The sequence below is a fragment of the Natronosalvus halobius genome (genome assembly GCF_024138145.1).
Lineage (GTDB): Archaea > Halobacteriota > Halobacteria > Halobacteriales > Natrialbaceae > Natronosalvus > Natronosalvus halobius.
This window is the reverse complement of record NZ_CP099997.1, coordinates 1,417,529-1,472,380: the sequence shown is the minus strand read 5'-3', so window position 1 is coordinate 1,472,380 and position 54,852 is coordinate 1,417,529. Positions and strand designations below refer to the sequence as shown.

General features: G+C 64.7%; 55 protein-coding genes and 2 pseudogenes (1 of these 57 running past the window's edge). 31 read left to right on the top strand and 26 right to left on the bottom strand.

What is annotated here, in order from left to right; genetic code table 11:
• Positions 1-152 precede the first annotated feature (152 nt).
• Positions 153-950, top strand: coding sequence for a hypothetical protein (locus NGM15_RS07140; protein WP_253437149.1), 798 nt, complete (start codon positions 153-155; stop codon positions 948-950).
• A gap of 675 nt (positions 951-1,625) precedes the next feature.
• Here NGM15_RS07140 and NGM15_RS07135 read toward each other — a convergent pair.
• Entirely contained in the window at positions 1,626-3,104 is a 1,479-nt protein-coding gene (locus NGM15_RS07135; protein WP_253437146.1) for a PAS domain S-box protein, read from the bottom strand.
• Positions 3,105-3,340: 236 nt separating this feature from the next.
• Between NGM15_RS07135 and NGM15_RS07130 the strand changes: the two genes are divergently transcribed.
• Positions 3,341-3,811 (top strand): PaaI family thioesterase, encoded by a 471-nt coding sequence (locus tag NGM15_RS07130; protein WP_253437143.1) that lies wholly within the window; start codon positions 3,341-3,343, stop codon positions 3,809-3,811.
• A gap of 182 nt (positions 3,812-3,993) precedes the next feature.
• Here the strand turns inward: NGM15_RS07130 and NGM15_RS07125 are convergent, their stop codons facing one another.
• The 4 genes from NGM15_RS07125 to NGM15_RS07115 all read right to left on the bottom strand — a co-directional run bounded on the left by NGM15_RS07125 (position 3,994) and on the right by NGM15_RS07115 (position 8,089).
• Positions 3,994-5,091 (bottom strand): M24 family metallopeptidase, encoded by a 1,098-nt coding sequence (locus NGM15_RS07125; RefSeq protein ID WP_253437140.1) that lies wholly within the window; start codon positions 5,089-5,091, stop codon positions 3,994-3,996.
• 242 nt (positions 5,092-5,333) lie between these two features.
• Positions 5,334-7,262: a UvrD-helicase domain-containing protein gene (locus tag NGM15_RS07120; protein ID WP_253437137.1), complete on the bottom strand. Its 1,929-nt coding sequence runs from the start codon at positions 7,260-7,262 to the stop codon at positions 5,334-5,336.
• 227 nt (positions 7,263-7,489) lie between these two features.
• The gene (locus NGM15_RS18900; RefSeq protein ID WP_425494473.1) at positions 7,490-7,648 is read right to left on the bottom strand and encodes a DUF7563 family protein; all 159 of its coding nucleotides are present in this window, start codon (positions 7,646-7,648) and stop codon (positions 7,490-7,492) included.
• Positions 7,649-7,903: 255 nt separating this feature from the next.
• Complete coding sequence (locus tag NGM15_RS07115) at positions 7,904-8,089, bottom strand: HVO_0416 family zinc finger protein (RefSeq protein ID WP_253437134.1); 186 nt, start codon at positions 8,087-8,089, stop codon at positions 7,904-7,906.
• A 124-nt stretch (positions 8,090-8,213) separates the two neighbouring features.
• Here NGM15_RS07115 and ubaA point away from each other — a divergent pair, with 124 nt between their 5' ends.
• Positions 8,214-9,059, top strand: coding sequence for an SAMP-activating enzyme E1 (ubaA, locus tag NGM15_RS07110; RefSeq protein ID WP_253437131.1), 846 nt, complete (start codon positions 8,214-8,216; stop codon positions 9,057-9,059).
• 319 nt (positions 9,060-9,378) lie between these two features.
• Here ubaA and cofG read toward each other — a convergent pair whose 3' ends face one another.
• From cofG to NGM15_RS07095, 3 genes are all read right to left on the bottom strand, one after another.
• A complete protein-coding gene (gene cofG / locus NGM15_RS07105; protein WP_253437129.1) occupies positions 9,379-10,569 on the bottom strand; it encodes a 7,8-didemethyl-8-hydroxy-5-deazariboflavin synthase subunit CofG in 1,191 nt (396 codons plus the stop codon).
• Between the two features lie 93 nt (positions 10,570-10,662).
• On the bottom strand, positions 10,663-11,298 hold the full coding sequence (gene cofC, locus NGM15_RS07100; RefSeq protein WP_253437126.1) for a 2-phospho-L-lactate guanylyltransferase: 636 nt from the start codon (positions 11,296-11,298) through the stop codon (positions 10,663-10,665).
• A gap of 262 nt (positions 11,299-11,560) precedes the next feature.
• A complete protein-coding gene (locus tag NGM15_RS07095; protein WP_253437123.1) occupies positions 11,561-12,742 on the bottom strand; it encodes a tubulin/FtsZ family protein in 1,182 nt (393 codons plus the stop codon).
• Positions 12,743-13,027: 285 nt separating this feature from the next.
• Between NGM15_RS07095 and NGM15_RS07090 the strand changes: the two genes are divergently transcribed.
• Complete coding sequence (locus tag NGM15_RS07090; protein WP_253437120.1) at positions 13,028-14,725, top strand: formate--tetrahydrofolate ligase; 1,698 nt, start codon at positions 13,028-13,030, stop codon at positions 14,723-14,725.
• 22 nt (positions 14,726-14,747) lie between these two features.
• Here NGM15_RS07090 and NGM15_RS07085 read toward each other — a convergent pair whose 3' ends face one another.
• Positions 14,748-15,686, bottom strand: a complete 939-nt coding sequence (locus NGM15_RS07085; protein ID WP_253437117.1) for a complex I NDUFA9 subunit family protein — start codon at positions 15,684-15,686, stop codon at positions 14,748-14,750.
• A 125-nt stretch (positions 15,687-15,811) separates the two neighbouring features.
• Here NGM15_RS07085 and tmk point away from each other — a divergent pair, with 125 nt between their 5' ends.
• Entirely contained in the window at positions 15,812-16,417 is a 606-nt protein-coding gene (tmk, locus tag NGM15_RS07080) for a dTMP kinase (RefSeq protein WP_253437115.1), read from the top strand.
• 49 nt (positions 16,418-16,466) lie between these two features.
• Here tmk and NGM15_RS07075 read toward each other — a convergent pair whose 3' ends face one another.
• Positions 16,467-16,787, bottom strand: coding sequence for a DUF7991 family protein (locus NGM15_RS07075; RefSeq protein WP_253437112.1), 321 nt, complete (start codon positions 16,785-16,787; stop codon positions 16,467-16,469).
• Positions 16,788-16,926: 139 nt separating this feature from the next.
• Between NGM15_RS07075 and pdhA the strand changes: the two genes are divergently transcribed.
• Complete coding sequence (gene pdhA / locus NGM15_RS07070) at positions 16,927-17,973, top strand: pyruvate dehydrogenase (acetyl-transferring) E1 component subunit alpha (protein ID WP_253437110.1); 1,047 nt, start codon at positions 16,927-16,929, stop codon at positions 17,971-17,973.
• 78 nt (positions 17,974-18,051) lie between these two features.
• Here pdhA and NGM15_RS07065 read toward each other — a convergent pair whose 3' ends face one another.
• From NGM15_RS07065 to NGM15_RS07055, 3 genes are all read right to left on the bottom strand, one after another.
• Positions 18,052-19,581: a dihydrolipoyl dehydrogenase gene (locus tag NGM15_RS07065; protein ID WP_253437107.1), complete on the bottom strand. Its 1,530-nt coding sequence runs from the start codon at positions 19,579-19,581 to the stop codon at positions 18,052-18,054.
• A gap of 73 nt (positions 19,582-19,654) precedes the next feature.
• Positions 19,655-19,885 carry an Lrp/AsnC family transcriptional regulator gene (locus NGM15_RS07060; protein ID WP_253437104.1) on the bottom strand — a complete coding sequence of 77 codons (231 nt, stop codon included), beginning with the start codon at positions 19,883-19,885 and terminating at the stop codon, positions 19,655-19,657.
• A 1-nt stretch (position 19,886) separates the two neighbouring features.
• The gene (locus NGM15_RS07055; protein ID WP_253437101.1) at positions 19,887-20,630 is read right to left on the bottom strand and encodes a potassium channel family protein; all 744 of its coding nucleotides are present in this window, start codon (positions 20,628-20,630) and stop codon (positions 19,887-19,889) included.
• A gap of 181 nt (positions 20,631-20,811) precedes the next feature.
• Here NGM15_RS07055 and NGM15_RS07050 point away from each other — a divergent pair, with 181 nt between their 5' ends.
• Complete coding sequence (locus NGM15_RS07050) at positions 20,812-21,438, top strand: hypothetical protein (RefSeq protein ID WP_253437098.1); 627 nt, start codon at positions 20,812-20,814, stop codon at positions 21,436-21,438.
• A gap of 39 nt (positions 21,439-21,477) precedes the next feature.
• Here NGM15_RS07050 and NGM15_RS07045 read toward each other — a convergent pair whose 3' ends face one another.
• Entirely contained in the window at positions 21,478-21,675 is a 198-nt protein-coding gene (locus NGM15_RS07045) for a heavy-metal-associated domain-containing protein (protein WP_253437096.1), read from the bottom strand.
• Positions 21,676-21,836: 161 nt separating this feature from the next.
• On the opposite strand from NGM15_RS07045, the gene NGM15_RS07040 reads away from it, so the two are divergent.
• Positions 21,837-22,067 carry an Lrp/AsnC ligand binding domain-containing protein gene (locus tag NGM15_RS07040; RefSeq protein ID WP_253437094.1) on the top strand — a complete coding sequence of 77 codons (231 nt, stop codon included), beginning with the start codon at positions 21,837-21,839 and terminating at the stop codon, positions 22,065-22,067.
• A 141-nt stretch (positions 22,068-22,208) separates the two neighbouring features.
• On the opposite strand, the gene NGM15_RS07035 is transcribed toward NGM15_RS07040, so the two are convergent.
• Positions 22,209-22,751: a DUF5813 family protein gene (locus NGM15_RS07035; RefSeq protein WP_253437091.1), complete on the bottom strand. Its 543-nt coding sequence runs from the start codon at positions 22,749-22,751 to the stop codon at positions 22,209-22,211.
• Between the two features lie 207 nt (positions 22,752-22,958).
• Between NGM15_RS07035 and NGM15_RS07030 the strand changes: the two genes are divergently transcribed.
• A complete protein-coding gene (locus NGM15_RS07030; protein ID WP_253437088.1) occupies positions 22,959-23,105 on the top strand; it encodes a hypothetical protein in 147 nt (48 codons plus the stop codon).
• Positions 23,106-23,111: 6 nt separating this feature from the next.
• Here the strand turns inward: NGM15_RS07030 and NGM15_RS07025 are convergent, their stop codons facing one another.
• On the bottom strand, positions 23,112-23,501 hold the full coding sequence (locus tag NGM15_RS07025; protein ID WP_253437085.1) for a DUF7522 family protein: 390 nt from the start codon (positions 23,499-23,501) through the stop codon (positions 23,112-23,114).
• 159 nt (positions 23,502-23,660) lie between these two features.
• Here NGM15_RS07025 and pan2 point away from each other — a divergent pair, with 159 nt between their 5' ends.
• The 3 genes from pan2 (at position 23,661) to NGM15_RS07010 (ending at position 26,919) form a co-directional block, all read left to right on the top strand.
• Complete coding sequence (gene pan2, locus NGM15_RS07020) at positions 23,661-24,887, top strand: proteasome-activating nucleotidase Pan2 (protein WP_253437082.1); 1,227 nt, start codon at positions 23,661-23,663, stop codon at positions 24,885-24,887.
• 98 nt (positions 24,888-24,985) lie between these two features.
• On the top strand, positions 24,986-25,465 hold the full coding sequence (locus tag NGM15_RS07015) for a pyruvoyl-dependent arginine decarboxylase (protein WP_253437079.1): 480 nt from the start codon (positions 24,986-24,988) through the stop codon (positions 25,463-25,465).
• 236 nt (positions 25,466-25,701) lie between these two features.
• Positions 25,702-26,919 (top strand): CobW family GTP-binding protein, encoded by a 1,218-nt coding sequence (locus NGM15_RS07010; protein ID WP_253437077.1) that lies wholly within the window; start codon positions 25,702-25,704, stop codon positions 26,917-26,919.
• Here the strand turns inward: NGM15_RS07010 and NGM15_RS07005 are convergent.
• On the bottom strand, positions 26,900-27,055 hold the full coding sequence (locus NGM15_RS07005; RefSeq protein ID WP_253437074.1) for a hypothetical protein: 156 nt from the start codon (positions 27,053-27,055) through the stop codon (positions 26,900-26,902). The two genes, NGM15_RS07010 and NGM15_RS07005, sit on opposite strands and share 20 nt — an antisense overlap.
• Before the next feature lie 112 nt (positions 27,056-27,167).
• Between NGM15_RS07005 and NGM15_RS07000 the strand changes: the two genes are divergently transcribed.
• Positions 27,168-27,329 (top strand): DUF1059 domain-containing protein, encoded by a 162-nt coding sequence (locus tag NGM15_RS07000; RefSeq protein ID WP_253437071.1) that lies wholly within the window; start codon positions 27,168-27,170, stop codon positions 27,327-27,329.
• Positions 27,330-27,402: 73 nt separating this feature from the next.
• On the opposite strand, the gene NGM15_RS06995 is transcribed toward NGM15_RS07000, so the two are convergent.
• From NGM15_RS06995 to NGM15_RS06980, 4 genes and pseudogenes are all read right to left on the bottom strand, one after another.
• Positions 27,403-28,563: a glutathione-independent formaldehyde dehydrogenase gene (locus NGM15_RS06995; RefSeq protein ID WP_253437068.1), complete on the bottom strand. Its 1,161-nt coding sequence runs from the start codon at positions 28,561-28,563 to the stop codon at positions 27,403-27,405.
• A gap of 263 nt (positions 28,564-28,826) precedes the next feature.
• The gene (locus tag NGM15_RS06990; protein ID WP_253437066.1) at positions 28,827-30,746 is read right to left on the bottom strand and encodes an aldehyde ferredoxin oxidoreductase family protein; all 1,920 of its coding nucleotides are present in this window, start codon (positions 30,744-30,746) and stop codon (positions 28,827-28,829) included.
• Between the two features lie 234 nt (positions 30,747-30,980).
• The gene (locus NGM15_RS06985) at positions 30,981-31,163 is read right to left on the bottom strand and encodes a DUF1328 domain-containing protein (protein ID WP_253437063.1); all 183 of its coding nucleotides are present in this window, start codon (positions 31,161-31,163) and stop codon (positions 30,981-30,983) included.
• Between the two features lie 103 nt (positions 31,164-31,266).
• A pseudogene (locus NGM15_RS06980) lies at positions 31,267-32,856 on the bottom strand (bacterio-opsin activator domain-containing protein); the annotation flags it as partial.
• An 86-nt stretch (positions 32,857-32,942) separates the two neighbouring features.
• Here NGM15_RS06980 and NGM15_RS06975 point away from each other — a divergent pair.
• The gene (locus NGM15_RS06975) at positions 32,943-33,152 is read left to right on the top strand and encodes an HVO_0649 family zinc finger protein (protein ID WP_253437059.1); all 210 of its coding nucleotides are present in this window, start codon (positions 32,943-32,945) and stop codon (positions 33,150-33,152) included.
• A gap of 189 nt (positions 33,153-33,341) precedes the next feature.
• Entirely contained in the window at positions 33,342-33,971 is a 630-nt protein-coding gene (locus NGM15_RS06970; protein WP_253437056.1) for an HAD family hydrolase, read from the top strand.
• Here NGM15_RS06970 and NGM15_RS06965 read toward each other — a convergent pair.
• From NGM15_RS06965 to NGM15_RS06955, 3 genes are all read right to left on the bottom strand, one after another.
• Positions 33,968-34,615, bottom strand: a complete 648-nt coding sequence (locus tag NGM15_RS06965; RefSeq protein WP_253437054.1) for a helix-turn-helix domain-containing protein — start codon at positions 34,613-34,615, stop codon at positions 33,968-33,970. The genes NGM15_RS06970 and NGM15_RS06965 overlap by 4 nt on opposite strands.
• A gap of 80 nt (positions 34,616-34,695) precedes the next feature.
• Entirely contained in the window at positions 34,696-36,570 is a 1,875-nt protein-coding gene (locus tag NGM15_RS06960; RefSeq protein WP_253437051.1) for a molybdopterin biosynthesis protein, read from the bottom strand.
• Between the two features lie 221 nt (positions 36,571-36,791).
• Positions 36,792-38,093, bottom strand: a complete 1,302-nt coding sequence (locus NGM15_RS06955; RefSeq protein WP_253437048.1) for a molybdopterin molybdotransferase MoeA — start codon at positions 38,091-38,093, stop codon at positions 36,792-36,794.
• A gap of 91 nt (positions 38,094-38,184) precedes the next feature.
• On the opposite strand from NGM15_RS06955, the gene NGM15_RS06950 reads away from it, so the two are divergent.
• The 9 genes from NGM15_RS06950 to deoC all read left to right on the top strand — a co-directional run bounded on the left by NGM15_RS06950 (position 38,185) and on the right by deoC (position 46,735).
• Positions 38,185-39,015 (top strand): GIDE domain-containing protein, encoded by an 831-nt coding sequence (locus NGM15_RS06950; protein ID WP_253437045.1) that lies wholly within the window; start codon positions 38,185-38,187, stop codon positions 39,013-39,015.
• A 165-nt stretch (positions 39,016-39,180) separates the two neighbouring features.
• Positions 39,181-39,588: an Hsp20/alpha crystallin family protein gene (locus NGM15_RS06945; RefSeq protein ID WP_253437042.1), complete on the top strand. Its 408-nt coding sequence runs from the start codon at positions 39,181-39,183 to the stop codon at positions 39,586-39,588.
• 75 nt (positions 39,589-39,663) lie between these two features.
• Positions 39,664-41,268, top strand: a complete 1,605-nt coding sequence (locus NGM15_RS06940; RefSeq protein WP_253437039.1) for an ABC1 kinase family protein — start codon at positions 39,664-39,666, stop codon at positions 41,266-41,268.
• An 83-nt stretch (positions 41,269-41,351) separates the two neighbouring features.
• Positions 41,352-42,455, top strand: a complete 1,104-nt coding sequence (locus NGM15_RS06935) for an enolase-like domain-containing protein (RefSeq protein ID WP_253437036.1) — start codon at positions 41,352-41,354, stop codon at positions 42,453-42,455.
• Between the two features lie 128 nt (positions 42,456-42,583).
• Positions 42,584-43,672 (top strand): aminotransferase class I/II-fold pyridoxal phosphate-dependent enzyme, encoded by a 1,089-nt coding sequence (locus tag NGM15_RS06930; RefSeq protein WP_253437033.1) that lies wholly within the window; start codon positions 42,584-42,586, stop codon positions 43,670-43,672.
• Between the two features lie 317 nt (positions 43,673-43,989).
• Positions 43,990-44,364, top strand: a complete 375-nt coding sequence (locus NGM15_RS06925) for a translation initiation factor IF-5A (protein WP_253437030.1) — start codon at positions 43,990-43,992, stop codon at positions 44,362-44,364.
• On the top strand, positions 44,364-45,215 hold the full coding sequence (locus NGM15_RS06920) for an arginase family protein (RefSeq protein WP_253437028.1): 852 nt from the start codon (positions 44,364-44,366) through the stop codon (positions 45,213-45,215). Before NGM15_RS06925 ends, NGM15_RS06920 begins: the two co-directional genes overlap by 1 nt.
• A 308-nt stretch (positions 45,216-45,523) precedes the next feature.
• The gene (locus NGM15_RS06915) at positions 45,524-46,024 is read left to right on the top strand and encodes a DUF5797 family protein (protein WP_253437025.1); all 501 of its coding nucleotides are present in this window, start codon (positions 45,524-45,526) and stop codon (positions 46,022-46,024) included.
• A gap of 72 nt (positions 46,025-46,096) precedes the next feature.
• Positions 46,097-46,735, top strand: coding sequence for a deoxyribose-phosphate aldolase (gene deoC, locus NGM15_RS06910; protein ID WP_253437022.1), 639 nt, complete (start codon positions 46,097-46,099; stop codon positions 46,733-46,735).
• A gap of 37 nt (positions 46,736-46,772) precedes the next feature.
• Here deoC and NGM15_RS06905 read toward each other — a convergent pair whose 3' ends face one another.
• Positions 46,773-48,161: a M28 family metallopeptidase gene (locus tag NGM15_RS06905; RefSeq protein ID WP_253437019.1), complete on the bottom strand. Its 1,389-nt coding sequence runs from the start codon at positions 48,159-48,161 to the stop codon at positions 46,773-46,775.
• Positions 48,162-48,374: 213 nt separating this feature from the next.
• On the opposite strand from NGM15_RS06905, the gene NGM15_RS06900 reads away from it, so the two are divergent.
• The 6 genes and pseudogenes from NGM15_RS06900 to NGM15_RS06880 all read left to right on the top strand — a co-directional run bounded on the left by NGM15_RS06900 (position 48,375) and on the right by NGM15_RS06880 (position 53,397).
• Positions 48,375-48,839 (top strand): universal stress protein, encoded by a 465-nt coding sequence (locus NGM15_RS06900; RefSeq protein WP_253437017.1) that lies wholly within the window; start codon positions 48,375-48,377, stop codon positions 48,837-48,839.
• An 85-nt stretch (positions 48,840-48,924) separates the two neighbouring features.
• Positions 48,925-50,688: an archaeosine synthase subunit alpha gene (arcS, locus tag NGM15_RS06895; RefSeq protein ID WP_253437014.1), complete on the top strand. Its 1,764-nt coding sequence runs from the start codon at positions 48,925-48,927 to the stop codon at positions 50,686-50,688.
• 74 nt (positions 50,689-50,762) lie between these two features.
• Positions 50,763-50,873 (top strand): annotated as a pseudogene (locus NGM15_RS18895) (ArsR family transcriptional regulator); the annotation flags it as partial.
• 13 nt (positions 50,874-50,886) lie between these two features.
• A complete protein-coding gene (locus tag NGM15_RS06890; protein ID WP_253437011.1) occupies positions 50,887-51,099 on the top strand; it encodes a hypothetical protein in 213 nt (70 codons plus the stop codon).
• 148 nt (positions 51,100-51,247) lie between these two features.
• The gene (locus NGM15_RS06885) at positions 51,248-52,156 is read left to right on the top strand and encodes a universal stress protein (protein WP_253437010.1); all 909 of its coding nucleotides are present in this window, start codon (positions 51,248-51,250) and stop codon (positions 52,154-52,156) included.
• Between the two features lie 11 nt (positions 52,157-52,167).
• The gene (locus NGM15_RS06880; RefSeq protein ID WP_253437007.1) at positions 52,168-53,397 is read left to right on the top strand and encodes an inorganic phosphate transporter; all 1,230 of its coding nucleotides are present in this window, start codon (positions 52,168-52,170) and stop codon (positions 53,395-53,397) included.
• A 74-nt stretch (positions 53,398-53,471) separates the two neighbouring features.
• On the opposite strand, the gene NGM15_RS06875 is transcribed toward NGM15_RS06880, so the two are convergent.
• Positions 53,472-53,903, bottom strand: coding sequence for a universal stress protein (locus tag NGM15_RS06875; protein ID WP_253437005.1), 432 nt, complete (start codon positions 53,901-53,903; stop codon positions 53,472-53,474).
• A gap of 148 nt (positions 53,904-54,051) precedes the next feature.
• Here NGM15_RS06875 and gatD point away from each other — a divergent pair, with 148 nt between their 5' ends.
• A protein-coding gene (gene gatD, locus NGM15_RS06870) for a Glu-tRNA(Gln) amidotransferase subunit GatD (RefSeq protein WP_253437003.1) crosses the window boundary here: on the top strand, positions 54,052-54,852 show its 5' portion. It continues 468 nt past the right edge of the window; only the first 801 of its 1,269 coding nucleotides appear in the window; its start codon is at positions 54,052-54,054; its stop codon lies off the right edge, out of view.

Below are 54,852 nucleotides of genomic sequence, written 5' to 3'. Positions count from 1 at the left end.
GACGGAACGTGGGGCCAGATTGGGGACGGAACGTGGCCATCGAACTCGTCGATGGAGTTTTCGAAGGAATGGAATAGAGCATCTGTCCTCAGCGACAATTTGGTGTCCGTCTCGACACAAGAATTATTACTTTCTCACATGTCGTGTCAGAGATGAAACGTCGAACTACAGGGATCATCGTTGGACTCCTGGCAGTTATCTGTCTGGTACTTATTCTGTCGGTGACGTATCCGTTTAGCACGTCGGAACCGCATGCGGTGAAAGACGAGCAATTCAGTACTGTCGAAGGCAGCGAGTACCACGTTTCCGGTGCGATAACCATTGACGGTGACGATTATTTGGTTTTAGAGGAAGCCGTCGTCGAGGACGGTGCGCGATATCTGTCTCTCACTGTGAAGAACGTGAAAAGCGTTTCATACCAGGCTGGGCCCTGTGAGGAGGTCTATACGCGAAGTGAATATCCTGAGGAGGATGATGCCGAACAAGTCCTCGAAAGAATCGAAGAGCGTGAGGATCAGCATATACTTCGCGTCGACCGTGACGGAGAGGGCGTCGTTTTCTTCACTCGAGAGGAGAACACTGCCGATTGCGAAATCACTGTCAAAATGACCGCTTCGCTCGTCGTGGAGAACCTTCGAAGTACCAACTACGAACGTGTCCAGAAATCAGCTGAGGGACATATATACGAACCCCAGAACGGATGGTTCGACGGTGGATACCGCATCACCGGTTCGAGTGGACAGGTACGCGTCGATCCGCATTCGTACACCGTCACCGCTGCCGACGTCTCGTACACCGTTACTCCTGGAGCGGAAACCTACGCAGAGTATCTCCATACAAGCTGGACTACTGATGAATCGTTCACAAAGGGAATTTCGTACGATTACACGTCGAATAACGTTTCTGTCGAGATGCCACGGTGGGTAGAAGAATTACAGGATGCGGAATAACGTCCTGAACTGTTCGTCACTCTTGAACGAGTTCGCCGGCGATTACAGCCAGGATACATTCTCACGTTGTCGCTGCGCTTCCGGCGAATACGTAGGCGGTTGTGTTCGAGGAACGTCTCAAGGTCGTTCCATCCATCTTAGGAAAACGGCTACTCGGTAGATAAGAATTGTTTTGGTGCGGTGGTGGCCTGATCGGGCTGCCTTACATCCGGGAATACCGGCTTACCAACGCCTTTGACGGCGTTTCGCCACGCTATCGTGGCTCGAGCGGGTGTGTAGGACGGCCCAACTCGGCCGATACGATTACGACTCTCGAGGATAACTACCTATCAGCGCGGGGAGGGGGTTTGTCGTTGCCAACGTCGCCCTCACTACCAACCAACTACCACATCATTGTTAGCCCCGCGCTGCTTCTTTAGACGAATAGAACGCTCCTAGACGACGCTCTCCATAGACGGCGCTCTCCATAGACGACGCTCTCCATAGACGACGCTCTCCATAGACGACGCTCGACGCAAATTCGTACTACACCAACTCGATGCGAACGCACGCATGATCGACTCACCCGAATCAACTGGATTCGAATCACAGACACTCGAGGACCGTCTGCCCCTATCGCGAACGAGAGTACGTGGGATCGAGAGCGCAGAGGGTGCAGTGGAACGGGAGCGACACTCAACTGGTGACAGGCTCGGCCTCGATTACGTTCTCGAACTCGAATCGAGCACCGCCGGATTCGCTGTCGGTCACCGAACAATCCCAGCCGTAGGCGTCGACCAGTTCCTGGACGAACGTGAGCCCGAGGCCCATTCCACCGTGGTCGCCGGCCGTCGTGTACCCCGTCTTGAAGATCTCCTCGCGTTCGCTCTCGGTGATGCCGACCCCGTCGTCGGCGACGTAAAACCCGGTCGGGAGATCACCGACCGTAATGGTGACGTCGCTGCCACCGTGCTCGATGGCGTTATCGAAGAGGTTGCGAAAGAGGTGTTGGACGTACGTCTCGTCGATTACCGCCGTCTGATCGGTCTCGATGTCGATAGTCGCCTCCCCGCCGTCGATCTCGTCCCACGCATCGCGGGCGACCGCCGCGAGTTCCATGGGCGTGCGCTCGGCGTGGACGCTTCGCCCCTGGGTGAGCACGAGCATGATCTCGATGATGTCCTCGATGCGGTCGAAGGCCTCGGTGACGTAGGCGTGTGCCTCCGGGTTCTCGTCTGCCGGGAGTTCGCGGCTGTAGATCTGGCCGATCGAGACGGGATTTCGGAGTTCGTGAGCGACCATTCCCGCGAAACTCTCGAGGCGTTCGTTCTGTTTCTCGAGTTGCCGTTTGCGCCGATTTCGTTCGGTGACGTCGCGGACGACGCCGGTGAGACCCGGTTCGTTGCCCGCTCCACGGCCTGGAAGCGGTGAAATCGTCCACTCGACGTCGACCGTCTCGCCGGAGGCGGTCTCGAGCGCCATCTCGTAGGAGAGTCGTTCGTCCGATTCGTTCGCGACGTCCCGCTTTGCGCGTTCCATCAGCACCTCCGGGTCCGCTTCTGAGTCCTCTATGAGCATCGACGAGTGCGACCCGACGAGTTCGTCGCGGGAGTATCCGACCATCTCGGCGTAGGTATCGTTGACCAGCAGGAAGTTCCCGTCGTCGTCGACGACGAAGATGCCGTCGTTGACGGTTTCGACGATCGTCTTGTAGCGCTCGAGTTCCTGGCTGTAGCGTTCGGCTTCGCGTCGCCGTTCCCGGGCGTCCAGCGTTCGGGTCTTCGCCCGTCCATCGTGGTATCCCATCCCGAGACCAGCAGTAGCGGCGAGTGACGTGAGGATGAGGAGGTTCGCGACGACGTCGCTGAGGCCCGAAACGACGTGGACGAACAGCAAGATAACGAGTATCGCCCCGATCGCGCGGAGGCACCATTTGGCCACGCTCTCGTACGCATCGGGCCTGATGTCGGTACTCGGTAACTGGTACCCGCCGTAGAGAAGGGTCAATCCAGCAAATCCTGACAGGATCGAGATGGTGATCACGTCGTCGAGCATTCGTAGCTCGAAGGCGTACGCCAGCGGAAATCCGGCGGCAACTATCGTGTAGAACCCACCGAGATACAGGATAGTCCGCCGACCTCCGATCCTGGAGACCAGTTTGGAAGCGATTCGCATTGTGTAGAGAGCTACACTGGACCCTATTGATAGTTCGTGTTTTTGCACGTCACAGGGAGGAGGAGACGGAAATTTCGGATAAAGCGCGACAGCGCGTTGGCTACTCGAGGGGTGGGTATCCGCGAGGCCATACGAGTGGTGGCTCATCTGCGGACGAAGTGAATGCGAAGAAACTGACTCGATCGGGCCAGCGCACAAACGCAGGACACAAATCACTGGCTTGCACACTCGAGGGTATGACTGCGTCCTACGACGACATCGCCGCCGTTCTGCAGGAATACATCGACGAGAACCACGAGTTCCTCTCGTGGCTGGGAACGACGGTCGAGGACGTCTCTGAGGGGCGGATGTGCATGGCCATCCCCTACGACGAGAAGCTGACGAACACACGGCCGTCACGGGTCGATGGGAGCGAGCGACGTCCGGACATTCACGGCGGCGTCGCTGCGACGCTCGTCGACACCGTCGGCGGCCTCGTCTTTCACACCACCTTCGAGAAGCCCCTCGAGGCGGGTTCGGCGACCATCAATCTCAACGTGAACTACCTTCGGCCGGCGACGGGCGATCTCGAGGCGACGGCCAAAATCGTGCGGGCGGGGACCAGCGTCGGCGTGAGCGAGGTAACCGTCGAGAGCACGACACCGGACGGAGAAACGCGAGAAGTCGCGACCGGGCAGGGATCCTATCGGCTCTTTCGGCCGGAGTGACTCCCGGCCTGTGGCCGTGATCAGTGGTCAGTGTTAGGACATTCGCGGTTCACGAGTCACGATACGCGGTTCGCGATTCACTACTGTCGAACCAAGAGCGCTGGCCCACGACTCCCAACTCCCAACTCCCAACTCACACCTCACACCTCACACCTCACACCTCACACCTCACGACCGAACCACTACTCACTCGAGGGCCGCATCGACCACGAGACCGGCGAGAGCCACTGTGCATCGTCTTCGGTTCGAGCCAGGACGTCCGCGAGACGAACGCGTCCAGCATCGGTCCCCACCGTCGCATCGACACAAATCGTCGCCCCGACGGCAACCGACTCACCGCTGCCGATCGGTCGCTCTCGAGGCTCGAGTCCGATCCCCGCCACCTGGACGTCGATTTCGTCCGACTCGCCGAACCCGAACGCGCGAATCTCCGCCTCGAGGTCAGCCTCGAGGGCGGAGACCGTGTGGTCGCCGGCGCCGGCCATCGTCCGGACCGATCGGAAGGCGTGAGTGAGCGCGACGTGTGCTCGCCGTTCGGCCCCGCCGTGCGGATCGACGACGAGGGTTCGAACGAGCCGGCCGTGGTAGCCCGACGGCGTCCGAACAAGCGTATCGATCTCGATCGGTCGGTCGGCCACTAACCGATCGTCACCCGTCACGGTCGTCGACACCGGTCGGCATCCGGCGTCGAGAACGGCCTGGCCGACGGCGCCGGAGACGTCGGTTGGTGTGAGGGGATTACCCTCACTCTCACCCCTGAACTCGAGCGAGCGCGTTCTGGTTTCCGTCCCCGTTTCCGTTTCCGTTCGCACGTCGTCGCGTTTCGTGTCGGAATCATCATCACCGTCTACGACCGTCGCCGCCGCCAGCATCGACCTCGCTCGCTCGAGGCCGTCGGCAGCGGCCGTCTGGGCGCGCTCGAGGGCCGCCAGTTCGATGTCGGCTTTAGTCGCTCGAAGCGCCGACAGAACGTCGCTCGAGGCGAGGGAGAACCCGGCCCGTTCGAGGTAGCAGGCGGCGTCGTGCGGAATCGTGGCCGGTGTCAGGACGCGTTCGTAACTCTCGCCGTCTCCGTGTGCCTGCGAAATCGCCCTCGCCACGATTTCGGCAGGGTGGGTCGTTCCGTTCGCTCGCTGTTTCCGGGTCGCCGTCTCGATGTGCCAGCGTTCGCGGTCACGGTCGTGGTCGTGGTCGTGGTCGTGGTCGCGGTCGACGGCAACCGCGACCGTCGTTCCGGCAGCGACCGGCGCGTTCGCTAGCAGCGCGTTCGCAGTCGGCATTGTCGAATCGGTCGGCTTTGTGCTCGCGTTCGCGTTCGCGTTCGAGTTCGAGTTCGAGTCCGACTTCGGTTCCCGAGCGCCATCGCCGCTGAAAAGCAGACAGTATCGGATCAAGGGGTCGCGAACCGGACCGCAGTGAACGAACGCCGTTGCCGATCGGTCCTGGAGGCGCGTTCGAATAGTCTCCCACACCCGCGCTCGCGTGGTCTCGTCGGTTGCTGTCGGGTGTGACGCCCGCTCGGTCACGGCGCTTCGATTTCGGCTTCGTCGGCGTCGATGTCGGCATCGGCGTCACCCTCGCCATCGAGTCGCTCGTCCTCGGACAGCTGGGCCTGCTCGACGAGTTCCTCGAGGTCGGCGCCGGTCTGGCGGTTGTTGAGCAAGACGTCGATCGAGAGCGTCGGCGCGCCGTCGACGAGGTTCTCGAGGAGGACGAGGCGTTCCCGGGCGCGGGACATACCGACGTAGAAGACGCGACGCTCGTTGTCCGTCAGGACGGGTACGGGCGAGCTGGTCTTGGTGAACTCCTCGACGCCGGGGATGTCCTCGGGGTCGTCGACCGTGGCGACCATCTGCTCGACCACTTTCTCGGTGAGGTCGGTGCCGACGAAGACGTGGTCGGCCTCGCGACCCTTCGCGGAGTGAATCGTGCCGACACGAACCTGGTCCGTGGCCATTCCCTCGTAGGTGCCGATGGCGAAGTAGGCCTTGATCGACTTCTTCTGGAAGTTCGTCACCTTCCGGACCATGTCCGAGGCCGAGGCCGGGTCAGGGAGGAACGGCGCGTAGTCCCTGATCACGTCCACCGGGATCATCAGTTCCTCGAGGTCGTCGATACCGGCGTCCTCCTGACGCTCGTCGATCTCGTCGAAGAGAGCGTCGCGTTCGTTGGTTCCGAACGCCGAGTCCATGAGCATGTCGGCGAGGCGCCGGGCCTGTAAGCCGGTGACGTCTTCGTCCGCGTCGATGGCCTCGATAGCGCGGACGTACTGCGTCAGTCGATCGGTCCACATCCGTTGGTCGGTCAGCGCGGTGAAGGGGATCCCCTCGGTGATGAACTCGTCGATGAACTGGAACATCTGGTAGCGTGCCCGGAAGAGTAGCATGATCGTTCCGTCGTCCTCGACCAGCGTTTGGCGGACCATCCGAACCAGGTCGAGCATCGATCGGTTCTGGTAGGCCTCGACGAGGCCACCCTCCTTGCGCGGGTTGAGGTCCTTGTCCTGGCGAACATCGATGTGGCGAATCTCCTGGTTGACTGCGTTGAGAACGTTCGAGGGCAGCCGGTAGGAGTTCGGGAGGATGACGTCCTCGTCGACCTCCTCGTCGAGCAAGAGTGCGGGGTCGGCCCCCTGCCAGGAGTAGACGACCTGGTCGTCGTCGCCGGCGATCAGGACTCGCTCGACGTGGGGTTTCCACTCTTCGTAGACGTCGTACTGCAGGGTCGTGATGTCCTGGAACTCGTCGATGACCAGGTAGTCGACGTTCGGGATGAGCGAGCGCTGTTTCACCCGCTCGAGCATGTCCGCGAAGCCGATCTTACCTTCCTGTCCCTTGTAGTTACGCCAGGCGCGAATCGCCTCGGGGACGTCGATCCGGTCGTCGTCGGAGGGCCACGTCGGCGTGTACTTGTTCCCCTCTTGGGCGTTCGGGTCGATTTCGGGCGGGAGTCGGACCTCCTCGACGTCCCACTGGAAGGGTACGTCGTACCAGTCGGCGACGTCCCGGCGGGTGCGCTGGAGCCACTGACTCGTCGCGATGATCTTGTTCCCGATAGTCGTCGACCGTGCGGTACGCCGTCCTGCGCCGCTGTACTCGTCCTCGTACTCGAGGCCGTAGTCTTCGCAGAACTCCTCTTTGTCCTTCTCGCCGATGACGTCGCCGCGAGAGAGGTCGAGCAGGTTGTACGCCTTGGCGTGCATCGTACAGACGTTGCCCTGGAGGGCGCGTGGGCTCTCGTCGAGGCGCTCGGCCAGCCGTTCTCGAATCTCCTGGGCGGCCGCTCGCGTGTAGGAGACGACGAGGATGTCTCGAAACGTCACGTCGTCTGCTTCGAGAATCTCTTCGACGTGGTCGAGGAGTGCCGTCGTTTTCCCGCTGCCGGGGCCGCCGAACAGACGAGTGACGTGCGCCCCCGCCTCAGCATCCGCATCCGTCTCCGTTGTAGCCATTGTACCATATCAGGGACGCGACTCCTATAAGTCACGTGGGTTTCATCCGACGAACGGGCGAATAATTGACGAGTCAGGGACCCACGGCGTGTTCGCTCTTTCGTCGACTTCGAGGCTACAGAATCGAAGAGTGACTCGTCGACGGGTTTCTCTAGAAAATTTCGGATGGTTCCGGGGACTTTAGGGACGATTCCGGGAACGATCTCGGGACAATTTTGGGGTGTGATTCAATTATTCCGTGGCGAGCGGGCCCGACGAATCTCCGCGCCGTCGCGTATCTTGTCGGTACACTCCGGACAGACGCGCGGGTCGTCGACGTTCCGAGGGGTAAACACTCTCGCATACGCGTCCGTCACGAACGCACCGCAGTTCTGGCATTTCGGCATTGATGATCCCTCGTTTCTCCGTCAGCGATACGGTATAATAATTCTACCGACTACGAATATATGAAATTATGAAGGTCGAGTAGGAATAGCGTGGTACCGTGGCGCCACGGCACCGAAGCGCGTATCGCGGTCCTCGTCCTGCGCTGGGCTCGTTTGGACGCTGTAGGCACACCGGGCGGTGGCGATTGCGACGGTCGATTCGAGTACAGAGAAGAAGTCGACTCGAGCACGGCGAAAAAGCGATGTGGATCCTGGCTACGGCCGCGGATCCCACCCACAGACGGTACAGGTCGTCGCGGACGTATCGTGAAGGCCGCCGCAATCCGGACACTGCTTCTTGTTGTAATCACGTTCCCAGCCCGCCCGCTCCGTCGTATGGCCGTTGTCGGCGAGGAACTGGTCGAAAACGTCGTCTCCGGCACCGTTGGGTGATGATGCCATAGTCATGCTACAACACACCATACACGCACATAAAGCATCGGGTAGTGACAGTCATTATCAGTCATACTCTGACAGCGTGGTTGGTTCCCGCGGACTTTTCTCGTTCCCGTCCGAAGTGTGGAACATGAGCGACCTTCGCCTCGACCCCACCCAGCTCGACCGCTACTCGAGACACGTCATCATGGACGAAGTCGGCCCCGAAGGCCAGCAACGGCTGCTCGAGGGGTCGGTCCTGGTCGTCGGGGCGGGTGGCCTCGGGTCGCCAGCAATTCAGTACCTCGCCGCGGCGGGCATCGGTCGGCTCGGCATCGTCGACGACGACATCGTCGATCGGTCGAACCTCCAGCGCCAGATCGTCCACGGCGACGACGATGTGGGCCGACCGAAGGTGGACAGCGCGGCCGACTACGTCACGCAACTCAACCCGGACGTCACCGTCGAGAAACACGAGCAACGCCTCACCCAGACGAACGTCGCGGATCTGGTCGCCGACTACGACGTCGTCCTGGACGCTAGTGACAACTTCGCGACCCGGTACCTCCTCAACGATCACTGCGTCCTGACCGGGACGCCACTCTCTCACGGCGCGATTTACCGATTCGAGGGACAGATCACGACGTTCGACAACCGAAACCGCGGGACGGAGACGGAATCGACGCCGCCGTGTTACCGCTGTCTCTTCCCGGAAGCGCCCGAACCCGGAACGGTTCCCGACTGCGCGACGACCGGCGTGCTCGGCGTCCTGCCAGGAACCGTCGGCTGCATCCAGGCGACCGAGGTCGTAAAGCTCCTCCTCGAAACGGGCGAGACGCTCGAGGGACGCCTCTTGCTGTACGATGCGATGGGAATGACCTTCGAGACCGTCGAACTCAGGCACAATCCGGACTGCCCAGTTTGTGGCGAAGAGCCCGCTATCGAGTCGGTTCGTGACGCGAGCTACGAAGAAACCTGTTCGCTACCGGCCGAGTAACCGCCGCCGACGGGGCGCCTACACTTCCATCAGGTACTCTGGACAGGCGACCCAGTCGCAATCGCCGCACGCAAAGCCGCGCTGTTCGAGGCCGAGCGAACTGGAACCGCACTTCGGGCAGGCGCTGACTGTTGCCATAGTACTGGATTAGTTATACTCGTACATAAAACCCAGTCACACCGGTCACCGTTGCTGACAGCGCCGTTCTCCAACTCGATTTCGAGTAAACGCCGTCCTCAGAACCGACCCGTGTCGCACGTATTGCCTGTCGAGCACGATCACGACCGCGGCGTCCGGAAGCTGGCCCTTCTCCAGCGGGCTACTCGAGCGTCGCTCGAAAGCGGCGCCCGGCGTCGTCGTCGGCCTCGAGAGCCTGCCGAATCGTTGAGGAGAGCCACGCTCGACCGTGGGCGTCGCTCGCTCGCTTCACTCCGTCGTCGACGCCGCTGGCCTGTATTCCGTCGACCCCGTCGGCCAGGACCCCGTCGAAATCGGCACTTCGCATCCCGGCAGGCAGGAACCGCTCGTAGATCGGTAGCCGTTCGCGGAGCGGAACGCCGGCATGCTCGGCGACGGCCTCGAGTTCGTCCAGCGCGGGCCAGGCGTAGTCCGGGTTGATGTGGTCGTCGGTCACCGGCGAGACGCCGCCGAGGTCGTCGATGCCGCAGTCGACCAGATCCCGGGCGGGGGCGAGGTTCGGGGGCACCTGGACCGACACTTCCTCGGGGAGGGCGACCCGCGCCATCGCCGTCACCCGACGCATCGTCTCGAGGCCGGGCGACCCGTCCGTCCAGCGCTCGTTGTTTGCGACGGGCTGGACGATCACCTCCTGGACGTGATCGTAGCGTTCGTGCAGTTCGCGAATCGCGAGCAGGCTCTCGGCGCGGTCACGCCAGGACTCTCCGATGCCGACCAGGATCCCGGTCGTGAACGCCACGTCGAGTTCGCCCGCGTTCCGAATCGTCCGCAGGCGCTGGCCGGGTAGCTTTCGTCGCGCCCCCGCGTGGGCGTCTACGTCGGCCGTCGTCTCGAGCATCACACCCATGCTCGCGTTCACGTCCGCCACCTTGGCCATCTGCTCGAGTGTCTGATCGCCGGGGTTCGAGTGCGGGAGCAGTCCTTCCTCGAGAGCGGCCTCGCAGGCCGCCCGCAGGTAGTCGTGGATCGAGTCGTGGCCCCAGTCGGCGAGCTGGTTGTGAATCCGTGTGTACCGATCGTCGGGGTCGTCACCGAACGTGAACAGTGCCTCGGTACAGCCGGCGTCTGACCCTCGTCGGCAGATGTCGCGGACCTCCTGGAGCGAGAGGAGCGAGGCCTGGCCCGGCGGGTCGAAGTACGTGCAGTAGGTGCAGGTGTACCGGCAGGCGGTCGTGAGCGGGATGAACACGTTCCGACAGAACGAGAGTTCGGGGGCGGGTTCGACGTCGCTCGGCGTCACCTGAAGCAGGCGCTCGATCTCGGATTCGGCGATGGACACCTCGACGTCGTACTCCGCTGTCCCCGGAATCATCGGTTCTCGTCTGGAGGGAGTCGTCCCCGGCCTAAAACGCTTCACTTTACCGGCAACCGGGCGACGCCGGCACATGCGAATACCCACTCTCGTCTACCGAACCAGCCGAACTCGCCCCTCGGTCATCTCGAGGTCGAAGCCGAACGCCTCGAGCGCCGCTCGCGTGTGGCCGCCACCGTGGAGCCATCCCTCGACCAGGTCCGCCGGCTCGTCGATGTCGGTCGCCAGCCGGAAGGAGTCGACCGTCTCCAGGGTCGTCCCGATTTCGCGGGCCTGCTCCCGGTGGTCTAGAATGGACGCGCCGTGGTAGTCCGTGCGGAACTCGGGGTGACGAACGACGAGCGCGTTCGTGCCGCCGCCGCGTCCCGGTGCGACGACTACGTCGCCGGGCGTCTCGAACAGCGTCTCGAGTGCCGCGGGCGTCGCGAGCGCCAGATCTGCCATGACGATCGCGACCGTGTGGTCAACGGACTCGAGGACGGCGTTGACCGCGGGCGAGAGCGCCTGGTCGTCGACGATCACGTTCACTTCGGGATCGTCGAGCGCGTTCAGCGTCGACGCCGAAAGTGGCTCCGTCGCGAGAATCGTCGGGTCTCGACCCACCGCTCGGAGCGTCGAGCAGACGTCGGCGATCATCGCTCGGGCGAGTCGTCGTCGCTCCTCGCGCTCGAGGACGGGCGCGAGGCGGGACTTGGGGGATTCGTCGGCGAATGGAACGACGACCTGCATTCGTCGACCCTTTCGAACCAGGGAGTAAAAGCGCCTCGGAGTCGGCGTTGTGTCGTGGAGTTCTTCCGTCGATTACTAGCAGTGGCCCGAAGGAATGCGGCCGGTCGTCAGAGAGCATAGGGTCGACGGCCGTCGCTCGAGGGTGATCTGAAGGGGCGAACGGGTCGAACGTGTCGCACGGTCGAACACCTCAAAACCGCCGTACGCGTCGTACGCACAGAAACCGCCGATCCACGAAAACAGAGGACGGGGGCCGGTCAGCTCAGAACAGCGGCTCGAGTTCGTCCTCGTCGTCCTCGACGAGGGTCTCGAGGTTCTCCTTGCTCTGGGACTCGATGTCCTCCATGTTGTCCTGGGCCTCGATGGCTACCTGCTGGAGGCGCTTGATTCGCGGGACGTTCGTCACGCCCGAGAGCAAGATCGCCGCCGACACTTCGGGGACGTTCTGGGGGTAGTCCCCGCCGCGGACCTCCATGCTGCCGGTTTCCTCCTCGAGCCACTTCCGCCCGCGCTCGATGCCTTTCCGGTTCAGGTACTCGCTGGGGCCGGAGAGGACGAGCAGGGCGCGCTCGGCGCCCTCGATCTCGCAGGGCAGGGTCAGGCGGCCGAGGGCGGCCTTGCGGACGAGGCTCGTGATGCGGTTGGTCGTGTTGGCCGCGTCGAGGCCGTCGTCGGCGCCGGCGCCACCGCCGGTAAATCGAGAGAGGAGCCCACCACTGGTGTTGAGTTCGACGTCCTCGGAGGCGTACCCGACCGTCGAGACGCCGCCACCCGAGAGGGTGTTGATGATCTCCGAGGAGTCGACGACGCTCTCGGCGACTTCCTGGCCCTCGCCAACCTCGCCGGCACCGAAGAGGATGCCGAAGCGACGGACGATCTCCTCGTTGATCTGATCGTAGCCGCCCTCGACGGACTCGCCGGTCTGTCGCCAGGAGTCGTTGTCGAAGACGAGCAGGTTGTCGACCTCGCGGACGAACGTCTGGAACGAACGGGCGGCGTTCAGCGTGTAGATGCCACCCTCGTCCGTCCCGGGTAGGATGCCCAGACCGTAGACGGGGATCGTGTAGATACGTTTGAGGTGCTTCGCGAGGACGGGCGCGCCGCCCGAACCCGTGCCGCCGCCCATGCCCGAAACGACGAGGAACGCGTCGACCTCGTGAGTCGGGATGGCGTCGACGGCGTTTTGCACCTCGTCGATGTCTTCCTCGGCGATTTCCGCGCCGAGTTCGTTGTCTGCGCCCACGCCGTGGCCCTTTACCCGGGCCTGGCCGATGAGCACGCGATTCTCCTGGGGTATATTCTCGAGTCCGATGAGGTCCGCTTTCGCGGAGTTTACAGCGATCGCCGCACGGACGATTCCGCTGTTGGTCCGGTCGTCGAAATCGAGAAATCGATCGACGACCTTCCCACCGGCCTGTCCGAATCCAATCATCGCCAACTTCATTGTTAGTAGGGGGCTCCGTTGACTCGAAAACAGAGCGATGAGGGATATAAACTTTGTGTTAGTCTGAAAGTCTCACACCCCTGAACGTCGACGGAATCTGGCAGAGGGCGACGGTGTGAGTGCGTCGTGAACGTCGCCGTGAAACCCTCATACTGGTCGATTATTTGAACTGAGAACGGGGTTGCTCCGCGTGCTGGAACCGGGCTCACGCCACCGCCGTATGCCGTTCCCAGCACGTAACAATCAGGCACCTATTATACCGTTTCGGCTGGTCGAGTACTCCCTATGATCAGGACGGATTCACAATTTGAAGCGATACCCAGCGACGCCGAAATCTCCAACGCCGCGACGTATCGTCCCATCCAGGACGTCGCCGCGGATCTCGGCCTCGAGCCGACGGAGATCGAGCGAATCGGGACGCACAAGGCGAAGGTAACCCACGAGGCGATCCAGCGAGCGTCCGCGGGCGAGCAGGACGGGCGACTCGTCCTCGTCACGGCGATGACGCCGACGCGGGCGGGCGAGGGCAAGACCGTGACGACCGTCGGGCTCGGGCAGGCGCTGGGTGAACTCGGCGAGAACGCGGCAGTCGCGATCCGCCAGCCCTCGCTCGGCCCGATTTTCGGTATCAAAGGCGGCGCTGCAGGCGGTGGGTACGCTCAGGTCGTTCCGATGGACGAGATCAACGTTCACTTCACGGGCGACATCCACGCGATCACCGTCGCGCACAACCTCATCGCGGCGATGCTCGACAACCACCTTCACCAGGGAAACGAACCGACCATCGACCCCGATGGGGTCGTCTGGCCGCGAGCGATGGATATGAACGACCGTGCACTCCGGAACGTCGTCGTCGGCCTCGGTGGGTCCGTAAACGGCGTCCCCAGGGAAGCCGAGTTCGTCATCACGGCCGCCTCGGAGCTGATGGCCGTCGTCGGCATGGCGAGCGACATTCCCGACCTCAAACAGCGGGTCGGTCGCGTCATCGTCGCCTCCGACGTCGACGGCGAGTCCGTCACGGTCGACGACCTCGAGGCCACCGGCGCCGTCGCCGCCGTCCTTCGCGACGCCATCAGGCCGAACCTCGTCCAGACCCTCGCCGGGACGCCGGCGTTCGTCCACGGCGGCCCGTTCGCGAACATCGCCCACGGGACGAGCAGCATCCTCGCGGATCGACTCGCGCTCACCCACGCCGAGTACGTCGTCACCGAGGCCGGCTTCGGGGCCGACCTCGGGGCCGAGAAGTTCTTCGACATCGTGTCACGAAACGACCTCGAGCCCGACGCCGTCGTGCTGGTCGCGACGGTTCGCGCCCTGGAACACCACGGGAGCGACGGCCTCGCCGGCGAGACCGACGACTCCCTGGGGGCGCTCCGAGCAGGATTCGAAAATCTTGACCATCATCTGGACGTGCTCGAGCACGTTGGCTTCGAGCCGGTCGTCGCCATCAACCGATTCCCGGACGACACGGCAGCCGAACTCGAGGCCGTGCAGGCACACTGTCGCGAACGCGGCGTCACGGCCGAGGTGTCAGACGTGTACCGGAACGGCGGCGAGGGCGGAATCGAACTCGCCCGCGCCGTCCGCGACGCGGCCGACCGCGGGGCGCCGGACTTCGAGCCGCTGTACGACCTCGAGGCCGCCGTTCGGGAGAAGATCGAGACGATCGCAACCGAGGTATACGGCGCCGACGGCGTCGAATTCACCGCCCAGGCCAGGACGGATCTCGAGCACCTCGCCGAACACGGATTCGACGACCTTCCGGTGTGCATCTCGAAGGTTCCGTCGTCGCTGTCGGACGATCCCACGGCCTTCGGCGTTCCCTCGGGGTGGACGCTTTCGATTCGTCGGCTCTACCCCGCCGCGGGGCCGGGCTTCGTCGTCGCGCTCACCGGCGACGTGATGACGATGCCGGGGCTCCCGGCCGAACCGGCGGCGAAAGCACTCGACGTCCGGCCCGACGGAACGATTACCGGGCTGTGACCACGCTGATGGCCAGTGCCCGTCAGGCGGCTTCCGATTGGTGACTCGAGGGTGACGATTCCGACCCTGACTCCGATCCCGAAAGCCCGAGGTACTCCTCGAGCGTCCGCAGGTCGGCCTCGGTTCGGTCGAACGCCGTCACATCGTTGTTCGTGACGGTATCGTCGAGTTTGAGCGACCGAACCTGGTCCGGTCCGAACGGGACAAACGGTACCGGCCCGACGAGAATGGATCCCAGCTTCGCCAGCGCCATCGGCACCGGAAAGACGGTCACCGAGCGCCCCTCGGCCCTGTAGGCCAGTTTGGTCACTTCTTTCAGCGTGAACACGTCGGGACCGCCGATTTCGTAGCGCTCGCCGACATGGCGGTCGTCCTCGAGCGCGTCCGCTAGCATGGACACCAGGTCGCCAACCCAGATCGGCTGGAAGGGGGTGTTTCCCCCGCCTGGCAGTATTGTGAGGTAGGGGGTCGTCAGTTTCTTCGTGAACTCGACGAACTCGCCACCGTCGCCGAAGACGACGGATGGACAGAAGATGGTCCACTCGAGGTCGGACTCGCGAACGGCGTCTTCGGCCATTCCTTTCGCGCGGAAGAAGGCGACGTCGCTGGTCGGATCCGCTCCCATGTTACTCATCTGGACGAACCGCTGCACACCTCCCTCCTCGGCCGCGTCCAGGAGGTTCTTCGTCCCGCCGAAGTGGACCTCCTCGTGACTGGTTCCGCTCGGCGGCTGATACAGCACCGAGAGCGAGACGAGGTTGACGACGGCGTCGTGGTCGGCGACCGTCTCGACGATCGAATCGTACGCACTCACGTCGCCCACCGCGGTTTCGACGCCCTCCGGGACCGAGTCGGGGTTCGGATCCCGAGCGAGTGCAGTCACGTCGTGGCCGCGGTCTCGCAACTCGCGACACAAATTCGTGCCAATGAAGCCGGTTCCGCCGGCGACCAGTACGTTCATGGTTCGAGAGAGGATGTCGGGCGGCTTATAAGTACGGCCTTACAGCGTACCTCAGCGTACAGCGCGGTCTCGAGCGACGACCTGTCGTCGACACATAATTGTACCCCACGGCAGGATATTCGTGTATGTTGGTCACGCTCGAGGGACTGGACGGCACCGGCAAGACGACGGTCTGGGAGGCTTTACACGACGTCTATCCAGACGCGACGTTCACCCGGGAACCGACGTCGGGCGAGACGGGATCCTGGTACGGGGAAGCCGTCTACCGCTCGATCCAGGACGACGATGCCGACTCCCTCGCGGAACTCTTCCTGTACACCGCCGACCACGCCGACCACCTCTCGCGCGTGATCGAACCCGCCCTCGAGCGTGGCGACCTGGTCATCTCCGACCGGTACTCGGACTCGCGCTACGCCTACCAGGGGGCGACCCTCGAGGGGCAAGTCACCCGACCGATGGAGTACATCGTGGGCATCCACCGGGCGTTCACGATCGACCCGGACCTGACGATCTATCTCGACCTCGATCCGGAGACGGCCGCCGCTCGAGCGGGCGCGACGAACAAGTTCGAACACGCCGCGTACCTCTCGCAGGTACGGGCGAACTACGAGCGCCTGCTCGAGAACGAACCCGACCGGTTCGTCCGGGTCGACGCCAGCCAGCCCCCGGAGGACGTCCTCGAGGCCGTCGAGTCGGTGCTGGCGGACCGCCTCGAAGCGGACGCGCGCTGATCGCGCTGCAGGTTCGACGATTCGACTATTAGACGATTCGACGGGGACGTCACTCAGCGGTGTCCGGCAGGTCGACCTCTTCAGGGTGTGGCATCCAGAACACGTCGATCGTGTACCCCAGCATGATCGGCAGGGCGATGGCCACGACGAACGCCGTCACCGCCGAGCCGAGATTTGGTCCCAGTCCCAGCGGACCGGAGAGGACCAGTAGCGAGACGAATAGCACGACGGGTATCACGAGCGCGACGTAAACCAGGGTTCCCCAGTCGGTTTCGAGTCGAATGCGGAAGAAGCGGGTCGCGACGGCGGCAAACAACGTGTGGGCACCGACGATAACGAGGAGCCCGATCGCGTCGAGGGGCGACACCATACCTCGAGTATCGGCCGGGGGCTCTTTTCCCTGTCGAACCTGAACCTGAACCTATACCTGAACCTATACCTGAACCTGAACTCGCGGCGAACGCGTCGGAACCAGAACCACTTTCACCGCTCCGGGTGACCCACCCGCCATGCACCGAATCATCGGGGAGTACGACCTCGAGGAGACGCCGTTTGGCGAGACGGAGGCGCTCGCGTGTTACCGGGATCTGGTCCGGACGCGACGCTTCGACGAGCGGGCGCTGGCCCTCCAGCGCCGGGGCTGGATGAGTGGCTACCCGCCCTACAAGGGGCAAGAGGCCTCGCAGGTGGGGGCCGCCCACGCCCTCGACGAGGACGACTGGGTCGTCCCGACCTACCGTTCGAACGCGCTCCAGATCGCCCACGGCGTCCCGATGAGCGACATCTTCCTCTTTCGGCGGGGCCACCCCGAGTACACCTCGAACCACGACCTCAACGTATTCCCGCAGGCGGTCCCCATCGCGACTCAGATTCCCCACGCGGCAGGGCTGGGGATGGCCGCGAACTACCGCGCGTCCGACGAGGCCGTCCTCTGTTACTTCGGCGACGGCGCCACGAGCGAGGGCGACTTCCACGAGGGACTCAACTTCGCGGGCGTCTTCGACGCGCCAACGGTTTTCTTCTGTGAGAACAACGACTGGGCGATTTCGCTCCCCCGGGAGAAACAGACCGCGAGCGCCACCATCGCCCAGAAGGCCGAGGCCTACGGCTTCGCCGGCGTCCAGGTCGACGGGAACGACCCGCTGGCCGTCCTGGGCGTCACGAAGCGCGCCCTCGAGCGCGCCCGCGACGGCGAACCGATCCTCGTCGAGAGCCTGACCTACCGCCAGGGCGCCCACACGACCAGCGACGACCCCTCGCGGTATCGCGACGACCGCGAGGACCTCCCCGAGTGGCGAACCGCTGACCCGCTCGAGCGCTACGAAACGTATCTCCGCGAGCAGGGCGTCCTGGACGACGACGTCGTCGAGTCGGTCCGCGAGGACGTCGAGGCCGAAGTCGAGGCGGCCGTCGAGACGGCCGAGGAGGCGCCGGCCCCCGATCCGTCGGACGTGTTCGAATCCGTCTACGACGAGCCGACGCCCCGGCTCGAGGACCAGCGCGCCTGGCTCGAGGGCTTTCTCGCCGACCACGACGTGCAGGAACTCGAGCACTAACGCGCGAGCGAGTTCGAGTCTCGAACGTGCGGTCTTTGTGGTCGCTTCTCGAGAGGCGTTGCTCGGTGAAGACGGGCGTTAGTGTTGATGGTCGGAGTCGTGATCGTCCTGGTGGTCGTCACCGTGATCGTCTTGATGATCGTCTCGGTGATCGTCACCGTGACCGTGATGATGGTCGGATTGGGCATCGTGATCGTGGCTGTCACCTCGGGCGAACTGCCCAGCAAACGCGCGCTGGACGACCTCGGGGAGCGCCGGGTGAACGTGGACCGCACTCCGAACGTCCTGGACCGTCCCCGAACCGGACTTCATCGCGACGACGACCTCCTGGATCAGCGTCGAGGCGTCCGGCCCTACGATGTGACACCCCAGGATCGTTCCCTCGAGATCGATGAGCACCTTCACGAACCCCTCGGCTTTCATCGCCGCGCCGCGGGCGGTGTCCTCGTAGCGGTACGTGTTCGTCGCGTACTCCCGACCGTCGTCCCGGAGGTCGGCCTCGCGAGCGCCGACACCGGCGACTTCGGGGGACGTGAAGACGGCGAACGGCATCGCGTCGTAATCGACCGGCTGGAGTTCGTCCCCGAAGAGGTTGCGGGCGACCGCCTGGGCTTCGTGGTTCGCGCTGTGTTTCAGCAGGAACTCGCCGACGATGTCGCCGAGCGCCCAGACGCCCTCGGCGGCCGTCCGCAGGTACTTGTCGGTCTCGACGAAGCCTCGAGCATCCGTCTCGACGCCCGTCGCCTCGAGGTTCAGAGTGTCCGTGTTCGGTCGGCGACCGGCGGCGACCAACAGCGCGTCGCCGGTGGCGGTCACCGGCTGAGCGTCCTCGAGGAGTCCATCGCCGTACTCGTAGGGCTTCGCCTCGACGGTGATCTGACCGTCGGAGGCCGAGACGGCGGTCGCCTCGTGGCCGGTGTAGACGGTGAACCGGTCGTCGAATCGGTCGGTGAACGCCTCGGCGACCTCGTCGTCGGCCTCGGGGAGGAGCAACGGCCGCCTCCCGACGATCGTCACGTCGCTGCCGAACGTGTCGAAGAAGTGGCCAAGTTCGGCCGCGACGTACCCGCCTCCGACGATCACCAGGTGTTCCGGTGGACGCTCGAGGCGCAGCGCCTCGGTACTGGTCAGGTACTCGACGTCCTGAATGCCCTCGATCGGCGGGATTGTCGGGCGAGTCCCGGCCGCGATGAGGATCGTGTCGGCCCGGAGGCGTTCGCCGTCATCCTCGCCGCCGGAGATCTCGAGCGTTCGGTCGTCGACGAATCGTCCCTCGGCCTCGAACAGGGCGTGATCAGACGAGGAGCGCAGGCCGCGGCGGATCGATTCGGCGTCCGCTTTCACGTCTTCGTTGACCTCGCGGACGATACCGGCGAAGTCGACGTCGTCGACGGTCGCGTCGATCCCGAACTCGTCGGCGGACTCGATCGTCTCGAGGACGTCGGCGTGATAGAGCAACATCTTCGAGGGAATGCAACCACGACTGAGACACGTCCCGCCGAGACGCCCCTTCTCGACCACGGCAACGGACTGTCCCTGGTTGACGGCTGCGTTCGCCACGTCGAGGCCCGAACCCGATCCAACGACGAGAAAGTCAAACTCCTGCATACGGGTTTCACGGGACAAAACAGCATAAATCACCGAGGTCGAACCGATCACCTGGCGACGTCGAGACTACCGATCAGTCCATCGCGATGTACGTCTGCGTGTCCTCGACGCCCTGAATGCCCTGGATCCGGGTCGCCGAAATTTCCTTCACTGCAGCGGGCGTCTTGACGCGCGCTTTCGCGATGATGTCGACGTCGCCCGCGACGATGTGCGCCGATTCGACGCCCTCGATCTCTTCGATGTTGTCCCTGAGTCGATCCGCCTCGCCCGTATTCGCCTTGATCATGATGAACGCGGTGACCATACTAGTTGCCTCCGTCGTGTTCGCCGTCGTTCGCTGCATTCGGGATCCCGTCGACACTTCCGCCATCGGCCGACACCGGCCGATCCGGTGACTCGCCCACGAGAATCTGTCTGACGTCGCTCAACACGTCGAAATCCGCCAGGACGACCAGGCGGTCGCCAGTCTCGAGCGACTCGTCCTCGGTTGGAATCGCGAGCTGGTGGCCCGCCTTACCGAACGCGAGCAGGGTTGCGTTGGCCGGCAGCTGGAGTTCGCTGATCGTGTACCCCCGAACCGGGGCTTCGTCGGTGATCGTCAACTCGACTACCTGGAGATGCTGGGCGATGTCCGCGATGGCCCGAATCGTCCCGCCCAGGAGTGCGTTCTTCGCGCCCATCGCGCCCAGGCGCTCGGGGTAGATCACGTCGTCGACCTCGTCGGCGTACTTGCGGTAGATCTCTTCGCGGTAGTCCTCGTCGATGCGCATGATCGTCCGACAGCCGTGGTGTTTGGCGATCATGCACGCCGCGAAGTTGACGTTCAGGTCGCCCGTCAATGCGCCGAGGGCGTCGGCCCGATGGACGCCCGCTTCCTCGAGGGTCTCCTCGCGAGAGCCGTCGCCCTGGACGACCTCGAAGTCCTGACCGCGCGCACGGCGGACCTTTGCCTCGTCGTACTCGACCAGCGTTACCTCGTGACCCTCCTCGCGCAAGACGCGCGCAGTGCGGAGGCCGACCCGACCGGCGCCGATGATGACGAACCGCATGGAGTGGGCTACGCCGGCGGCCGTGAATAATGTTACCCCGGTTCACGGGCGTGGGTGTGAGTAGGCGCGGTGACGACGAGTCGGAGTGGCCCACGACGGGTCAAAGTTCCACGTCGCCGAACGCGTCGCTCGAGGACGACCAGCAGGACTATGAGCTACGACTCGAGATACCGACGATAGCATGGACGGGGAACCGCCGGCGGAAGCGGGCGACGAGACGGAAGCAGTGGGTGAGGCGGGTGACGCGGACGGCCCAAGCGACGTGAGTGACGCGAAATCGACACCCGTGGACGCATCGAACGCCGAAGCGACCGTCCGGTCGGCGATCAGCGACGAACTGGGCGTCCCCGAAACCTCGCCGGACCCGGAAACGAGTTCGCACGTCCTTCCCGACGAGAAACTCGCCTACCCCGTCTTCGCGTTCGAATCGGGGTCGATGGACGAGGACGGCGGGTTCGACCTCGAGCAAGCCCTCGACCGCGAGTCGATGCGCGCGTGGCTCGAGGACCTCTCGAGCGGACTCGCCAGTCACGACGTGGGCGTCTCGACGCCGACCGACCGTGCCATCTTCGGCGTCGGCGCCGGCGACGTCTCGATGCGCTTCGACCCTGACGACAATCACACCGGCACGCTCGAAGTCACGTTTTCGGTGAAGGCGAAGCTCATGACCTTCTCCGACGACCCCGGCGAGCGCGAGGCGGGGGCTCGCGGCGGCGAGGGATTCATCCCCCTCGAGATGCTCACGAGCGAAAAGCGGCCGGAGCACTTTCGGTGTTACAACTGGATCGACGATCCGATCGACCGGTAAAACGTGTAGAACGAGCGGGCGTTCGCGAGTGGTCCGATTTCAGGCAGAGACGTCGTAGCCAGCGTTCTCGATTGCCTCGACGAGTGCGTCGACGTTGGCGTCACCCTCGACAGTGACGGCGTCCGATTCGTTGTCCGCCGATGCCTCGACGACGCCGTCGACGTCCTCGAGCGCCGATTCGACCGTGTCCTCGCAGCCGCCACAGCTCATGCCAGTTACCGTGATGGTTCGTGCCATGTACTCACTTCGGCCTCCAGGTTTTTGCCAGTTACTGCTTCGACGTCTCGTTGCACTCACCGTGGGACTTTTGATACGAAAGTTTCGACGAATTCTCGAGACGTCATCGTCCGTGACCGGGCAAACACTTTAGTCGTGTCAAGGAGTACCACACGAAAGCAATGGTTCACGCGTTCATCATGGTGAAGACCGCTGCCGGTAAATCCGAAGGACTCCTGGCGGGCATCCGCGACCTCGAGAGCGTTTCGGACGCCCACATCGTCGCCGGTAATTACGACATAATCGCCGAGGTCGACGCCGACGAGGTGTACGGCGTCCTGAAGGCGGCTTCGGGAGATATCCAGAGTCTCGATGGTGTTTCGGATACGAAGACCTACATCGCGATGGACTGAAACGACGATTGCGAGATTGCGTACAGTGCGGAAGATCCGTCGCTCGAGTTCGTAGTAACTACAACTAGAGGGGGCACAGCACGCCTCGAACCAACAACGCAGACACATCCGTTCGACGCGATGCGAGGCGAGTGAGCGTGATCAAAACGGGCTATCGTACTCGTCGTCGTGGCCGCCAGCAGCGCCTTCGGCAGCCCGCTCTCCTGCAGTCTGGGCGTTCTCGAGCAGCGTCGCTGCGGGCCCCTCGTACTCGTACCCCGGGATGATACCCTGTGCGTAGGTTCCCTCGACGTACTCGATCAGGGCCTTGGCGTCGTCGACCCCCTCTCTGGCGTCCCAGGCGACGTACTCGAGGGTGACCGTCACGACGCCGTCCTCGTGGTCGATCTGCGGGGCGTCGTGAGTGTCCGTTTCGGCGACTGTAAACACGTCTGCGAGTCGACGCTCGAGCGTCTCGAACCAGCCGTCTTCGACCACCGGGGCGACGCGGTCGGCGGTTGCCGCGTCGAGCGTCGGCAACCGGACGACAACAGTAACCGAGCCATCTCGCGGCCCCTCGGCGGCGGTCGCGGTCACGCGCGCCTCGAAGACGGTGGTCTCGAGTGCGTACGTCGCGTCGTCGACTGGCGAAAACGACTTGTGCTCCTCGAGTGCGTCGGCAATAGGCGTCGGTAACGTCGTCATACGTGGGTAGAGGGTCGGTACGAAAATGGGTGTTACGCCAATAGCGGGGTGCGGCTTGCGAGGTAAGGGTCGAATGGAATCATCCCATCACTTCAGTTACCATTTCACCGGCATTCGATCGGTTCCGTTCGTTTCGTCGCGAACAACGGTGGGAAACAGCGTTAATGTCGTGCATAACTACACGTGGGTCGACCGTTCGTCGGAAGCATGGCACTCGATAAGTACGCTGCGGAGAAACGACGGTTCGCTCGACTGCTCGGCACCGACGGAGAACTCGGCTCGGGATTACCGATCGGCTCCCTCGACGGACCGAGCGAGTCTAGCGACGACGACGAGCGGTCGGAAGCGTGTTGACGGCGCTTACTCGCGGTTGCGCTCGCCCAGGAACGACTCGAGACCGGTCGCAACTTCTTCGAAGTCCTTGACCGTTAGCCCGTCGGTCGTCGCGAAGACGCCCTCCCGATCGGTCGTCACGCGGATGAGAAAGCCGTTTTCGAACACGCGGATGGTGTACTCGTAGTCGCCCAGTTCTGAGCCCTCGTAGGCAGTCTGGGCGGTCTTGAAGCCGCGCCACTCGTGACCGATGAAGCTCGTGAGGTCGGCGTCGCGCTCGAGATCGCCGCGGAGGTACAGCTGTTCGAAGTCGTCCCGGGTGAAGTACGTCACCGACCGGAGGCTGTCGCCGACGGCGGTTCGACAGGTGGTGACGATCTGATCAGCCCTTTCGTCTGTGAGCAGACCCGTGGCCATATCGGGGAAGGGGACCCCGACCGCTTAAATGGCGCGGGCGGCGGACGACGGGTGCCCGGCCCGAGCCGCAGGCTTTCGCCAGCGAATCGAAACCGCATCGATATCCTCTCCGGGACCCAAAGGCAGATGTACCGTCGGCAGCTATGCTCGGTCGTCAGGATGTCTCGAAGTCCCTCGCTCCCCGACACACCGAGCCGGGAGATCGACCCCGATCTCTCGGACGAAGAACGGCTTGAAGCGCTCCACGACCACTTTATGCAGCTGACAGCGGCCAGCGAACAGCTGTCAGAGCAACTTGACGTCGCCCGCGACAGGCGAACGCGACTCAAAGAACAGGTCGACCGTACCAAACGCGAAAACGAGGTCCTCAAGAGTTCGTCGCTGTACCTCGCGACCGTCGAGGACCATATGGGCGACGAGGTTATCGTCAAGCAACACGGGAACAACCAGGAGGTACTCACCGAGATCGGCCCCGACTTCGCCGAGGAAATCGACTACGGAGACCGCGTCGCCGTCAACGATTCTTTCGGTATCCAGCGGATCCTCTCGGCGGAGACAGACGCTCGCGCACAGACGATGGAGATCACGGAAAAACCCGACGTCAGTTACGACGACATCGGGGGGATCGACGACCAGGTTCGCGAAGTCAGGGAGGCCGTCGAGCAACCGCTCGCTCAGCCCGAGCTCTTCGAGAACGTGGGGATCGAACCGCCAGCCGGTGTCCTGCTCTACGGGCCGCCAGGTACGGGGAAGACGATGCTCGCCAAAGCCGTCGCCACCCAGACCGACGCCACCTTCATCAAGATGGCCGGCTCCGAACTCGTCCGCAAATTCATCGGCGAGGGCTCCCGCCTGGTTCGAGACCTCTTCGAGATGGCCCGCGAGCGCGAACCCGCCGTCATATTCATCGACGAAATCGACGCCATCGCCGCCAAGCGCACCGAGTCGAAGACCTCTGGCGACGCCGAGGTCCAGCGAACGATGATGCAGCTACTGAACGAGATGGACGGGTTCGACGAGCGCGGCGACATCCGCATCATCGCCGCCACGAACCGCTTCGACATGCTCGACGACGCGATCCTCCGTCCAGGACGGTTCGATCGCCTCATCGAGGTTCCAGAACCCGACGGCGAGGGACGACAGCAGATTTTCGAGATTCATACGCGAACCATGAACGTCGACGACGAGGTCGACTTCGAGGCCCTCGCCGAACAGACGGTCGGGTTCACGGGCGCGGAGATCGAATCTGTCACGACCGAAGCCGGGATGTTTGCCATCCGCGACGACCGGACGACCGTCGGGCAGGCGGACTTCGAGGCGGCCCTCGAGAAGATCGAGGCCGGCGAAACGGAAGTCGTCACGTCGGCGAACTACTTCTTCGACTGACACAGGCTCGAGACCGAAGTTGTTTCTACCGCGTTTCGCGTGTTTCGAATCGATCCGAAATCGCAAGTCCTTACGCCGTCGTCCACCTACGTCCGTTTATGAGCACTATTCGGGTCGTCTGGGGAACGGCGGCGGGACCGACGAAGATGGCCGCCTACGACGCCGCGCTCGCGAACGCCGGAATCGAGAACTACAACCTCGTGACCGTTTCGTCCGTGATTCCGGCGACCGCTCGCGTCGAGGCGGTCGGCACCGCCCCCGATCTCGGCCCGGTCGGAAATCGGCTGACCGTCGTCCAGGGACACGCGACGGCCGCCGATAACGAACCGGCGAGCGCCGCCCTCGCGTGGGCCGAATCCGGCGACGGCGAGGGTCCGGGCCTGTTCTACGAGACGACCGGGACTGACCCCGATTCGGTTCGTGAGCGTGCCCTCGACGGTCTCGAGGCCGGCCAGGAATTTCGAGACTGGGCGTTCGACGAGCCGTCTGTCCAGGTCGAAACGACGGAGGATGAATCTGGGGCGTACCAGGCCGCAGTGGTCGTCGCCGCCTACGGCACGAGTGAACCGATCTGCTGACGACGACTGAAAGAGAGCCGAGGCAGCGTGCAGGAGCGATTTGGAGTGACCCGTCGGTGGCTTTCGGAGGTTCCAGTCGGTCTTCGCTTCGGATCCTCGTTCAGTCCGCACTTCGGAGTCGAGCGACGCCTGCTCGAGCCGGCCCCGACGAATTAGGGATAGGAGCATCAGCGTTCGAGACTCTCAACGAGAGCCACCCGGTCGTTTAGTACTCTCGTCGTGGTTTTCGATACCACATGGCGAGCATAGAGCCAGTCCCCGTCACCGTCGTCAGCGGCTACCTCGGCGCGGGAAAGACGACGCTGATCAACCGCGTGCTGTCGAACCCCGGCGGACGTCGAGTGGCGGTGATCGTCAACGACATGGGGGAGGTAAACATCGACGCCGACCTCATCGCGCGAGCCAGCGACGACGAGAACGACGGCATCGTGGACCTCTCGAACGGGTGCATCTGCTGTCGATTGCGGGGGGACCTGCTCGAGGAAGCGACGCGACTAGCGAGACGCCGCGACTTCGACGCCCTGCTGGTCGAAGCCTCGGGAATCAGCGAGCCAATTCCCATCGCCCAGGTGTTTCTCGAGGGAACGGACGCGAGCGACGCTGACCCGAACCTGTTTCGGCTGGACACCATGGTCACCGTTCTGGACACGTACGGCTTCTGGAAGGAGTTCGACGCCGGGGCCCGCCTTCCGGACGGTCTCGAGCCGGATACGGATCGACCGCTGAGCGACGTGCTCGTCGAGGGCATCGAGTTTTGCGACGTCCTGTTGCTCAACAAGGTCGACGCGGTTCCCGAGGATGTCCTCGAGGAAATCGAAGCCGTCGTCGAGACGCTCCAACCGCGAGCGACTCGGCTCCGAACGACCTACTGTGACGTGGACCCGGACCTCGTGCTCGATACCGGACGGTTCGATTTCGAGGCGGCGAGCCGTTCCCAGGGGTGGAAGCGCCACCTGCGTGGGGAGGGAGGTGGGCACGGTCACGGCACCGACCATAGTCACGACGCCGACCACGACCACGGCACTCAACTCGATCACGACGCCGACCACGGTCACAGTGCCAACCACGACGTTGAACCCGGCGTCGCCGAACGGCATGGCGTCTCCTCGTTCGTCTTTCGCTCCGAGACCCCGTTCCATCCGGAGCGGCTCGCGAGCTGGCTTGAGGAGTGGGACGGAGCCATCGTTCGAGCCAAGGGCGTCTGCCACGTCGCGAACCGCGAGGAGGTAATCGGCGTCAGCCAGGCGGGCCCCTCGGTGAAAGCCGGTCCCATCGGCCCGTGGCGACCGACCGACGACCGGACGACGCAACTGGTGTTCATCGGTCGAGAGATGGACGAACCGCGGATTCGCGCGGAACTCGAGACCTGTCTGGTCGACGACGAACGCGAGACGGTCGACGCGACGGCCGATCCGTTTCCGCTGGAGGCACTCGTTACGCGAGCTGGTCGCTGAGTTCCTCCCAGGACTCGTGGAAACCGTGCGTCGACTGATCGGTCACGCCGTCCGAGAACGCGTTCTGGTAGACGTCGTCGTACTCGAGCAATTGCGTCCACCCGTCGTGGAGGGAATAGCTACAGTACTGGCACATGGATCTGGGTACGCCGTTCGGGACCATACCAGTTTCTCCGATCGAGGAATCCGTCCCGCAGGAGAGGACCAACAACACAAAGGCTATGGCGCCACAGCGGACCGCGTTCTGCATGTGCGGAAGGGGCGGATACGTCCAGAGCGCGAACGACACAGTCGAACGGGGATGCGATCACTGCGAGTGGCACGCGGTTGCGGGGTCCTACCCGGAACTGATCAAACGATATCAGGACCACCTCCGCGACGATCACCCGATGGCCTGGGTTCGCAGCTGAGGATCACCTCGGTGACCGGTGCTCGTCCGTCCCGTGGGAGCCACGAGCAAAAAATCGGATTCCGCGCGACCCGTCAGGGCTCGAGTAACACCTTGATCACGCCCTCCTCTCGCTCGTCGAAGCGCTCGTACATCTCGGGGGCTTCCTCGAGGTCGACTCGATGCGAGACGACCCAGCTGGGGTCCGCGCGACCCTCGATGATCATGTCTCGGAGCTGTCGGTTGTACTGCTTGACGTTACACTGGCCGGTGCCAAAGCGCAGGCCCTTTTCGAAGAGCTTCCCGAAGTCGATGCCGAGGCGGCCCTGTGCAGCCATCTCGTTCGGGGCACCGGGATCGGAGGGGACGTACAGCCCTGGTACGCCGATTTCGCCCGTCGGCCTGACGGTCTGGATCAACTGGTTGAGGACGACTGCGGGGTTCTCACGGGCGGGGTCATACGCGTCGTCGGTGACGTCCGTTTCGGGGTCGATCGCCTGGTAGCCGACGGCGTCGACTCCCTTGTCGACCTCGTCCCCGTGCTGGTCGACGATCTGTTCGACCGGGTCGGACTCCTCGAAGTTGATCGGGTGGGCGTCGCAGTGGTCCTCGGCCATCTGGAGTCGACTCTCGACGCGGTCGACGACGTAAATCTCCGAGGCGCCCTGGATCATGGCGCTGTAGGCCGCCATCAGCCCGACCGGACCGGCCCCGAAGATCACGATGGACTCTCCCGGTTTCAGGTTCGCGAGGCGGGTGCCGTGCCACCCCGTCGGGAAGATGTCCGCCAGGAGCGCGAAGGCGTCCTCGTGTTCGTTCCCCTCCGGCAGTTTCAGCGCGTTGAAGTCGGCGAAGGGGACGCGGAGTTTCTCGGCCTGGCCGCCCTTGTATGGTCCCATCGCGACGTAGCCGTACGCACCGCCGGCGAAGCCCGGATTGACGTTGGTGCAGAAGCCGGTGTAGCCGTTCTCGCAGTTCCGACAGAATCCGCAGGCCACGTTGAACGGCAGCACGATTCGGTCGCCCTCCTCGAGCGTCGTGACGGCGTCGCCGACGTCGGTCACGGTGCCCATGTTTTCGTGCCCGAAGACGATTCCTGGATCGGCCGCGGTCCGACCCTCGTACATGTGGAGGTCCGAACCGCAGATGCACGTCGTCGTGATGTCGAGGACGACGTCGTTTTCGTGTTCGATCTGTGGCTCGTCGACCTCCTCGACGGCCACGTCGTGCGGTCCCTGGTATACGACAGCGCTCATTGACATTTGGTACCAAACCTCGAGGAACGGACCACTAACGTCGTTGTAAAGGTTCCCGTGTGCGGCGTCTCCCCGGGCGTGAAATATTTAGCGCCCGTCGGTTCGAACGCTGGGAGGGACCGGCTGTGGAGAGAGTAGCACCGACTGGAACGTTGGCACCCGAGTCGACCGAGCAGCCGTACCGAGAGTGGCCGGCACTACCCAGGAGACTCGAAAAAATGCGCCGTGATCGGTGGTCGAGCCCCTCGAGTCGGGCCTCGCAATCAGTCGTCGGCCGGAGCCGGCGAATCGCCCGCCGAAACGCCGGTACCGGGACCCATGTCGATGCCGAGTTCGTCGAGTTTCTCGTCGGGAACGACGCCGTCGACCCAGCCGCGGTGTTCGTAGTACTCGTCCTTCATCTCCTCGAGTTCGCAGTACTCGCCCTCGCTGGCGCCCTGGCCGCGGATGCCGTCCTCCAGGAAGCGCGCCGGCAGGGAGTCGTCCGCACCGTCGAAGCCGGCGAGGTTGTTGTAGTAGCGCTCTAAGTTGTAGATGCGCTCGCCAGCCTCCAGGAGTTCGTCCTCACTCACGTCGAGGCCGGTCATGCCGTTGTACTGGGAGACGTACTCCTCGATGCCCTCTGCGAATGCATTGAACTTGCAGATGTCGAAGCTGTCGGAGATGGCGTGGAGGTCCTGGAAGGCGGCGGTCAGTTCGCCTTTGCCCTCCCACTCGTACGGATCGACCTTCTCGGGAATGCCGAGAATTTCGGCGGCAGGCGTGTACCCGCGCAGGTGACACGCGCCGCGGTTGGAGGTGGCGTAGCCGATGCCCATCCCCTTCATGCAGCGTGGATCGTAAGCGGCGATGGTCTGGCCTTTGACCGCTAGTGAGTTGTCCTGAGCGTCCTTGCGGTCGGCGACTCGGCGTGGCCCCTCCGCGAGCAGGTCGGCGAGGTCGTCCTCGCGCCGACCGATTCGGTCGATCATGTCGATCATCGTCTCGTAGTCGCCCCACTCGAGGTCGCCCTCCTCGAGTTTGTCCTGCTCGGTCATCTCCATAGCCATCGCCATCATGTTGCCCGTCTCGATGGTGTCGACGCCTACGTCGTTACAGCGCTCGATCATGAGGGCGACGGCGTCGCGGTCGGTGTGTCCCGAGTTCGGGCCGAGTGCGTAGGCCGACTCGTACTCGTATGACTCCGTCCTGACGTTCATCTCCTCGCCCTTGTGCATCGTCTGCACCTCGACTTCCTTCTTGCAGGCGACCGGACAGGAGTGACAGGTCGGTTCGTCGACGAGGATGTTCTCGCGGACGTTCTCCCCGGAGACGCGCTCGGCGTCGATGTCGACGCCTTCGGCCTCGCGCATGCTCTCGGTCGATGTGTACTGGGCGTTCTTCGTCGGGAGGCCGTCCATCTCCTCGCCGATGTTCATCAGGACGTTCGTCCCATACATCGAGAGGCCGCCCTCGTTGGGCGCGGTGACGTCCGACTCCTGGATCGCCTTCATCGCCTGCTGGTGGCCCTCCCTGAACGTCTCCTGATCCGCGGGCTTGGGCATTTTCGTCGTCGATTTGACGACGACCGCCTTGAGGTTCTTCGACCCCATCACGCAGCCGGTGCCGCCACGGCCGGAGGCCCGGTCGTCCTCGTTCATGATGCAGGCGTACTTCACGCCGTTCTCGCCGCCAGGACCGATGGCCATCAGCGAGAGGTTCTTCCCGTAAGCACCCTCTACCTCCTCCTCGAGCTGGTCGCGAGTCGCGTGGACGCCGCTTCCCCAGAGGTGAGAGGCGTCACGGAGTTCGACCTCACCGTCCTCGACGACGGCGTAGACGGGGTCGTCGGCCTTCCCCTCGAACAGCAGGCCATCGAAGCCGGCCCATTTCAGCCGCGCGCCGGACCAGCCGCCGTGGTGGCTGTCGGTGACGGTTCCGGTCAGCGGCGATTTGGTACAGACCGCGATTCGTCCGGACATCGGAACCTGCGAGCCAGTGAGCGGACCGTTCATGAACGCGAGCAGGTTCTCGGGTCCCTCCGGGTCGACGTCCGGTCCGTTTTCGAAGACGTACTTCACGCCGAGGCCGCGGGCCCCAATGTACTTCCTGGCGTCCTCGTCGTCGATCGGCTCGTAGTCGACCGAGCCTGAGGAGAGATCGATGCGAGCAACCCTGTCTTGAAAACCGCCAAGTTCTGTCATGGTAAACTCTGTCCGTTATATTCGTCTCGAAGCCTGTTAGGCGTTCCCACAGGCACGTAACCGAATCCGCTTACATCGCGTAGAACGTCGACAGACTCGTCCCGGTGGCGAGTCCGCACTCTGTCGTTGCTTCTCCGGTCTCCGGTCTCCGGTCTCCGGTATCCGGTATCTGGTCTCCATCCTCCTGTCCCCGATCTCGAGTCTCGATTTCTGAGTACCGACACTCGAGGATCACTACAGTAACAGAGCGACGACAGCGAGGATGATGAAGATCAACACGAATATCCGTGCGATCTCCATACTCACCCCGGCGACGCCGCGGGAACCGACCGCCGCGGCGATAATCGCCAGGACGAAGAAGATGATCGCCCAGTACAGGAATCCGCCGCCACCGATCTGGAGTGGAATCTCGAGCATGTGTGAGCAGCCACCACAAACTGGTATATAAACGCTGGTGACTGTCCAGGACGGTCGTCGATGCTAAGGAGCGACTACGCGATGGACCGCGAGTATAAGCCGATCATTCTTCGGCCAACTCGTCACCGAAGAACGCTCGACAGAGTTTCGCTTCGGCGTTTCTGAGGTGTTCGTGAAACGTCGGCCGGGAGACGTTCATCGAACTGGCGAGTTCTTCGCCAGTGGTCGGACGGGGCCACTCGAAGTATCCGCCGAGGTACGCCCGTTGCAGGGAGGCGAACTGGCGGTCGGTGAGCGCATCCTCGAGTCTGGCGGCAAACTCCTCGCGAGTCTCGCCCCCGCGTTCGTGCTGGCGAAAAGAAATGACGTCCGTTCCGTCGTACCGTGCCTGAACCGACTCGACGACGCCGCGAACGTTCGTCGAGTGCGGGATCTCGAGGGTCACGCGGGCGTGGCTACCTTCAGCGATGATCGACTGGACGAGAATGCCGCGTTCGGAGAGCCAACCCACGAGATCCGCCTCGGCGTTGAGTTCGATCAACGTGCGGTCCGCCCGCTCGACGAGCACCTCGAGGTCGATCCCCTCGAGATCGTCGGTGGCCGCCGCCAGTTCTTCGGTGACAGCGTTCGTGACCGTAAACAGCGATGCCGTGTCGTCGCCCGCCCGGTGAACCGACCGACGGTACTCGAGGCGGCCGCCCGTCTCGGCACTGATCGCGACTGGTGGGAGGTCGTGGTCGGTCATCTCGAGTTCGACGGCGACGACGGCGTCCGTCGCGAGCATACGACTGGTCTCGCGAGCGTTGATTCCGCTGGCGACCGCCCGCGCGAGCGCCGAGAGGATGATCGTCTCGCGGTCGTCGACGCCGCGCGAGGGGTCGCTGCAGACCGTCAACGTCCCGTACTCGACGCCGTTGTAGGAGAGCGGGAACGAAGCGTGGGTCCACCCCTCGACCGTGTCGACGACGACGGACCCCGAAGCGAGGCTAGTCGTCGCGGGGTGATCGGCGTCAATCGGCACATCGCCGGGATCGACGCCGACGCTCGCTCGCACCTCGAGCGTGTCTGTGGCGGGGTTGCGTTCGCCGATCCAGGCACCCTCGTAGGCGGCTTCCTCAGCGATTCGGTTACACACTGCAGTCTCGAGATCGCTCCTGGAGGTCGATCCGGCGACGACGCTGGTCACGTCCTGGATCAGTCCTTCGACGCGCTCGAGGATGTACTCCAGTTCCTCGGTTCGTTCTTCGAGGGCCAACTCGGCTACCTTTCTGGCCGTGACGTCGTTCTGGAAGCCGACGTAGTGGGTGACGGTTCCCGTCTCGTCGCGGACGGGGGCGATCGTCACCTCGTTCCAGAACTCGGTGCCGTCGTCCCGGTAATTCCGGAGTTCGACCGTGGTTGGCCGTTCTTCCTCGATAGCGGCCCGCATTTCCGCGACTGCTTCGGGGCTCGAGTCCGGCCCCTGGAGGAATCGACAGTTTCGTCCGAGAACCGCTTCGCCGTCGTAGCCGGTGAATCGTTCGAAGGCCGGATTGATGTACACCAGCGGATTGTCCTCGCGTGACGGATCGGAGAGCGAGACACCGATCGGTGCCTCGTCGATCGCCCTCGCCTTCACGGCTCGATCGACGTCGTTTGCCCCGTGCCGCCCGTCGGTGTCGTCCATGTCCATTCTAGTTTCGGACCGGTCATAAAACGCCAGTCCCTATCGCGGTGGTTAACATTCTTCGTTCGTGACTGATGCGGACAATTATACGACGTCGAGTTGTATGTTAACACATGTCTATTCAGAGAAGCCGATCGCCGTTCGAACGGCTGCGCCAGCGACTCGACCGAACCTGCGCCCGGTGCCGGGAGTGCGGCTACGACGGCGACGACGCGGGATGGCACGTGACGACGTCCGGACGGTCCGTCCACTACCGGTTCGTCTGTCCCTCCTGTGCTGGCGTCGAGACGAGGGAGGTCAGGATCGAGGCACCGCGGCGGTGAGTTTCGGGCTCCCTGGGCGATCGACGTGTGACGTGTGACGTGCGACGTGTGACGTGCGACGTGTGACGTGTAACGTGCGACGTGCGACGTGTGACGTGTAACGTGTAACGTGGGAAACCGAAGAAACCGATGGCGGCGGCGCCCGCGGCGACACACACTTATAAGTAGAGCGTTTACTGATAGCTCCACATGGTCTCGGAGTACGACTTCTGGCTCCTCGATCTCGACGGAACCCTGGTCGACGTCGAGTGGTCCTACACTCGCAATGTGTTCGACCGCGTCGGCGATCGACTCGGTCGGGAGTTCACCGACCGGGAGGCCGACATCCTCTGGAACGGCCTCACCGGCTCTCGGGACGCCCAGCTCAGGGCCTGGGGTATCGAGCCGTCGGCGTTCTGGGACGCCTTCCACGCCGAGGAGGATCCGCTCGTCCGCGCCGAGCAGACGTACCTCCACGAGGACGCCGCGTTCGTCGGCGACCTGGAGACGCCGGTCGGCCTCGTCACCCACTGCCAGCAGTTTTTAGCCGACCCCGTCCTCGACCACGTCGGGATTCGCGACTGGTTCGACGACGTGCTGTGCTGTACCCCGGAGACGGGCTGGAAGCCCGACCCAACCCCCGTCGAGCGGGTGATGACGAATCTGGGCGTCGCGGAGAACGGACACCGGGGCGTCCTCGCCGGCGACGGCGCTGGCGACGTCGGCGCCGCCTGGAACGCGGGTCTCGACGCGATCCACGTCGAACGAGTGGGCCACGACAGGCGCGGACGCTGCGTGCTCGGCGACTACCGCGTCCACTCGTTCGAAGAACTGTTCTAGTCGGTCGTTTGCTCGTTCACTGGCTGTACCTCCGCGTCGACCAGCGTCCCGTACGCGCGCCGCAGTCGTTCCGAGAGCGCCTGGTGGGAGATGCCGAGGTCGCTCGCGAGTTCCTCCATCGAAATCTGGCGCGGAATCTTGAAGTACCCCTTCTCGAACGCGGCCGTCAACGCCTCGTGTTGCTCCGGCGTGAGCCGCGTATTCCCCGTCGACACCGTCGTGACGTCGGTGACGCGGATCAAATCGACTACGATGCCCTGGCTCTCGAGCGTCTCGTGGGTGTCGACGAGGTGTTCGCGCGTCCGAAACCGCATCTTGAACTGCCACCAGGAATCGACGCCGCTCGCCTCGAGCAACGAGCCGCCAGAAGAGAGCAACTCGTCGTAGAGGTACTGCCCGCGCTCGGAGTCGACGTCGTAGAGGAGCCGATCTTCGGCGCTCGCGACCAGTTCGAATCGCTCGATCGTGTCGTCGGCCGCAAAGGCGTTCTCGATCGCCTCGCAGGTCGTCCCCGAGACCCAGATCGACGGGAGCGTCTTCGACACCGAGGACTCGAGCTCGAGCCTGGCCTGTGGCGCTCGCTCGAACGTCGTTTCCATGGCCGTATCCGAGGCCGGAATCCGAAACTCGGCAATCGTCGACATCACGCACCCTACACCGCTCGGGCGTAAAACTGCTACTTCGAAGATCCTGACTACCGGGGCCCTGAGACTGTCTCCGTGCGTTATTCGAGTTTCTCACGAAGAGCCGACTCGAGTTCCCGAACGCCCGGTTTGTCGACGCGGTCGGCCGCCGTCCAGACCTGGACGGGTTGCTCGCCGCAGGAAACGAATCCGAGGCTCAATCGTTCAGCCGTCTCCTGGAGTCCGAGCGCGACGTCCGCTTCCCCGGCGATGACCCGCCGAGCAGGGCTCTCGTGGGCACGCAGCCCCATGTCGAAGCCGTCGATTGCCGCGGTGAGGTCGTGGCGGTCCCGGTCGCGTTCGTCCGCGAGTTCCGTGAGGGCGACGCCCAGGCTCGTCCGCAATCCCGAATCGGTCGTCCGGTTGACGAACCGCAGGTCGCGGTCGACGAGCGACTCGAGCCCTTCGACCTCCACCGGATTCCCCGCTGGCACGATCAGCCCCCACTCCCGCTTCCAGGAGCCGAGTTCGGTGCCCTCGGGTTCGCGATCCGGCTCGATCGGCCCGGCGACCACGGCCACGTCAGGCGTTCCCGTCCGAAGCCGCCGCAGTGCGGGGCGCGACCCGATCGGGAGGTACCGGGGTCGCTCGAGGCGATCGAGCACCCGGTTGAGGGTCGGATCGTCCTCGCCGACGCCGAACAGCGTCGGGAGCCGGCGATCGGGCGAGAATAGCCGGACCTCGAGTGTTGCGCCGACCTCGAGGTAGTCCGTGTCGGCGTCGATCTCGACGACGCCGTCGGCCTCGACGAGGCTGGTCGTCGCCCCGCTCCCCTTGTCGACGGGGTAGACCAGGTACTCGCCGTCCCCGTCAGTCGTGACGCCGACCGGAAGCAAGCGATGACGACCCTGCTCGGATCGCTCCTCTCGAGCCAGGCGGCCGGTCAGCGTCGCCGTCTCGGGTTCGGGAACACCGGCCGCCTCGCGGATGGCGGGCGCGACGAACGTCCGGAAGACCATCATCGCCGAGACGGGGTAGCCGGGGAGGCCGACGTAGGCGGACTGTCCCGCCGAATCCGACCGCTCGAGGCGCCCGATCAGCATCGGCTTCCCGGGTTTGACACTCACGCCGTGCAACAGCAACTCGCCTTGTTCCTCGATTACCCGGTAGATCACGTCGACCGCGCTCGCGCTCGTCGATCCGGACGAGAGCACGAGATCGCACTCTTCGGCCGCGTCCCGAAGCACGCGCTCCATCTCCGCCGGATCGTCACCCGCGTGCGGGTAGAGCACCGCCTCGCCGCCTGCCTCCTCGACGCCCGCCGCGACCGTGTAGCTGTTGACGTCGTAGATCTGCCCGCGGGCACTCTCGAGGTCGCCGCCCGGGCGGACGAGTTCGTCGCCGGTCGAGACGATTCCTACGCGGGGACGGGAACGAACGGGGACCTCGTCGACGCCCAGCGCCGAGAGTAGCCCGATCTCCCGCGGCGTCAGCTGCGTCCCCGGCCCCAGCGCGCGCTCGCCGGCGGCGACGTCGGCCCCGGCGAACATGACGTTGTCTCCTGGAGCGACGCTCGTGCGGACCAGGACCGTCCCATCCTCGACGTCCGTCCGCTCGACGGGAACCATCGCGTCGGCTCCCGGCGGCATCACCGCTCCGGTCGAGATTTCGACCGCTTTGCCGTCCCCGCCCTCGACTTCTGGTTCCTGGCCGGCGTGGACCTCCCCCACGAGCTCGAGGCGGGCCGGGTCGGCCTCGTCTGCGCCGAACGTGTCGCTCGCGCGGAGGGCGTAGCCGTCCAGGCTCGAGCGATCGAACCCGGGGACGTCCAGTTCGGCGTCGACGCGCGTCACCAGCACTCGGCCACGCGCCTCCGACAGGGGGACGCGATCGATGCCACCCTCGAGCGACAGCGACCGAATCGCCTCGTGGGCCTCCTCGGGCGTCGCGAGATCCCGAAATTCCTTGCGGTCCATGGGTGTTCTTGGAAGCGATGCGGTAAAAACCTCGAGTGTCCACCCGCGCGCTCGGCTCACTGCGCCCCGATCGTTGTGCGGTGATTTATATACGAATGGGCGGCCAACCCCGGCGTGAACTGACTCGAGACGCGATCCGCGCGGCGGTCGTGCGACACGACGGATCGCGATAGCGGTGTGTCGCCTGTCCGCAACGGTCCCGGCCATCGTCGGCCATCCTCTCAGAACCAGGGCTCCCAGTTCTCCACCGCCACCGTCTCGTCTGCTGGAATTCCCTCTCGATCCTCTGGGACGACGACCCAGCCATCGGCGAGCGCGACGCTCGAGAGCACGCCCGACCCGCTCGCTCGCGTGGGAGTTGCGACCAGATTCCCACCTTCGCTCCCGTCCTCACCTTCTTCGTCTGCCTCCTCGACTCCCTCATCCGCCTCGAGCGACACCCGGGCGAACGTTCGCGTTCCTGGCTCGGAGGCGATCTTTCGTCCGAGACGCGCCGTCACTGTCGGATGTGGGGTCGCTTCGGTCCCCTGGACCCACGCGAGCGTCGGCCGCAGGAACTGGACCGCGTTGATGAGACACGCCACCGGGTACCCCGGCAACGCGAGCACCGGCGTCTCCTCGACGATTCCAAGACACACCGGGTGGCCGGGTTTCAGCGCGACGCCGTGAACCAGCACCTCGCCGAGGTCGTCGATCACTTCCGGCAGGAGATCCCGCTGGCCGACCGAGGAGCCGCCTGTCGTGACGACGACGTCCTTCGTCAGATCGCGCTGAATCGCCACGCGAAGCGCCTCGGCATCGTCCGTCACGACCTCGCGGTGGGTCGCGCGTCCGCCCCAGCGTTCGACCAGTCGCGAGACCGTCAGCCCGTTGGTCTCGATCACCTCGCCGGGGTCGGGATCGTCCTGGACCACCTCCTCGCCGGTCGGCACGACGCCGACGGACGGCCGGCTCGAGACGAGCGGTCGGTCGTTCCCTGCCGATCGAAGGAGACCGAGGTCCGAGGGCCGCAGTCGGTGGCCCGATTCGTACAGCCGCTGTCCGGCCTCCACGTCTTCCCCGACGGGAGCGACGTTCTCGCCCTCGGCGACCGCGTCGAGCACCTCGAGTTCGCCCGTCGTCGCGAGGGATTCGGCGTGCTCGAGCATGACGACCGCGTCGGCGTTGTCGGGGATGGCGCTCCCGGTGTGGACCCGACGGGCCGTTTCTGGGGGGAGCGCGGATTCGGGGTCGGGCCGGTCTTCGAGGCGCAAGACCGCGGGCGAGCGTTCGCTCGCACCGAACGTGTCCGCCGCTTGCAGGGCGTAGCCGTCCATCGCCGCTCGTTCGTAGTGGGGGACGTCGACGTCGGCAGTGATCGACTCGCCCAGGACGCGTCCGTCGGCGCGTTCGAGCGCCACACGCTCCTGGTCACACCGGACGTTTCGCGCCTCGAGCGCCGTCTCGAGGGTCGACTGGGCGTCGTCGACGCGGGTTCTGACTCTGAACCCCGACTCCTTGCGGTCACGGTCGGCACCCTTCATACTGCAAAGAGGGGTGGCCGGCGATGAAAAACGTGCGGGTCGGCTGTGAACCAGACGTCTTTTACCTTCACCTACAAATTGGGATTCGAACATGTCCGTCCTGCTCCTCTCTCTGGCCGCCCTCGGTGCGCTCCTCGGCGTCGCACTTCTCGCCTACGGGCTCCGCGAACTGGGCCTCGCCCATCGAATCTTTGCACGCGAGCCGCATACGGTACTCGACACGCCGAACGACGGGTTCGTCGAACTGTCCGGAACCGTGCTCGCCTGGGACGACGTCCTGGAGTCGCCGTTCACCGAGACGGGCTGTGTCGCCGTCGAGTACACCGTGGAGGAGAAACGCCGGAAGTCCACCAACAATGGAAGCCGGACGAAGTGGGTCGAAATCGACGGCGGGACCCGGGTCGTGCCGTTTCGCCTCGAGGACGAGACGGGGAACGTTCTGGTCGACCCGCAAGGGGCGGACCTGCGTCTCACGGTGGACACACGGATTCGCGTCGAGGGTGGCGAGGCGCCACCGGCGCCGATCGCCCGCTACATCGAGCGCGACGAGGACGTGTCCGACGAGAACACGAGCCTCTCGCTCGGGCCGCTCGAGATTTCGACCGGGCGAGACCGGCGCTACCTGGAGCGTCGACTGGACCTGGGCGAGGCGGTTCACCTGCTTGGCACGGCTCGGCGCGACACGACGGCCTCTCGAGAGACGGGCCAGGTGAACGCCGTCGTCGAGCGGTCGGTCCCGCCGGAGCCAGGACTGCTGGCTCGCGTTCGCCACCGCCTGCTCGGCCCACCATTTCTGCTCTTCGACGTGACCGACCGCCGTGCGGCACTCCGCGTCGCGGTCCGGGGGTTGGTCTCGGCGCTCGCGGGTGTTCTGTTTCTCGCCCTCTCCCTCTCTTTCGCCGTCGGCGTCGGCGGTATCTGATCTGCTTGTCGGCATGAGACAGTTGATTGGTACGGGAACGCTGGGTCACCACGGGAGCGAGTGGTCGGGACAGGAATGGTGGGTCTGTATGGAAACGATCGATCACCACGGATACGGTCGGTCGGGACCGCGGCCTTTTTCGTAGCGGCGTTCGAACCTGTCACCATGTCAGCGCTGCGCGACGCCCTCCGGGATCTCTCCGACGCCGCGTTCTTCGATCTCCTCGAGAGCGACGATTCCTACCTCCTCGTGCTCGACGTGCCGGGGGTCGCTGCCGAGACCATCGACGTCGTCGTCGAGGATGGTCGCATTCGGATCGAGGCCCGCCGCCAGAAGGATCTCCCGGGAGAGTACCACTACCTCGAGGAGAACCGCCCGCTCTTTCTCGACGTCGACCTCCCGCTACCCGACGACGCGACGGAGTCGAACGCCGAGGCGAGCGTCGACCGTGGTGTACTCGAACTCACCCTACCGAAACGGGAGGGATCAGACAGGACGCCGATCGACGTCGTGAGCGATCCCGAGGACTCGGCCGCCGAAGACGTCGATGGAGACGCCGACGAGGACGGCTAACTCGGGTGACCTGACCTGGGCACCCTTCGCGCGTATCGACGGTTCGTCGTCGTCGCGTGGCACTTCCTGCCGCTGTTGCTGGCGTACGCTCGCGACCGTCGGCGCTGGCTCGTCTTCGGACGGCCGCGCCGCGTCGGCTCGGAGACCCACCGCGAGCGCGCGGAGGTCCTGCTCGAATCGTTGCTCACGCTCGGTCCGACGTTCATCAAACTCGGGCAGTTGCTTTCGACGCGCCCGGACGTCCTCCCGCCGGCGTACATCGACGTGCTTTCAGCCCTCCAGGACGAGGTTCCCCCGGCCGACTGGGCCGACGCGCGAGTGGTCGTCGAGGAGGATCTCGGCCCGGTCGAGGAGCGGTTCGACGAGTTCGATACCGACGCCATCAGCGGCGCCAGTCTGGGGCAGGTCTACCACGCCTCGGTCGGCGGCGACGATGTCGCCGTCAAGATTCGGCGCCCGGGAATCGAGGCGCTCGTCGAGGCCGACCTCCGGGTGATTCGGTGGTCGCTCCCGGTACTGATCCGGTTCGTCGACGAATCCAGGTCGTTCTCCCTCGGGAACCTGGCCGACGAGTTCGCGAAGACGATTCGCGAGGAGATTGACTACCATCGCGAGGCCCGGATGCTCGCCGAGATCCGCTCGAACTTCGCGGACGACGACCGGTTTCTCATCCCGGAGGTGTACGAGGCCTACTCGAGCGACCGGGTCCTGACGATGGCTTACATCGACGGGACGAAGATCAATCAGGTCGACGAACTCGACGCGAAGGGGATCGACCGCCAGCAGGTCGCGGAGAACCTCCAGCGGTCGTATCTCCAGATGATCATCGACGACGGGGTCTTTCACGCCGATCCCCATCCCGGTAACCTCGCGGTGACCGACGACGGACGGATCGTCTTCTACGACTTCGGGATGAGCGGCCGCGTCGACTCGTTCGTCCAGGACAGGATCGTCGAGTTCTACATCGCAATCGCCAACCAGGACATCGATGCGATCCTCGACTCTCTCATCGCGATCGGGACGCTGAGCCCGGAGGCCGATCGGGCCGTGATGGCCGACGTGATGGAACTCGCCATCGCCGACGCGCGCGGGGAGGACATCGAGCAGTACCGCGTCCAGCAGATCGTCGGCCAGATCGAGGACTCGATCTACGAGTTTCCGTTCCGCCTCCCGAAGAATCTCGCACTCGTGCTTCGGGTGGCGACCGTCGTCGAGGGCGTCTGCGTGACCCTCGATCCCGACTTCGACTTCATCGCCACGGCGACGGACTATCTCACCGAGCAGGGCTACCGAGAGGAGTCGATACAGCGGGTCCTCGAGGACACTGCGGGCGAGGTCAGGGATGCCAGTCGATCCGCAGTCAGGATCCCGCCGAAACTCGAGCGGACGCTCGACCGACTCGACCGGGACGACCAGTTCGTCCGGATCGGTGTCGAGGACAGCGATCAGGTGTTCGCCACCCTGGCGAAACGCCTGGTCTACGGTATGTTGTTGACGATGTCGCTGTTTTCGATGGGTGTCCTCTACGCGCTCGACGCACCCATCGCGGCGGTCGTCGCGGCGGTCTTTTCGGCCGTCCTCTCGATCGTCCTCTACTGGTCGTTCCGGACGCCGAGTTCCATCTCGACGAAACCGCAGTTCACGCGCCAGAACCTCAGACAGCGACGCGAGCAGGAGTAACGTCGCCGTTTCGCAGGTACTTTCGGAGGGGTGCGCAACGAGGCCACACCAACGTTCATCGTCCTGGCAGTTCAACGACGACCATGGATTTCGATCGTCTGGCCGGCCTCGATGTGCGCATCGACGACGTGGAACTCCGTCGCCTGGAGCGCGACACCTCGAGCGAGTTCACGCGGGTGACGACCGAGGTTGCGTTCGCGGGTCCCGGTCCCGCCGACGACGGCCCTGACGACGACCGTGACGACGGTCGAGTCACGGGACGCGGCGAAGATGTCACCTACGACGCTGAGGAACACGATGCCCTCCATCAGGTCGGGTTGCCGACCGACGACCTCGAGGGCGAGTTCACGCTGGCGTCGTTCTCCGACCGCCTCGAGGACCTGGACCTGTTCCCGGCGGGCGCACCGGATCGTGCGGATTTCCGGGACTACCGGCGCTGGGCGCTCGAGAGCGCGGCACTCGACCTGGCGTTGCGCCAGGCGGGAACCTCGCTCGGGGACGCACTCGATCGCGAACCGAAACCGCTCCGCTTCGTCGCGAGCACCCGTCTCGGGGAGCCGCCGTCGACCGACCGAGTCGAGCACCTTCGCGAAGCCGTGCCGTCCCTCGAGTTCAAACTCGATCCGACGCCTGAGTGGACCGACGCCGTGATCGAGGACCTGGTCGAGACCGACGCCGTCCGAATCCTCGACCTGAAAGGGCAGTACGAGGGGACCGAAGTGGACGTGCCAGCGGACCCGGAGTTCTACGAACGCATCCTCGAGTCGTTCCCCGAGGCCGTGATCGAGGATCCAGGCGTGACCGAGGAGACGCGCCCACTGCTCGAGGCCCCGGAGGTTCGCAACCGACTCTCCTGGGACGCCCCGATTCACGGCGTCCAGGACGTCGAGGCCCTGCCGTGGGAGTCGCGATGGCTGAACGTCAAGCCCTCCCGGTTTGGCTCGCTCGAGTCGCTGCTCGAGACGATCGCCTACTGCGAGGAGCGCGGGATTCGGTGTTACGGCGGCGGGCAGTTCGAACTCGGCGTCGGCCGCGGGCAGATTCAGTTGCTGGCCGCGCTGTACTATCCCGACGGCCCCAACGACGTCGCCCCCGGCGTCTACAACGACCCCGAGGTCGCCGATGGGTTGCCACCGAGTCCGCTCGAGCCACCGGCGGACGACGAGCGGGTCGGATTCCGGTGGTAGCAAATCGGGTTTCTGAGGTAGTCGAGTCGGGTTTCTGAGGTAGTCGAGTCGGATTTCGGTGGTCGTAATTCGGGTTTCTGGGATAGCGAGTCGGTGCCTCTTTGCCGTCTCGTCCCTCTCATTTTGGCATGCACATCGAACCCTTCGGCCTCGAGCGCTGGTTCGCCGAGTACGAACACGAGGCGGACATCATGCTCGCCGAGAGCGGAATTCGGAGCCTGCCAGCGAGTCGCTTCGACACCGATCCCGGCGATCTGGGGTACGTAATTCCGACCGACGGCGACCCCGACCTCCGGGCCGATATCGCGGACCGGTACGACCGCGAGGCCGACGAGGTGCTCTTCACCGTCGGTACCCAGGAGGCGAACTTCCTGGCGTTTCTGTCCCTGCTCGGCGCCGACGCGTCGTCGTCGCGACCGAGGGGGGACGGCCACGCCGTCGTCGTCACACCCACCTACCAGGCGCTCCACGCGGTTCCCGAGGCCGTCGGGGAGGTTACGCGCGTCTCGCTCGAACCGCCGACGTGGGAACTCGAGGTGGACGCGGTCGCCGACGCGATCCGTCCCGACACCCGGATTATCGTCCTCAACAACCCGAACAATCCCACGGGGCGGTACCACCCGCTCGAGCGAGTCGAGGCACTCTACGACCTGGCAGCGGACAACGACGCCTATCTGCTCTGTGACGAGGTCTACCGCCTGCTCGCCGACGACCCCCTGCCGCCGGTCGCCAGCCTCGGCCCTCATGGGCTCTCGACGACCAGCCTCACGAAGGCCTACGGCCTCGCCGGGACCCGATTCGGCTGGCTCGTCGGCGACCGTGAGGTGATCGAGGCCGCCTGGACCTGGAAGGATTACACCACCATCTCGCCCTCCATCTTCGGCCAGCACGTCGCGAAGCAGGCCCTCGGCGAGCAGGAAGACGACATCCTCGATGAGAACCGTGCCCTCGCGGCGGCCCACCGCGACCGCGTTCGCGAGTTCGTCGACGCCCACGGCCTCGAGTGGTACGACCCCGTCGGCGTCAACGGGTTCGTGACGATTCCCGACGGCTTCGAGAACGGGACCGAGTTCTGCCGGACGGTCGTCGAAGAAGAGAGCGTCGTGCTCGCGCCGGGCGACCTCTTCGGCTTCGAGGACTACTTCCGCATCGGGTATGGCCTCCCGACCGAGGAACTCGAGGAGGGACTCGAGCGGGTGAGTCGCGTGATCGGGTAAGTCAAAAGTTCGTTACCTTCGACTGGATTCGGCCGTCGTCGATCTCGTCCACGTCGTTGTTCTCGTCCACGTCGTTGTTCTCGCCCACATCGTCGACGCCGATCTCGGGCTAGGAACCGAGAAACCGCCGTCGATCCACGACGAATTCGCCGACGGAGGCGGCGACGTGGAATCTCTCGTCGCACCACGAACCAGCGCCACCTGGACGCCGCGACTCGCGATACTCGCTGTCGCGCCAGATCGACCGCCCGAGGCCGTCGACTCGACACAGAGCACGATTCAATCCCTTTATCACGTTCGATTGAGTACCCCGCTGTATGGCGAAACAGCAAAAAGAAGTTCGCGACCTCGGCGAAGGCGGCTACGTCCTGATCGACGACGCAGCGTGTAAAATCGACTCCTACTCGACGGCAAAGCCCGGCAAACACGGCAGCGCCAAGGCCCGAATCGAGGCTCGAGGCGTCTTCGACGGCAAGCGACGATCGCTGTCCCAGCCCGTCGACGCGAAGATCTGGGTCCCGATCATCAACCGCAAACAGGGTCAGATCGTCTCCGTCGACGGCAACGACATGCAGGTCATGGACCTCGAGTCCTACGAGACCATTACGATGCGCATCCCCGAGGACGTCGACGCGTCCCCCGACGACAACATCGAGTACCTCGAGATGGAAGGCCAGCGCAAGATCGTCTGATGTACCCGGGGGCGACCGCCGATCGAACGGAGGCGAACTTCGTGGTCGTCGGTGCGCCCCTCGATGCATCGACGACCTTCGCGCCGGGGACCCGCTTCGGCCCCCGACGCATCCGCCATTTTTCGGAGACGTTCGACGACTACGACCACCGGACGGGCCGTCGATTCACCGACTGCGCCGTCCACGACGCGGGCGATGTGCACGCCTGGGACGCAGTAGACGAGTACCTCGAGTTCCTGGAGGGCACTCTCAGGGACGTCCACTGGGACGACGCCGTCCCCCTGATGCTCGGCGGCGAACACACCGTCTCGGCGGCGGGTGCGGGCGCGGTCGATCCGGACGTCTTCGTCTGCCTGGACGCCCACCTCGACTTGCGAAGCGAGTACGACGGCAATCCGCTCAGTCACGCCTGCGTGACCCGCCGCATCCTCGATCCTGACGACTACGACGACGCACCCGACATCGACGTCCAGGAGGCGATCATCCTCGGCGCGCGGACGGGGAGCGAAGAGGAGTGGCAGCGCGCGAGCGAGGACGACGTGACCGTCGTCGCTCCAGAGGACGTGCCGGCGTTCGTCCCCCAACTCGAGGACCGCCTCGAGGGTCGGGAGGCGTACCTCAGCGTCGACATCGACGGCGCCGACCCGGCCTACGCGCCGGGCACGGGGACGATGGAGCCGTTCGGCCTCGAGCCCCCGACGATGCGCGACGTCGTGCGGACTGTCGCACCACAAGCTACCGGATTCGACGCGGTGGAGGTCAACGACCGCGACGACGGACAGGCCGCCTCGCTGGCCGGGAAGTTGCTCCGGGAGTTCGTCTTCTCGCGCGTCGACGCGCTCGAGTCGTAGTCCGGGCTATCTGGACAACTCGAGCCGTAGCCCGGATTCTGAATACCGAATTCTCCAAACCTCGGATGCTCTGAACTTCGGAATTGCTCGGTGTGACAGCCGACCGATTTGGAGTCCTGTGTGGTATTACTATATATTTTATAGTATTGAACACAGTGGGGGCGTACGCGTACTGTGCCCCTTGACCGTTCTCGTTTCGAACTCATGCTGTTCGCGTCGTATCGGCCGACACAGCGGTCACCCTCGGGCCTCGTCCCCGTGACGCAACGCAAAAATAGCGGACGCCCGTACGTCGAGGTGATACGAGGATGACGCTCTCCGAGGACGCTCGCGATCGACTGGCGGACGTGGTGGAGCTACAGCCGACGAAAAACAGCGAGTTGCAGGATCGGTGGAACCTCGAGAGCGGGAGCGAGGTCCACCAGTTCCTCGAGAACGAACTGGGTGAGTACTACTTCCGGGACGACAACAGCCTGATTCGGGCGACCCCCGAGGCGGCAGACCTGGTCGATGTCGAACCCGGCGTCGTCAGCGAGGAAGGCGAGGGTCCGCCCTCGCGGATCCGCGTCCCCGAACTCCAGGCGCAAATCGTCGAGGTGCTCGCTGGACCCGAGGAGCGTTCCCAGAGCGTCGTCGCCGTCCTCCACGCCCTCCGGGACTCGTTCGACGTCGACCCCGACGTCGATGAGGTCCGATCCGGCCTTCAGAGCCTCCGGCGCAAGGACGTCGTCGAGGTCGAGTATCGGACGGTCCCCACGTTCCGGCTGGCCGTCGAACGCGACGACCTCGAGGTCGACATTTCGAGGTAACTGCCACAAACCTCGACCCGCAGCCCGCCCACTACCGGGCGCCTTTTTATCCCACGAGCGAGTCGGGCCGGTATGGACCACAGCGAACTCGCACCCCTGATCGACCACACCGTCCTCGGCCCCGAGACGACGCCGTCGGACGTCGAACGCGTCCTGGACGAGGCTGCAGAACACGGAATGAACGCCTGCATTCCGCCGTACGCGGTCGGAGATGCCGCCGAAACCCACCCGGACGTCACGCTCGCGACCGTCATCGGCTTCCCGCACGGCCAGCACGGCCACGAGGTGAAACACCTCGAGGGCGAACTCGCCTGGAAGGCCGGCGCCGACGAACTGGACGTGGTGATCAACGTCGGACTCCTGCAAGCCGGCGAGACGGACGCGGTCGAGGCCGAACTCGAGGAACTGGTCGCGGCCGTCCCCATCCCCGTCAAGGTGATCATCGAGACGGCGCTCCTGACCGACGAGGAGAAGCGCACGGCCTGTGAGGCGGCGAAGGCGGCCGACGCGGCGATGGTCAAGACGTCGACCGGATTCGCCGATGGCGGGGCCACCGTCGAGGATGTCGAGTTAATGAGCGAGTACCTCCCCGTCAAGGCGAGCGGCGGGGTTGGGAGCTACGAGGAAGCACTGGATATGATCGACGCCGGCGCCGAGCGAATCGGCGCCTCGAGTGGGGTGGCGATTCTCGAGGGTGCTCCGGACGCCTGATCGGCGTCCCCGACCGGTTTCGGGGGAGCGCCCTGTCTCAATCCCAGGCGCGAGGCCAGGTATCCGACGCGCGCATCCCCGGTTCGTAGTGCAGTTCTCGAAACGCCTCCTGGAGATCCGCGGCGTCGATTCGTGGCGGGGTTCGCCTCGAGAGTGTGCGAACCAGGACTGCCGCGAGCATGGCGTGCGTTCGAACGTTTCGCGGGTCGACCTTGTCGCGGGTATCGGCAGCCGTGTGCCCCCAGCCGCGCCCTCGCTCGCCGCCGCTGGACGGTTCGCTGTGTAACTGGAGGGTGGGCACGCCGGCCCGGAGGAACGGCCAGTGGTCGCTGAACGGGTGTGGATCGGTCTCGTGAACGACGGGCTGGCCGTAGCGTTCCCCGATTTCGGTCGCCAGGGCTTGCAACGGGTCGGAGGCGTGGGAGTACGCCTGCAGGTTCCGGAACCGGCCAGCCCCGTCGACGTTGACGACGGCGCGGACGGACTCGAGGTCGAGGCGCTCGGCCAGGGCTTCGGCGCCCAGTAGTCCAATCTCCTCGCAGCCGACGGCCGCGACGCGGACCCGACACCCGAGATCCGACTCGACGGCGGCGAGAATCGAGGCGGCACCGAGGATCGTCGCGACCCCACAACCGTTGTCGAGGGCCCCTTCGGCGATGTCGTGGGCGTCGTAGTGAGCGAGCAGGAGGAGTTCGTCGTCGGTATCCGGGCCGAGGGTGCCGACGACGTTCTGGCTCGAGCCGTCCATGGTCGTCGCCTCGACGCGGAGGCTGGCCCGGGCCGTCGCGGATTCGTCCGCACCAGCCACCGGCGAATCGGCGTACTCCGTCAACCAGTCGTGGGTCTCCGCGCTGACGCCGATTCCGGGGATGGCCGCCTCACGGTCGAACCGTAACGACCCGGTCGGCGGCAGTTGACCGGGAACGTGGTTGGCGAAGACGAACCCCCGCGCGCCGGCGTCGACGGCATGACCGAACTTCTCCATGCGGTGGACGAACCGCTGGCCGGCCGGGGTGGTCGTGCTCGCGACGACGATGGCTCCCTCGACGGTCTCGCCAGCGGCGTCGATCTCCTCCGGGGTTCCGTAGCCGACATCGACCAGCGGCGCCTCGAGGTCCGCAGCCGGGGCGTACGGGAGCGCGAGCGCCTCGAACTCGCGCTCGACGGGTTCGGTAACGACGAACGTCGTCTCTCCGCGTTCCCAGTACTGGATCGGAAACGACTCGAGACCGACGTTCGTCACACCGACGCGTTCGAACGCCTCGGCGACGAGGTCGGCCGCTGCCCGTTCGCCCGGCGACCCGCCCATGCGGCTCTCGAGCTGGGTGAGTTCGGTCAACAGCGCCCACGGTCGGTCGTCGGACCAGGCCCGCCCGAGCGCCCGTTCGAGCCGACTCGAGTCGTCCGGTTCGGTCGGTGTGGTCATATCCGGTACCTGGACTCGAATCGAGAAAGTCGTTGGGTTGGCGCGAGAGACAGGCAGGCACCTAATATGTGAATTCTGACACGAATTTCCGTGATTCATTCGATCGTGTCACTTCTCCCCAACCCCGTGAGACGGTCACAGACGCACGATACTGTCCCCCATGAGTCGTGTATTCACGCAAGTACTTTCACAATCCCGAGCGTATCTGTGAATATGAACACAGGACTCGTCGTCGTCGACGACACGGACCGACATCGATCGCTGCTCGAGACCGCCGGCGAACTCGCCGCCGGGGCAGACGCCGAACTCGTCTTGCTCCCCATGACCACGACGGACGAGGTCGACGCCGAACGCGAGGCAATCGGCCAGGTTAGCGACGCTCACGTCGCCGCCTACGGCACGGACACGATCGAAAACCGCCTCTTCTACAATACCGGTCAAGTGGCACGGGAAGCACTCGAGACCGTCGAGGGCGAGGTCGACTTCACCGTCGTCCCGAAGATCGTCGACGCGAACACGGAGGCGACGGCGATTCTCGACGCCGCCGAGGAACACGGCTGCGATCACATCTTCCTCGTCGGCCGCAAGCGCTCCCGGACCGGGAAGGCCCTCTTCGGCAGTCTCGCCCAGACGATCATGCTCACCTTCGACGGGCAAGTGACCGTCGAACTCGAGTAAGCCACCCCCCCAACCCACGATTTTCACGTCCCGGCGTTCGACCCGTATCGACAGCCTCTTTCACCCGCCGCGCTCGAGTGTGGATATGACCGACTACTTCGAAGTCCACGCGCGCGACGGGGCCGCGCGCCTGGGCGAACTCCGCCTCGAGACGCCGCGGACGACCCCGGCACTCGTCGGCGACCTGCTCCAGGACGGCGGCTCGCTGTGGGCGGCCGACCGCAGGGTTCCGGACGGCGACGAGTCTTCGCTGACCGTCCTGCCCCACCGCGGTTTCCCCGGTGGGACGGCCGAACCCGTCCGCGAGTCGTTCGCCGTCGACTACCCCGACGTCTCCTACCCGAGCGTTGCCGTGATCTCGAGCGCCAGCCCCGCCGACGAGGGAACCGACGCCTACGCTGTCTCCGACGTGCAATCCATCGTCGGCCACGGGGCCGCGCTCGTCGAGGCCGTGGTCTCGGTCCGAGAGGCCATCCCGTCCGACACCGCACTGGTCTTTTCGGGCGTCGCGACCCCCCGGAACGTCGCCCTGCTCGCCTACGCGGGCGTCGACTGCTTCGACGCCGCCAGAGCAACGATCAAGGGTACCCAGGGCAAGTACCTCACCACCGAGAGCGAGTACTTCCTCGAGGACCTCGATGAGTTGCCGTGTTCGTGCCCGGCCTGTCAGAGTCCCCGCGAGGAGTTCACCCGAGCGGACTGCGCCGAGCACAACCGGAACGCCCTGGCCGCGGAACTCGCGGTCGTTCGCCAGCGGATCCGGGACGGCCGCCTGCGCGACTACGTCGAGGGCCAGGCTCGCCAGGAACAGTGGCTCACCGCCGCGATGCGCGAACTCGACGCGCAGTGGACCTATCTCGAGGAGCGAACGCCCATCCTCCGGGAGGCGGACCTCGACGCGGCGACCGAGGATACCCTCAGACGCGTCGAGATCCAGCGCTTCGCCGACCGGGTGACCAGCCGCTACCGCAACCGGTTCGACGCACCGCTCGTGCTCGTGCCCTGCTCGGCCCGCAAACCCTACAGCGAGTCCCAGAGCCACAGCCAGTTCCACCGGGCGATCCAGTGGCGCGCCCACCTCGTCTCGATGACCTCGCCCATCGGTGTCGTCCCCCAGGAACTCGAGACGACCTACCCGGCCCAGCACTACGATACCGTCGTGACGGGCCGGTGGTCCGCCGACGAAAAAGGGTTCGTCGCCCGCGTCCTCCGGCGCTACCTCGAGCGAAATGCGTACCCGCGAATCGTCGCCCACGTGCCCGACGAGGGCTACCGCGACATCGTCGAACGCGTCCAGGACGAACTCGACCTCGACGTGACCTACACGGTCGATCGTGGCGCCCACCCGACCGACGACGAGGCCCTGGCGAATCTGAGCGATGCCCTCTCAGGCGAGTCCGCCTATCAGAAGCGCGAACGCGAGCACAACACCGTCCGGGCGCTCGCGGACTACCTGCTCGGCGACGGCGCCGGCGACGACCTCTTCGACGAGTTCCGGACGACGAGTCACTATCCGCGACTCCAGATTCGGGATACCGATTCCGAGGAGACGCAACTGGCGACGATGGTTCCCCAGTACGGCACCCTGTCGTTCACGCTCGAGGGCGCGAGACGCTGGGTCGAGAGCGAGGCGCCGACGAAGCGCCTCGAGATCGACGGCTTCGTCCCGCAGGGAAGCGTCCTGGCACCGGGGGTCGTCGACGCCGACGACGACATCAGAGTCGGCGACGAGGTCGTCGTCGAAGGACCGAAGGCCTTCGGTATCGGTCGCGCCGAGATGTTCGGCCGCGAGATGGTCGAGAGCACGCGCGGCGTGGCCTGTGAGATTCGCCACGTCCAGGAGAAATGAGAACCGGATTTTTCGACGGTTTTCGAGGCAACAACACTGAAGAAACCACCCTTCGTAACCACTCGAAGATGGCGTACTATCGGGGGACCGTATTCGGCGAGGTTACGCTCACCGAGAGCGTCGACGAACTGATCCGCGGCGAGTGGGCGTTCGAACGGCTGTACGATAGCTCGACGGAGGCGTGACCCGCTCGCCGCGATGAGCACGCTCGCGTTTCTCACGTTCGGCTGTTTCGCTCTCGGGGCGAGCGCGCTCGTATTTGTCCTCGTGGCCAACCTCGAGACCCAGCCGGAGTATCCGCCGGCCATGACGACCACGATGCGGATTATCGGCGGGCTCATCGCCCTGTCTGGCGGTGTACTGGGCCTCGTCTTCCTGGGGTACGCGTTTCTCTCGTACAGTGGTCTGTGAGCCGTTCCAGTGCGTGTCATGGTTTGGGATCATCACCACGTCTGGAGCTCAGTACGGCGGTTCGATGTCCACGGTAGCCGTCAGGTCGTCCCCGAGACACCGTCAGGGAGACCATACCTTTTCATCACCATCCGTCGAACTAGTCTCGATGGACTACTCTCCGGAGTCCAGACCGGTGCTGGTCGCGGTGGCGAACCCCCAGCACGCCGAGCAACTGGTCCGGACCGCCAGCGACCTCGCCCGCCTCCTCGAGAGCCACGTCACGATCGTTTCAGTCGCCGTCAAACCCAGTTCCTCGCCGTTCTCGGTATACAAGGACGAAACGATCGTCGAACGCTTCGCCCAGGATACCCAGGAACTCCTCGATGCGGCAATCGCGGTGGCCCCCGAGGACGTCCCGATCGAACGCGAGATCGTCGTCGGTCGGACGATCGCCGACGGCGTGCTCAAGGCGATCAGACGCACCAACGCGCGCGCGCTCGTCATCGGGTGGCACGACAGTCGGAGTCGAACCGACGCGATCCTCGGCACGAACCTCGACCAACTCATCGAGAACGCACAGTGTGACCTCTACGTCGAGCGAATCGGCTACGAAGCGAACGGCGTCGATTCGATCCTGGTGCCGGTGGCCGGCGGTCCCCACGTTCGACCGGCGACGCTCGTGGCGAAGGCCATCGCCGCCCGCAACGACGCGACAGTGCACTTCCTCTCGGTCGTCGAACCGGACGTCGACGTGGACGCCGCGCGCGACCACCTCGAGGCAGGGGTGCAGTTGCTCGAGGATGCGCCCGATTCCCCCTTCGGTCCCGATATCCGGGTCGAGACGGCGGTTCGAACCGGCGAGGACGTTCCCGTGACGATAGCGGAACTGGCACCCGATCACGACGTGATCGTCTTCGGCGTGACGCGTCAGGGGTCGATTCAGCGGCGACTCGTCGGGTCGATTCCTCAGCGGGTCATCCCTCGAATCGACGAGACGGTCATCCTCGCGCGTTCGGGTGCCGTCGTTAGCCCGTCTCGTCTCGAGAAATTCAGGGGATTCTGGAGACGAGGGTAACGGTGACGACGATGCTGGAACTGACGGTCGTACCGGCGGCGACGTTGACGTTCTGGACGTTCGTCGGACTCGCGACGATAGCGTGCCTGTTCATGGCGTGGTCACTCGGTGCGAACAGCAACTCGCCTCCGTTCGCGCCGGCGATCGGTGCCAACGCGGTTTCGACGCTCCGAGCCGCCTTCCTGATCGGAATTCTCGCCGCAGCCGGTGCCGTCACGCAGGGCGGGAGTATCTCCGAGACAGTCGGGGCCGAACTCATCAGCGGCGTCGCGATCACGCCGCTGGCCGCGACGACGGGACTGCTGGTCGCGGCGACGTTCATGTCGTTCGGCGTCTACTCCGGCTATCCGGTTCCGGCCGCTTTCGCGACGACCGGCGCGATGGTCGGCGTCGGCCTCTCGCTTGGCGGCGAACCGGCGTTCGGCACGTACCGACGAATCGTTACGTTCTGGTTGCTCGTCCCACCGTCGTCGGGCGGAATCGCGTTCTTAACGGCGAAACTCCTCCGCAGAGACGACATCCCGGAAACCGTCGGCGTTCCGGTGCTTGCGGCCGTCGTCGCGGGTATTCTCGCCAACATTCGACTCGGGGTGATCCCCCATCCCGACCGCTCGCAGGGATCAGTCGCGGAACTTGTCTCACACGCGCTCGGGAGCCCGACAGTCCTCGGCGTCGATCTGTCCGTCGTCGGGGCGACCGTCGTGTTCGCCGCCCTCGGCTTTCAGTTCATCCGTCGGAAAGTGGTCGCGTCGGTCGAACGGGGTATTCGGTCCTTCCTGCTCGTCCTGGGCGGGATCGTCGCGTTCAGTAGCGGCGGCAGTCAGGTCGGCCTGGCAACCGGGCCGCTCGAGGCGCTCTACGGGACCGAACTCGGACTTCCGAGCGTCGTTTTGCTCGTCATCGGCGCGTCGGGAATCCTGGCGGGGGCGTGGATGGGGGCGCCGCGATTGCTGCAGGCGACGTCGCGAGAGTACGCCCAGCTGGGGGTTCGGCGCTCGATTGCGGCGCTCGTGCCGGGGTTCGTCATCGCCCAGGCGGCGATCGCGCTGGGCATTCCGATTTCGTTCAACAACATCATCATCTCGGGCGTGATCGGCGGTGGGCTGGCCGCCGGGTCAGCCGGTGTCTCCCGGCGAAAAATCGGGGTGACGGTGCTCTTCTGGGTACTCACGCTGGTTACGTCGATTGGAATTGGATTCGGATTCTACCGGCTGTTGTCGACGCTCCTGGGGACGAGTTGAGGATGGGTTCACCGTCACCGAACGACCGTCACCGTCACCGAACGACCGTCACCGTCACCGAATGACCGTCACCGTCACCGAACGACCGTCACCGACACGGGCGCTTCGCCGACCACTGTCGTCGCCACGGTACCGAGCAGGCGCCGAACGACGCCCATCCTGGGGCCGCCGTGGCCGCCCAGGACGACGTGATCGACATCTTCGGTATCGACGTACGCGAGGATCGTTTCGGCCGGCTCGCCGGTCTCGACGGCCGTTTCGATCGTCCGCTCCTCCGCAGCAGCCCGGTGATGGGCGCGTCGAATCGACTCCTCGGCGTGGGTGCGTGCTGCCTCGAGTCGCTCCTCGTCTGCCTCCAGGACGCCGCCTTCGCTCATGGTCGCGTCGAGCGGGGTGACGACGTTCAACACGGTGATGGGACAGTCGAAGGTCTCGAGGGCGTGTGCGAGCGCATCGTCGGCTAACGGTGAGCCATCCAGCGGGACGAGTACGTGTGCCGGGGCCACGCATTCCCGTTCGAGGGCCAGCGGCTTGTATATCTCCCTGTCCGACGGGACCGGGTCCTGGGAAACGAAAGTGACCGTTCCGTGAGCCGAACGCCGTTACCTGGCCCGAAAGCGTGCTTTCAAGTCCGACGACGCGAAAGCGATCACCATGAGTCAGACCCCAGCCCCCGGCGATCGAATCCACGTCGATCGCTCGGGCCGGACGTACGAGGGCGTACTGCTCCCCTCGAGCACCGACGAGCACGTCGTGGTGAAACTCGAGGGCGGGTACAACGTCGGCATCGACCGCGAGGAGGCAACCCTCGAGGTGCTCGCCGAGGACGTCTACGACGTCGAGCGCGCGCAGGCAGAGTCCGATGCTACCTCAGAAATCGAGTTCGACGAGAAACTCCCCACCATCGCGCTCATCTCGACCGGCGGCACCATCGCCTCGACGGTCGACTACCGGACGGGCGCCGTTACGGCCCAGTTCGACGCCGAGGACGTCCTCCTGGCGGTCCCCGACCTGGCGGGCCGAGCGAACTACCGCGGCCGGGTCGTCGCCAACATCCTCTCGGAGAACATGGAACCGCCGATCTGGCAGGACCTCGCCGAGTCCGTCGCCGAGGAGATCGAAAACGGCGCCGACGGCGTCGTCGTCATGCACGGCACGGACACGATGCAGTACTCCGCGTCTGCGCTCGCCTTCATGCTCGAGACGCCCGTCCCCATCGTCTTCACCGGTAGCCAGCGCTCGGCCGACCGGCCGTCCTCGGACAACGTGATGAACGCCGTCTGCGCCGTCGAAGCTGCGAAAAGCGACTGCGCGGAGGTACTCGTCTGCATGCACGCCAGCGAGAGCGACACCACCTGTGCGCTTCACCGCGGCACCAGGGTCCGAAAGAACCACACATCGCGCCGGGACGCCTTCGAAACCGTCGGCGCCGAACCGGTCGGCGAAGTTGACTAC

What these genes read in the sequence shown, in the direction of transcription:
- NGM15_RS06920 (WP_253437028.1), top strand. Translation starts at nt 44,364, where the DNA reads ATGTACCCGGGGGCGACCGCCGATCGAACGGAGGCGAACTTCGTGGTC.
- NGM15_RS07010 (WP_253437077.1), top strand. Translation starts at nt 25,702, where the DNA reads ATGGCGAGCATAGAGCCAGTCCCCGTCACCGTCGTCAGCGGCTACCTC.
- NGM15_RS07055 (WP_253437101.1), bottom strand. Translation starts at nt 20,630, where the DNA reads ATGCGGTTCGTCATCATCGGCGCCGGTCGGGTCGGCCTCCGCACTGCG.
- NGM15_RS07060 (WP_253437104.1), bottom strand. Translation starts at nt 19,885, where the DNA reads ATGGTCACCGCGTTCATCATGATCAAGGCGAATACGGGCGAGGCGGAT.
- NGM15_RS07050 (WP_253437098.1), top strand. Translation starts at nt 20,812, where the DNA reads ATGGACGGGGAACCGCCGGCGGAAGCGGGCGACGAGACGGAAGCAGTG.
- NGM15_RS07130 (WP_253437143.1), top strand. Translation starts at nt 3,341, where the DNA reads ATGACTGCGTCCTACGACGACATCGCCGCCGTTCTGCAGGAATACATC.
- NGM15_RS07085 (WP_253437117.1), bottom strand. Translation starts at nt 15,686, where the DNA reads ATGAACGTACTGGTCGCCGGCGGAACCGGCTTCATTGGCACGAATTTG.
- cofG (WP_253437129.1), bottom strand. Translation starts at nt 10,569, where the DNA reads ATGATTCCGGGGACAGCGGAGTACGACGTCGAGGTGTCCATCGCCGAA.
- NGM15_RS07125 (WP_253437140.1), bottom strand. Translation starts at nt 5,091, where the DNA reads ATGCCGACTGCGAACGCGCTGCTAGCGAACGCGCCGGTCGCTGCCGGA.
- NGM15_RS06945 (WP_253437042.1), top strand. Translation starts at nt 39,181, where the DNA reads ATGTCAGCGCTGCGCGACGCCCTCCGGGATCTCTCCGACGCCGCGTTC.
- NGM15_RS07065 (WP_253437107.1), bottom strand. Translation starts at nt 19,581, where the DNA reads ATGCAGGAGTTTGACTTTCTCGTCGTTGGATCGGGTTCGGGCCTCGAC.
- NGM15_RS06900 (WP_253437017.1), top strand. Translation starts at nt 48,375, where the DNA reads ATGAACACAGGACTCGTCGTCGTCGACGACACGGACCGACATCGATCG.
- NGM15_RS06930 (WP_253437033.1), top strand. Translation starts at nt 42,584, where the DNA reads ATGCACATCGAACCCTTCGGCCTCGAGCGCTGGTTCGCCGAGTACGAA.
- NGM15_RS07135 (WP_253437146.1), bottom strand. Translation starts at nt 3,104, where the DNA reads ATGCGAATCGCTTCCAAACTGGTCTCCAGGATCGGAGGTCGGCGGACT.
- pan2 (WP_253437082.1), top strand. Translation starts at nt 23,661, where the DNA reads ATGTCTCGAAGTCCCTCGCTCCCCGACACACCGAGCCGGGAGATCGAC.
- NGM15_RS07090 (WP_253437120.1), top strand. Translation starts at nt 13,028, where the DNA reads ATGATCAGGACGGATTCACAATTTGAAGCGATACCCAGCGACGCCGAA.
- NGM15_RS06905 (WP_253437019.1), bottom strand. Translation starts at nt 48,161, where the DNA reads ATGACCACACCGACCGAACCGGACGACTCGAGTCGGCTCGAACGGGCG.
- NGM15_RS07040 (WP_253437094.1), top strand. Translation starts at nt 21,837, where the DNA reads ATGGTTCACGCGTTCATCATGGTGAAGACCGCTGCCGGTAAATCCGAA.
- cofC (WP_253437126.1), bottom strand. Translation starts at nt 11,298, where the DNA reads ATGCAGGTCGTCGTTCCATTCGCCGACGAATCCCCCAAGTCCCGCCTC.
- NGM15_RS06880 (WP_253437007.1), top strand. Translation starts at nt 52,168, where the DNA reads ATGCTGGAACTGACGGTCGTACCGGCGGCGACGTTGACGTTCTGGACG.
- NGM15_RS06915 (WP_253437025.1), top strand. Translation starts at nt 45,524, where the DNA reads ATGACGCTCTCCGAGGACGCTCGCGATCGACTGGCGGACGTGGTGGAG.
- NGM15_RS06970 (WP_253437056.1), top strand. Translation starts at nt 33,342, where the DNA reads ATGGTCTCGGAGTACGACTTCTGGCTCCTCGATCTCGACGGAACCCTG.
- NGM15_RS07045 (WP_253437096.1), bottom strand. Translation starts at nt 21,675, where the DNA reads ATGGCACGAACCATCACGGTAACTGGCATGAGCTGTGGCGGCTGCGAG.
- NGM15_RS06985 (WP_253437063.1), bottom strand. Translation starts at nt 31,163, where the DNA reads ATGCTCGAGATTCCACTCCAGATCGGTGGCGGCGGATTCCTGTACTGG.
- NGM15_RS18900 (WP_425494473.1), bottom strand. Translation starts at nt 7,648, where the DNA reads ATGCCGAAATGCCAGAACTGCGGTGCGTTCGTGACGGACGCGTATGCG.
- NGM15_RS06885 (WP_253437010.1), top strand. Translation starts at nt 51,248, where the DNA reads ATGGACTACTCTCCGGAGTCCAGACCGGTGCTGGTCGCGGTGGCGAAC.
- deoC (WP_253437022.1), top strand. Translation starts at nt 46,097, where the DNA reads ATGGACCACAGCGAACTCGCACCCCTGATCGACCACACCGTCCTCGGC.
- NGM15_RS06960 (WP_253437051.1), bottom strand. Translation starts at nt 36,570, where the DNA reads ATGGACCGCAAGGAATTTCGGGATCTCGCGACGCCCGAGGAGGCCCAC.
- NGM15_RS07005 (WP_253437074.1), bottom strand. Translation starts at nt 27,055, where the DNA reads ATGTGCCAGTACTGTAGCTATTCCCTCCACGACGGGTGGACGCAATTG.
- NGM15_RS07025 (WP_253437085.1), bottom strand. Translation starts at nt 23,501, where the DNA reads ATGGCCACGGGTCTGCTCACAGACGAAAGGGCTGATCAGATCGTCACC.
- NGM15_RS06925 (WP_253437030.1), top strand. Translation starts at nt 43,990, where the DNA reads ATGGCGAAACAGCAAAAAGAAGTTCGCGACCTCGGCGAAGGCGGCTAC.
- NGM15_RS07120 (WP_253437137.1), bottom strand. Translation starts at nt 7,262, where the DNA reads ATGGCTACAACGGAGACGGATGCGGATGCTGAGGCGGGGGCGCACGTC.
- NGM15_RS07115 (WP_253437134.1), bottom strand. Translation starts at nt 8,089, where the DNA reads ATGGCATCATCACCCAACGGTGCCGGAGACGACGTTTTCGACCAGTTC.
- NGM15_RS07140 (WP_253437149.1), top strand. Translation starts at nt 153, where the DNA reads ATGAAACGTCGAACTACAGGGATCATCGTTGGACTCCTGGCAGTTATC.
- NGM15_RS07000 (WP_253437071.1), top strand. Translation starts at nt 27,168, where the DNA reads ATGTGCGGAAGGGGCGGATACGTCCAGAGCGCGAACGACACAGTCGAA.
- arcS (WP_253437014.1), top strand. Translation starts at nt 48,925, where the DNA reads ATGACCGACTACTTCGAAGTCCACGCGCGCGACGGGGCCGCGCGCCTG.
- NGM15_RS07030 (WP_253437088.1), top strand. Translation starts at nt 22,959, where the DNA reads ATGGCACTCGATAAGTACGCTGCGGAGAAACGACGGTTCGCTCGACTG.
- NGM15_RS06990 (WP_253437066.1), bottom strand. Translation starts at nt 30,746, where the DNA reads ATGACAGAACTTGGCGGTTTTCAAGACAGGGTTGCTCGCATCGATCTC.
- NGM15_RS06935 (WP_253437036.1), top strand. Translation starts at nt 41,352, where the DNA reads ATGGATTTCGATCGTCTGGCCGGCCTCGATGTGCGCATCGACGACGTG.
- NGM15_RS06975 (WP_253437059.1), top strand. Translation starts at nt 32,943, where the DNA reads ATGTCTATTCAGAGAAGCCGATCGCCGTTCGAACGGCTGCGCCAGCGA.
- NGM15_RS06955 (WP_253437048.1), bottom strand. Translation starts at nt 38,093, where the DNA reads ATGAAGGGTGCCGACCGTGACCGCAAGGAGTCGGGGTTCAGAGTCAGA.
- NGM15_RS06890 (WP_253437011.1), top strand. Translation starts at nt 50,887, where the DNA reads ATGAGCACGCTCGCGTTTCTCACGTTCGGCTGTTTCGCTCTCGGGGCG.
- pdhA (WP_253437110.1), top strand. Translation starts at nt 16,927, where the DNA reads ATGCACCGAATCATCGGGGAGTACGACCTCGAGGAGACGCCGTTTGGC.
- NGM15_RS06950 (WP_253437045.1), top strand. Translation starts at nt 38,185, where the DNA reads ATGTCCGTCCTGCTCCTCTCTCTGGCCGCCCTCGGTGCGCTCCTCGGC.
- NGM15_RS07075 (WP_253437112.1), bottom strand. Translation starts at nt 16,787, where the DNA reads ATGGTGTCGCCCCTCGACGCGATCGGGCTCCTCGTTATCGTCGGTGCC.
- NGM15_RS07015 (WP_253437079.1), top strand. Translation starts at nt 24,986, where the DNA reads ATGAGCACTATTCGGGTCGTCTGGGGAACGGCGGCGGGACCGACGAAG.
- NGM15_RS06995 (WP_253437068.1), bottom strand. Translation starts at nt 28,563, where the DNA reads ATGAGCGCTGTCGTATACCAGGGACCGCACGACGTGGCCGTCGAGGAG.
- NGM15_RS07035 (WP_253437091.1), bottom strand. Translation starts at nt 22,751, where the DNA reads ATGACGACGTTACCGACGCCTATTGCCGACGCACTCGAGGAGCACAAG.
- tmk (WP_253437115.1), top strand. Translation starts at nt 15,812, where the DNA reads ATGTTGGTCACGCTCGAGGGACTGGACGGCACCGGCAAGACGACGGTC.
- NGM15_RS07095 (WP_253437123.1), bottom strand. Translation starts at nt 12,742, where the DNA reads ATGAAGTTGGCGATGATTGGATTCGGACAGGCCGGTGGGAAGGTCGTC.
- NGM15_RS06965 (WP_253437054.1), bottom strand. Translation starts at nt 34,615, where the DNA reads ATGTCGACGATTGCCGAGTTTCGGATTCCGGCCTCGGATACGGCCATG.
- ubaA (WP_253437131.1), top strand. Translation starts at nt 8,214, where the DNA reads ATGAGCGACCTTCGCCTCGACCCCACCCAGCTCGACCGCTACTCGAGA.